Raw genomic sequence first — 57,671 nt, 5'->3', positions numbered from 1 at the left:
CGGCACATCCTTAACCACAACTGACATCGCTCCGATATTAACATCATTCCCCAGCGTAATCGGGCCAAGTATCTTAGAACCTACTCCGATAAATGCTCTATCACCAATCACAGGTTCCCCTAAGTTATTTCTCCCCCCAATGGTCACTTGGTGAAAAATAGTAGCGTTGTTGCCAATCACCGCTTTAGGACTAATGATAATGCCATTTAACCCATGCGGTAAATGAAGCGCATCACCAATTTGCGCTTCTGCATGAAGCTCTCCACTGGCAACAATTCGAACAAACAGCACATCCATTATTCGGTATAGGAGCCACAAAGGTTTGCGGATCAGGCCACTTTTCACCCGATAATACACCCAATTTCCAAAACGATAAGTAAACAAAGCCATAATCGTTTGTGGATTTTTTAGATTTGCCTTCCAGTCCATTTTGAATGATTTCATCATTGTATCATCCTCCTATAGGGGCAAGATATGAACTATATTCTCGTGAAATGAAAGCAGCTATGAGGTGAAAATTAACTGGGAGGTTCGCAGGATGGAGAGTCATTCGGGTGATTGTGCTTTCACCAGTGTAAGTTAGATTCAGAGATTCATCAAGAAGTGGACAGTTCTCCCTATATAAACATCAACCGATTACAAGCCTTCCTAAACAACAACACGCGCCGAGGTGATATCGGCGCGCGCTCAATGCTATCTATTCTATTAAATAAGGTCCAGAACAATCACGTTCACAGAATGGGCAGCTAGATTTACAATTGCAGTGTCTTTATTAAACATGATTTCTGTTTCAACCGGAGTAACCTTCTCATCATTTTTTCTGTTCACATTAGGGGTGTGAATCAGCGAAGCATCGCCTGTTAAAGTAATCCATTTACCGGTAGTAGCTACGTTTAAGCCTTTCAATTCAAGCTTCGTTGCTTTCTCTACACGATCCGCATTCACAAGCTTCATATAGAGATGCTTATCATCTTTAGTAACGGAATTGTATACTTCTCTATTATACGCTTCGAGCTTATAATCAAGCACTTTACTTGTTGTCTTGCCATCTGTGTAAGAGCAAATCAAATGCTTGCCATCTGCTCCACCATAATTAACAGTGATGGTATATACCGTATGATCCGCCAGCTCTTCATAGCAACTAGCTCTCAGGTTACCTGCTGCTGTACTAGAGGAATAATCGCCGAGCGTATAAGCCTCAATCCCTTGCTTGTACACCTTGACTCCTGTGGCATCGCCATTATAACCAATCGCATATTCGATAACATCTTTATTTTCTGGTGAAATGTCTGTCAGACCTGCACCTACATAGAAGCCATCTTCGCCGGAAGCTCTTTCAAGAACAACCTCTACTTTATAATTAGTCCACGTGTCATTGAGGATATACAATCCATTCAGCCCGCTGTTCTGTGCCTTCAAGACTAGACCTTTGGAAGGATCAATCGTATATCCGGCAGAGCCAGGAATAACTTTCCAAGCTTCATGCAGCGGTTGTGTAAAATCTTGCTCAAACATAACGCTTCCATCCGTATTCGAAGTAACCTCCAACCGCTTCACAACCACTGATGCTTTTCCGGCAGCCACTTCAATTCCTCCGTGAGGAATGAGGTCTACCTTTTCCCCGTTGCGATAGGTCGAGAACGATGTGCCAACCACTTTGGTGCCGAGATATTTAGCGTACAGCTGTTGAACATAGTAGTTCGGCGTGTACCATACAGTTTCATCATCAAACCAAATGCAATCTGGTGTCCATCTGTAGGTGCCATCTGTTAATACCTTATTGAACAAAGGTGCCGTTGCAGCTAGTCTAATCACATCAGCGTTATTCTCGAAGCTGGACATGATCGCCGCCTCAGCAATCGCTCCTGCCAATGTATTTTTATCTGTCGAAGCATATTCACCCACAAAAACCTTCGAAGTTTCAGCCTCGTCCAAACTGCCGTCTTCTTTATAAGCTCTGTAATAGTAATTGTAGCGATCCGCATTCTCTAACAAATACTCGTTGGAACGGTAGTAATGCTCGTCCGCAATGGTATCCATGTAGTTCTTTTGTTTCTCATACCAGGTAACCGTCTCTTCAATACTCGATGTTCCATCCGTGAAGCTGATCTGTTCCGAGCCTTGTAGATTTCCGCTTAGGAATTTCCAGCCTTGTTGATAGGCATCATCATCTGCTTGTGCGCCAACCGTAGAAAGAATGGTCAGTTCATGATCAGGGTAGTTCTTCACCATATATTCATCAATTGTTATTTTAAAATATTCGAAGTTAGCAAAAAACTCTGTTCCCCAGTTTTCATTCCCCACACCCAAGTAACGCAGATCAAACGCTGCTTCATGGCCCATCTTTTTACGCAAAGCGGCCCACTCGTTATTGTCAAAATCCATGCTTATCGCAAAATCAATCAGATCCGTAAAGTTCTTCACATAATAGTCTCTTAATGCACCACCGGCAGGATTCGCATAATCCGAACGTGCTTGACAGAGTACCCCGCAGGCCATAACAGGAAGTGGTGTTGCATTCAAATCCTCGGCCAATTGGAAATACTCCATATAGCCAAGCCCCATCGTCATCATGTAGCCCCATACATTATAGTTCTCTTTGCGAAGCTCAATGTCGTTGACGGATTCTTTCCAATCGTACACATTCTCCCAAATATGAGACCCTTCAGAAATACAGCCTCCAGGGAAACGCAAGAACGTCGGATGAAGATCAACGAGTGCATTCACTAAGTCTTTTCTAAGTCTATAGTTCGGATTCCCTTTATAGTTCGCATGAGCTGTAGCAGAACGTTCTTCTTCCCCAGCGCCCCAAACCTCTTCCGGCATTAAGGAGACCATATCAATGGAAATCTCACCGTTAAAGGTTAACGCCAGCTGACCGAGTACAGTTTCAGATCCTGTTAATACAAGCTTAGAAGCCACGCCATATTTCTTCCAGTTACCGTCATCGTTCACCTCAACCACCGCCGTATCGCTAATGGCTTTACCGTCTTTGTCGAGCAATTGCAGGGTGATTGTTCCCGCTGCCTCTGCCTTCGCCCAAATGGTGAAGTTATACTTAGCATCCTTCTGAATAAACATTGAGCAGTGCTGATTGGAATCCGCAAAGCCTCTATTCTTAATCGTCGCGCCATCTGCCACTGTCACATAATGAGCATTCATATCTTTATCTTCGATTCCGAAGAAATCATTTAATCCGCCTGTATGATGAACCGTCACTTTATCCGTGTCACCAGACCATGCATGCAAAGGTGTATAATTTCTTCCCGTTGAAGTCCCATGCACCCCACATACATGTGAATAGCTGTCAAAAGCAAATGACTCAAAGGAACGATTCTGCACTAGCTCTGCATAAATCCCACCGTCTGCTGCATTATTAATATCCTCATAGAAAAGGCCATATAGAACATCGCTAACATCCAAAATCTCAAGGTTCCCATCGATCGTTAAAGTGTAAGGTGGCAACCCTTCTGGGAGCACAGACACATTGAAGCTCTTTTCTACTACACTGTCACCTTTTTTCAAAAGCGCGGTAAGCGTTACACCTTGCGCAGATTGGACTGTTTTATTCAGAATGCCCTCATTAGAAAGGATTGCTGAATCGCTGGACACCCAAGACACGTTAACTTTTCCGCCCATGAGCGTAGCGGGCAATTCGATATCTTTGGTGATGATGGAGCTAGTGAAGGTTAAATATTTATCTTTTGCAAGCTTAACGATATCTTCATCAGTCAACGATTCACACATAATCTCAATCACTTCGTCCTGCGTTAAACCCGCTTTATATACACGGAAGTCCGCTAGAGAGCCTCCGAAATCCACATCTGCAGTGTACTGAGACCTTCCGATCGTATTGTTACTATAATTTCCTTGGTCCTCAAATGTAGCAAACCATGTGCGCAGCTTAGCATATGTACCGCTGGAAGTCTGACTGATCATTCCGTCCGCAACGACCTCACCATTTATATACACTACAGGTCCTGCACTGCTTAGTGTTCCACCTTTTGTTCCAGTGACCGCAAAAGCGACATGTACCCATTCACCAGCAGTAAAGGATTTCCCAGGATCTGCGACTAAATCTTCCCCTGCAAAACAAGTTCCCCGGAAATTTCGTGTTAAAAAAATATAAGGACCCGTCTCGCCTTTGCCGAAATCAAAAAGTCTTTCCCATAAGCTCCCACCACTACTTACATGCATCCAAGTCGATACAGTAAGGCCAGTTTGGTCGCTGACCTCTTTAAGAAGATCATCCGGCAAAGAAATATAGGATGTGCCATGTTCTCCACCCGCTAGTGAAACAGCACTTCTACCCGCTACCGTCTGAATGGAGGGCAGCTTAGTCCCTGAAGCAGTTCCATCGTTCCCATTCCCTGAGTAATCTTGACCTACATGATCGGGGTTATCAAACTTATAATACGCTATCAAATTACTATTAATAGATTTGTTACTGTTGTCATTGTTCATAGAAGATCACCTGTCATCTTTTGTATTAGAAATCATAAAATCCTAACCAATCTACTGATTACTACGACAAAACCATTCCAACCGTGAATCATTTAACCTTTATACGAAACATAATAACACACTTTATAATCAATTAATATATTAACTAATTAATATTTTTATGAAATAAAAGAAAACTTTTTTATAATTAAAATTTACCAAATAGACCCTTTTATTCATGATAAAATGAATTAGAATGCATGAAGGAGAGATGAAATATGAATACCCATGTAGGTTATGAATCAACAAAACGCGATTTATTTACCATTGAATGTAAAGATATCCTGTTACGAGAGTTTAGCTTGGAGGATTTAGATGAGTTTCATGCACTTACCACGCAGCCTGAAATCATAGAATTTCTGCCCGACTGGAATGTCCCTAAAGAGCAACGGCTAGATTGGTTAATAAACTATGAAATAAAAGAAAACCAACAGTTTCTGCAAGCAGTCTCAGCGGATGGAAATATCGGGGAGCTTCGTCTTCGCTTAGGCATTATTTTAAAAGAGACGAATGAGTTTATCGGTTGGTGTTGTACAGGTATGAAGGATGAATTACCCGCTCCGAACAGAGAGATTATGTATGCCATATCCAAGGATCATCGCGGCAAAGGGTATACTACACAAGCTGCCAAGGGACTGATTAAGTTTTTATTTGAGCACACATCTACCGATGTATTAAACGCTATTGCTCTGGTACATAATACACCCTCAATTAGAGTCATACAAAAATGTGACTTTGACTTAATTAATGAAATTACGATTGAAAATGAAAGCTATAATTATTACCAGCTTTCTAAGCGGTAATGGAATAAGAAAAGAGCTGCCTGAATAATCTCAGGCAGCTCTTTCTTTAGTTCCAATTAGTTCATAAATTTAATCAATTGCAGTGATTGCTTGAGAATCTTAACCGCTTGAGCACGAGTAGCCAACGCTTTAGGAGCGAAGGTCGTCTCTGTCATCCCATTCATAACCTGACTAGCTAATAATTCGGTGACCGATTCCTTAGCCCAGCTTCCAATGGCACTATTATCCTTGTAAGAAGCTAATAGAGTGTTCTGATTCGTCGCAACAGATGAAGTATAACCTGCATAGGTCAGTGCACGAAGCGTCATCACTGCCATTTCTTCACGGCTAATCGGTGCTAATGGGTGGAAGCTGTTATCTTCAAGGCCATTTACAATCTTCGCATCTGTTGCCGCGGCAACAGCGCCATAGAACCAATCACTCGCCTTCACATCCTTGAACTTCACCGTTGTCCCTTGAGCATCCAGCCCAAGTGACCGTACTAGTAAAGCTGCGAACTCCGCTCTTGTAATTTGCTGTTCAGGTGCAAAATGTGTAGAAGTTTCACCCTTAACAATTAATTTAGAAGCAAGAAGCTCGATATCGCTCTGCGCCCAATGTCCTTTAATATCATTAAACGTAACATCAGAGTGAATGACTGTGTAGATGCTGTTTCCATTTCGTTTCATGTCTGCCAAAGTTTTGTTGCCTGTCACTGTAAAGTAAGTAGGCACGAATACAAGCTCTCCACTTGCTTCGTCAAAACGGACTCCGGTACTAATTCGTGGATCAAGTGCTGTATCCAGCGCTATCCCTCTGGACACATAAGTCGTACCAAAGTTATTAATCTTAACCGTCTTTCCATTGCCTTCAGCAGTGATTTCAAACTTAAATGCTGGACTTAGCAAGCTGCCACTCTTTTGGTTGGCTGCTTGATTAATAATTCCGGTTTGTTGCTCATCCACTTTTGAAATCATTATAGTGATGTTGATATCTTTAATATCCACACCCAGACTTCTTAATAGCTCTGCCGTAGGAATCACACTTGAAGGAAGATTATAGAAGAACTGACTGCTCTCAATCTTCAGACTGGAGTTCAATCTAGAACCATCCGTTGGTGCAAACGCCTGTAATGGCAGTTCGATTTTAATAGGATTCGTGGAAAGCTCCATTCCTAGAACCGCTTGCATATGCGCTTGAAGTGCTTTGGTAAGTGCATTGGCATCGACAGATACTTTATCGTATGTCACACCATCCTTACCCACTTCAGTTATCGTTGCAATCTTAACGTTATCCAACTGTGCCGCATGATCTGTAGGTACTGGTGTTGCTGTTGGTGTTGCTGTTGGTTTTGCAGTTGGCATTGGTGATGGTGTCCATACCGATACTGGTGACGTCGGATCTGGAGACGGTGTCACTACTGGTGTTCCTGTTGGTTCTACCGTCGGTGTCGTCGTCGACGTTGCTGTCGACGTCGGCGTTGCTGTCGGCGTTGGCGTCGGCGTCGGCGTCGGCGTTGCTGTCGGCGTCGGTGTTGCTGTCGGCGCTGGCGTTGCTGTCGGCGCTGGCGTTGCTGTCGGCGCTGGCGTCACAACTGGTGTTTCCGTTGGCGCTGGCGATACTGTTGCCGTAGGTATTGGTTCATCGGTACCTTTAGCCAGTTCCTTCGTATTCCGCACACGGATGCGAGTTCCTTCCGTATTCTTGCCGGTAACTCCCACAGCTACCAATGTATCGCCGATAGCCAATACCGGAACAGGTCCACTCTGTTTTACGATATACCCATCGGCAAAGACCAGAATTGGACCCGAGCCATCATCAATAACATAGGAGTTCTCATCGAATTGTGAACGAACCTTCCCCGTCACTTTTACTAACAGCCCTTGGTTACTATCCAAACTAGCCTGAGCTGTAGTTAATGTAAGTGATTGTATCGGATCCGTATGTCCTGTTTTAATTACGTCCATCGCGAACGAATCAAATTCAAGTTCATAGTTGTTCTCGAATAGCTTCGTTTTTCCGTAAATTCGTACGGTATCCCCTTCAACCAAACTTTTCTCAGGAACTTCTTTAAAGGCCATAATCCCGCCAGAAGCATCCTGAACATAGAACGCATCGAAGAAGATGTCCGAGCCCGTAACGACTGTTCCCTCAACTACTCCAGCTGTTCCTTCTGGTTGTGTTTTAAGACTAGCGATCGTGTCGATCTTCGTTTCTCTGTGAGCCAGCCAATTGATAGAATTCAATCCAAGCTCATTGTTGCCCTTAGGATTATAAGATTCATCCAGCTGCTTATCATTCACAAAGTTCATACCGGAGACAATAATACGTCCCTTTTCTACTTCTTCTGAAGCTATTGCAGGAATTGCAGAGCCACCAACACCGTCATCGACGATATCATAAACGTATCCGCCGGCAGCGATCTTATCTTGAAACGTCGTTTCATTTCCTGAAACAAGGACGGTAACTTTATCCGTATCTGTTAGTGCTTGATGTCCGACTTTTTCCAAGCTGGCCCCACTGTAATACTCAACGGTCAATGCCCGGTCTGTAATATAGTTTTTCACTAATCCTGGATGTAATCTAACCGTATACGTGTTCGTTCCTATAGGTTGAGACCAGAAGTTACCCTCAGGACTTGTGTCAAAAATACCGTCATTACTCACCTGGATCGTAGATCCTATCTTCTGTAATAGCTCATTACTAATCGTAGGCTTTGAGCTACCATTATTACTCTTCTCTGTTAAGAACAATGAACCTCCGCGCGCTACAAAATCTTTTATCGCCGTGCTTTCAGCATCAGTCACAGCGGCCGAAGGATGTGTAAACATTAGTACACTTACATCGGTCAATGTTGCATCTGTGATAGCTCCGGTGTTCTCTACGACAGTGTATCCTTCCTGCCGAAGCTGTGTGGTGAAACTTTTCAGATTGTCTTTATACGTACTTCCATCGGTCGATGTATTCTCATTTTTATGCGAGGCATCGATCAATACTTTAATTCCCAAGGAAGCCTTGATAGTCACTTCCAATTCGAACTGATTATCATCGGGTGAATCGCCAGGCGGCGCATCTACAACTGCAATTAATTTATGATTGCCTTGAACTGGATTGGACCATAACACTTGCGCCGTTGCTGTACCTTTTGATAATACGGAAGGAACTACAACTTCATTAATCAAATGAGCCGAGTCCACAACATCATAATAGAAGTGAACTTTAAGATTACTTAGATCCTGTGATCCAAGGTTAGTTAATCCCGCTTCCAAGGTAGTCGGACTACCGGAAACCAAGCTGTTGCCTACAATATTAATACCGCTAATCTTAATATCTGTAGTTACATCTTGTGACCAAATTGGTGCGGAATATGTTTGCTCACCATCCATTTGTGTTACCTTAACCACGAACCATTGCTGACCGCCCGTTACTTCAACAGAAGGACTCCAAGTGAAGTCTTTGGTCATTGGTGATACTGTTTTAATAATCTTATTGCCATTAGTGATCAACTCTACCTTAGCCACTCGATCATCAGACTTATAGGAACTGCTAAGATAGCTATATTCAGGTTTACTCTTATCTTCTGCAACATCATCTTTTCCTGCGATGGAGAAGTTAAGGGTATTGCCCTTTACGGTTGCTCCCATGTAACTGCCATTCGCAAGAACATCTAATGTAAAGTTTGGATCTTCGCTCATATATACGCGCATATTGCGCATCGATTGCAGCAAAGATTCCTGCGACAAATCATCGGATACGATGACTGTTCTCGCATTGGTCTGTCCCCATGTACCATCATGATTATCTTCACCATAAGTTGGGGCTACATGCCATCCCAAATCCAGCGCTTTGAAGTATTTACTTTCTGCATTCGCATAACCATAATGACCTGATCCATTACCCACCTCAAACATGGTGAACAATTTATCAACATTTTTGTCATAAGGTGCGAAATTATTAAAAGCGTTCGCTGACATATCGGGATGATTGAACTGGGCCACGATATCGTCATACGTCAATACCCATGCATAATACTTACTCAAATCTTGGTATTGACCTGAGTTTTGTTTACGATCAATAAAATTGTCGGTTCCAAACACATTGGAGTGACCCCAAGTAGTTGAAGTCATTTCAAACGCTGGGAATACAACAAAGCTATCATTTTTAGTGTATTGCTTCGCTAGATCCTTCGTTAATTTCCAGTCTTCTCCCCCCGTACGTTCCGGTTGACCTTTATGATCTACGGTATCCGAGCCTACCATCGCTGCATCAATATCATGCGAATGGTCTGAAAAAGCGAAGAAATCATAGTTATGTGCTTCGGCTGCCTTCAAAGCATCTTCTGGGGTACCCGCAGCATCATGTGAAATATTGGTGTGATTATGAGTCGTTCCACGATAGTGGTTACCGCCTGTAAAGATAGGTGTAATGGTAAAAGTCCATTTATACGTACCGGCATTATGCTTGTTATCACTAACATTCACGACAACCGTATGATCACTAATCGCAAGTTCGGAACTATTAGTAATATTAATGGTATCTCCGTTAATGCTAGCTGGAACAGTCTTTCCATCCAGCTTGACGACTAAAGAGGATGCATCCAAACCGCTTGGCTCATCATATTTCACAGAAATGGCTGGCTGTCTATCTTCGATCTTCGTACCTGACATTGGAGTCTCTTCGAAAAACTCAGGTGCAAATGTATCCTCAACTACAGAAACCTTAAAGGGTGCATCCGGTGTGCCCAACTGCTTAGTAACTTCACCCATCTTAGCTTCTATGTAATACTCAAAACTATTACCTGAAGCAACAAAGCTAGAATTCAAATGTGCTGTGTAGCTGCTGCCATCAGTAGTACTCATAGGTAATGAAGCATATACCCCACCCATGGTTCTGTAGTGAATAATTACAGAATCAGCGTTTTTAGCTTTAGCGGCAAATTGAATATCTGCATTCGTATAAGCCTGTGTAATCGCTTGATGTGTAAGTGCAAGCTCTTTAACTTCTTTCACATCATCGGTGGATCTAGGAAATACCTGATACCCACTCTTAAAAGTAGTACCTGACACATACTGACTGAATATCCCGGTAAATGTGTAGGTTAAATCCTTCTCCAGTTTGGTCGGAACATCAATTCCACTAGCTGTAGTAACACGAACCGTAATCGTTTTGTTCGTTACTGTCTCAGCAACGGTAATGTTATACCCATTACCAGCCATCGCTGGAATGTTAGTGATTTTACCTGTGAATTGAACTAATGTTCCTTCCAGTGGTTCTGCCTTTGTGTAGTTGATTAAATCTAACAAAGTAGATTCTGTAGGAATAGGAAGCGCGGCTTTTCCATTCTTTACAACTTTCGTAGGGGTTATTTCTGTTAAGCCATTATAAAATTGAATCGCACCTGTGACTGTAACTAAATCACCTTGGGTTACTGTAACACCCGTTGGAAGGGTTCCAAAGACCGCGATTCCTCCTGTAGCATCTTGCATATAGAATGTATTGCTTGCAGTCAATTCATTATTACCAATGACTACACCTTGAATCGTAAACACTTGATTAATTTTATCCGATTTACCGTTGCTATCATTCGTGTGTATCGTACTGATCGGTGTAATAACCGATGTGTCTTCTTTAGTAACTACAGTTCGAGGACCCTCCAAATTTCTACCATTAGAGTTGACGGTCAACTGTGCTACATAAACATCATCCGTACCACCTGTGAAAGTAAAGGTGAACGATCCATCTGCTCCAGCAACAACATAGTCTTTTCCATCTGTTGTATTGGAGTTACGGCTTCCAGTTGTGGAGCTATTGTAGCTGTAGATTGTTGAATTAGGAACAGCAGCACCTGCAGCTCCTACAATTCTACCTCCGCCTTGGGAATCAAGATAATAGTTAAGCTTGTCCGGATTAAGAGCTGCACTAGGCACAGCCAAACGAATAACTACAGGACTACTTGCACTTTTATCCAGATCTTTAGCCGTTAGGTAAACTTGTGTACTGCCGCCAATATTATCAAAGGTTAAATTGTTAAATGCCCCTGACGCATCTGCATAAACAGCATTCGTAACCACAACTGAACCTGTACTTGGATCATTTAGATACAAGGATACATATGTATCTGCTGTAACAGACGCAATATTTCCTGTGACCGTACCTACTGTACCTTCATTAGTGAATTGAATGTTCTGTCCAAGCGGTTGTGAACTTTTGGTAATCACAATAGCTGGTGTAGCAGAGTTTCTTGGAGCTAGAACGGGGCCCACAACGAAATCCGTACTGTTGTTATCAGTATCTAGTCCAGCACCTTTACCTGGTCCAGTATTACTTCCATCCTCTGATTTCCGTTGTGCACTGGTTGAATTGCTTAGGGCAGATAATTTCGTTCCTTCTGACTCGTTGGCACCACCGAAGCCTAGAAAGTCAACCACACTAGAATCTGAAACGCCAGAAATGGCAGCCTGTATGCTTGTGAGTGCAACCTTACCATCAGTTCCTGATAAATTTATATTTCCAATCACATCTGCTGGAACAGGAAGATCTGCCGGAGCATTAGCTCCCTTGGCACCCTGTATCAGTAAGAATCCATGTGATTTAATCATTTTACCTGTGAGTGGTGTCATACTTACGGTTCCTGAGGTAGCAGCCGTAAATACTCCCGCCTTTGCAGCATACTGAACAGCATAATCATTCAAATCTACATCATAGTCAGTCGGGTTATAGAGCTCTATAAAATCATAGGAATATGGAGCTCCATTATTCCCTCCCCCACCAAATACTTGGCTGATTACTACATGCGCAGAAGCAGCTCCTGCAGCCTTAGGCAATAGCAAGCCTTGCGGAATCATAGACAAGAACAGCAATACAGCTAATGCTAAACTTGTCCGTTTTTTCACTTTCTCAAACTTCAAACTCATGAACAAAATTCCTCCTCGTGTTACTAATCAGTTAGACTTTCATCATAAACCTCCTTTGTAAACGAGTTGTTTTCGTTTTATTTCGTTTTGTAAATTTTAATTAAAAAATAATTAGAATTTTTAATTTTTATTAAATAATTCGCTAAAAAACTCCCCCATATTATCTTTTCATTTAACACTCCAATGACAATTTAAGATTATGATCAACTGTAATAACATCATTAAATACATATTTATCTTCAAGGGGGAACAACTTTGTCAGCTCGTAAGAATCGCTTCAATCTATTAAAATCATTAATCTTTATTGTAATTTTCTTTATTTCCATGACTTTTTCTCAACTAACGGCTTCCGCACATCCACTTAGTGCCAGTTATACCACCGTTACTTTTGATAAGGACAAGACCGACTTTTCATTTTCATTGGACGTCATTTCGATTATTGAAAGCATGGATAATGTGGATATAAACGGAAATGGGATATTGGAAGAGAATGAGATTGAGAGTAATAAGCATCGTTTAGAAGAATGGATCGAAGATAGCGTCATCTTGGAAATGAATGATCAACAGCAAGCTCCAGAGCTTCAAGACTTATTCCTTGATAAAAAAGGGGATAAAGAGGTTCTTACATGGAATTTTACCTATCCTGCCTTTGAGCCTGGACAAACCATCGCAATCAACGACGGCCTATATTCACAAGCTACAAGTTCTCCGTATGTCAATTTAATTACTGCACATAACGGAAATCAGACTAGCGAAACCGTAATGCAAGGAAAAGACCGGACGTGGAGCATGCTGCTAACAGAGGATCAACAGGAGCAGCAATTATCATCATCCACCAATTCGTCCTCATCAGGTAGTTCTGGGTCCTCATCCGATTGGTTTTCTTTTTTCAAACTGGGAATGAACCATATTCTTACGGGTTATGATCACTTGTTATTCTTATTCGCTCTACTATTAAGAAAACAAACGCTCAAACAATATGCTGCAATTATCACAGCATTCACTTTAGCACACAGCATTACGTTAACACTCGCAGTTCTGGGCTGGATTTCCTTACCTTCACGAGTTGTTGAATCTGTCATTGCACTCAGTATTTGTTATGTAGCGCTTGAGAATATTTTCCGTAAAAAAATCCGTTTCCGCGCGCTCATAACTTTCCTGTTCGGACTCATTCATGGCATTGGCTTTGCGGATATTCTTCAAGAAATGAACTTGCCAAAAGCACATTTGGCTGTGGATCTGGTGAGCTTTAATGTAGGCATTGAATTCATCCAATTATGTATTGTGATTATTTTGCTTCCGGTGCTTATTTTTCTCCAAAAAAGAAATTTCTACAAACCGGTTATCGCTTATGGTTCGTGGTTAATTACTGCACTTGGCGCCTTTTGGCTAGTGGAGAGATTGTTCTTTTAGAATAAGTCCTTTAGTCTTATGCAAAAAACCTCTGCATGGGAAATGGAGATACGATCCATTCACCTAAACAGAGGTTTTTTTGAGCTGATTCATGATTGCCGCTTCAAGCGAAGCATTTGCTCTAGAAGCTGTTCCACATCTTTTTCCGGGAATGCCGTCATTAGCGTGTCTTTAAAGGTTTCTTGTGCACGGATGAGCTTGGCCTCACCAATGGAGGTTAAGGAGGTATAAATACTTCTGCGATCACTATCGCATGCTCTTCTCTCTAAAGCTCCACAGCCCTTAGCTTCAAACCGGCTAACTAGTCGTGAAACGGCACTTTGGCTTAAACCAACCATAGATTCGAGCTTCTGCAATTTCAGTTTTTTCTCTGGGGCTTCCGACAAGAATAATAATAAATAGAACTCTTTTAAAGATAAGCCATGATTCGCTTGCAAATTAACTTCTAATTCATTCGTCACATTCATTTGTATGTGGGTTAACGTCAACCAATTCGCGATAAGGTCATTGTTAAGAATTTTGTCCATCTATCTCTTCATCTCCTGAGCGTATGACTATTCATGAATTTTTTCTTCTATATAATAGTACTACACTCCACATCCATTGTGCCAAGCTTAATCCAAAAAAGAGAAAAGACCGTTTCTCCAAGAAGTCGGTCTTTCCAAATGATACAATTCAATTTCGTAAGTCCTTAGCCTTTAATTCTAGGAAATCCAAAGGCATACTGCTGAGGAACACCCGGGTCTTGCTGAAGCTCAATCCCAGCCTCTAAGGTCCAATATGGATTTCTCAGCATCCCCCGACCAACAGCAACAAGATCTGCTTCCTCATTCCCAATGACTGCATTAGCAAGAGCGGGTTCATCCAATCTGCCTACAGCAATCACCGGTACATTCAAACCATATTTGATCTCTCTTGCCAAAGGAACTTGATACGCAGCATGTGTACCTGGCTTGCCAGCAGCCGCGATAGGACCTTCACCGCCTGCACTGATATGGAAAATATCTGCGCCAGCTTCTTTATAAGCTTTACTGAAGGCCAAGCTTTCTTTAATGCCGTATCCGCCCTCAACATATTCTTGAGCAGAGATACGCATGATCAATGGCATTCCTACAGGCATTTCACTTTTCGCTGCATGAATGATTTCAGTACCAAACAAGGTCAAATCTTGGCCATATTCATCTGTTCTTTGATTCGTTAATGGTGAATGGAACTGATGAATCAGATAACCGTGCGCACCATGAAGCTCTATAACATCAAACCCCGCTTGAATCGCACGCTTCACGCCCAAACGGAATTTCTCAACCATACCCTTCACTTCTTCAGTCGTTAGGGCACGTGGTGTTTTGGAGTCAGCGTCAAATGGAACGGCAGAAGAGGATACAGGAACTCCTGCATCTTCAGCCTTACGCCCAGCATGAGCAATTTGAATTCCTACTTTAGCACCATAAGCATGACAAGCTTCAACAATTCGAGCCAGAGCAGGAATTTGCTCATCAGACCAAATACCAAGGTCAAAATCAGTAATCCGTCCATCAGGATCCACGTCTGTCATTTCAATAATAATCAATCCAGTTCCGCCAACGGCGCGACTTACATAATGATTATAATGCCAATCGGTAGCGATTCCGTCCTTGTTAGTCACTGAATACTGACACATTGGAGGCATAACCACGCGGTTCTTCAATTTCAAATCCTTCATTTCATACGGGGTGAACAAGTTCTTCATGATATCTCTCCTCTTTATAAAAAACTAAATTTATTATGAACATTAAAAACATGTTTTAGCAGAAATTAATTAATGTATGCTCATGCATGTATATTATTATAGAATATCTATGGTGTCAACCATGAATGTCTCCTGCGGCTTAATAACTCCACGTATTGTTGAAATCTTTGCCGCAAGGTAATATATGGGTATCTATTTTCTTAGAAAGGATGAACTCACAAGTGGACAAAAAGCTTTTACAATCACATAGTATCTTTCCTACTCTGAATATTGAGCAGACTGCCGCTTATTATAGTCAGTACTTAGGCTTTCAAGTTGTGCCCTATTTAGATACGGAGGAACCGCATATTTGCCTGTATCGTGATGATACAGAAATTATCCTTACACAATCCCAAGGACAAAGGGTTATTCCTAATCGAGAATTGTATGGCTATGGGTACGATGCCTATTTTATTACGGAACAGCAAGAGCAGTTGGAGAAAGAATTCGAAGCCGCTGGTGTTAATATTGTCCGAGCATTAATAAACACCGACTATAATAACAAGGAATTTGTTATTGAAGATGTCGATGGACGCTGGATTGCTTTTGGAATCAAAGGATAAAAAAAACGGCCCTCGGCCGTTTTTCTTATTTTTCAAAAGAGTCCAAATCTCTTCTTGCAGCTATTTTTACGTGAAGGATTCAGAACATCGGTAACCCCGATTTTATTTAACTTATTAAGTAATTCTTCCTCGCCATGCTTAACTTTATAATCTAACTCTTCTCCAAAAAGCGGAATTAAAGTATAGAAGTGCACCACTTTCTCACTGTTCATTTCCAAATTAAAAAATCCGGATTGATCTTCAACTTCTGGCACCCACACAAACATCCCTTTAAATCCTGTATCCTCACTATAAGGCTGTACTGGATTACCGTTGACTAGCGTATGCCCCATATAGAGCCATGTATTATATTCATGTGGAAACCTAGCCGTCGTTTTCAGGGCACGTACAGGCCAATAATTTCTTTCATCCTTAAAAGCCTCATCAGACAGCTTCCATGTAGGAGGAAGGCAAATCATTAATTCAGTATATTGATATTCTTCTGCGCCATCCGGAACCTGCATCGCAAATTCACTCATACCTGATGTAATTAAAGTATAGTAATTCCGCTCAGGCGTCGGGTTAACAATTAAAATATCAATGGACAGAACGTCTGAAATAACCTCTTTAAAAACATTATCAATTACCCCTATGTATTGTTCAATATGATTGCATATCATCTGGTTAGACTGATCAGAATACATTTATAATCCCTCCCTTATATGTTTATCGGTATAAAAGAGAGGTTTTTATTGCTAATTTACAGAAATTTCATCTCCACTGCCATTGATCCTACAGAAATCACTATGATTTTGGCTAATGAATGTAGAATAGTCCTTCCCTTGATCTAATAAATGCTCTTGAAAAAAATTAGCAACAAGCTCATTTATCTGATTATGAATCCCACAAGTTCTCTGATATAAAGTTTCGTCCTCCTCAAAAAGAGGCATATCACTAAAGGACATATGCGTCGCGTTTCGTATTTTCAAAAAAGATTTATATCCATTCCAATTCCGGAAAAGCTTCTCTTGTCCTTTGATGAAATCCTTTGCTATTTTCTCCTGTAAAATATTGCTTAAGGCTTCTAAAGCAGAAGCCTTTTGCCTTAATACAAGTAAGGGGACCGTATTATTCTTCACTTCATTCTCAATATATAAATGCATGCTTGCATCTAATAAAACTGCGGCTTTAATTCTATCATCTTCCATAGTTAAATCTAATGCAGTAGCACCGCCAATTGAATGTCCAATCATTCCAACCTTATCCATATCAAAAATTCCCATTCTTGAATTCAGCTTGGATAGGTGATCTAATACATGCTGTATGTCCTTTTTCCGAATAGAAATGAAGTGATGTAATTCGGTATAATCTGTAGCCTGTATTGTCCTCATCACCTCTGATTGATTCATAAATTCTCCACTTGGACAAACGGTAAACATCGCTTCATAAGCAGCACTGACGGTTACCACTATGAATTCTTGCTTTACCAGCGCTTGTATATTGTAAATATACATATCTCTATCTAAGCCTAGTGCAGGAGAGTAGATAATGACAGGATAGGATCGTTTGAATTTTTGTTGTAATGCTCCCTCGCTGATTGAGGTAGATAATCCATCTATGAAATCCATATTCATTCCAATATCTTGTAGAATTTCTCTTGCTTGTTGTTCACAGGGCCGGAAAAGATCCATATATTTCATTTCAGATTCATTGTTTTCGAGTAATCCATCCGGATCCGGATAATAAATACTTATCACGATTTTCCTGAACTCAGACTCTTCTTGGAACGTACCATTTCGCGTGTAATCCGTTAATATTTCAACTTTTCGAAAAACTCCCATGGTTCCACTCCATTCTTTCTCGTTCACTATATTTTAATTTATTTTCCTGTTTATTGAAATGAATTCTCCATAATGTCCATACTAATGTCGATTGCTATGAATGGAATCAAGTTGAATGAACGGTTATAATACCTAAAGGTAAATCTTCAAGCGTAAACGCCTTCGGCGTCCATTTAAGGATGGTAAGCGTTTATTCGAGAAATATAAGACTTAAAGTATAGGTACATAACTTATACTTTCTTATATTTTAAAAAATTCAGGGATGTGGAAACTTTAATGGTAAATAATTCAGCATATACACTTTATTTACGTGAGGATTGGAAAAAACTAAGCGATTTCACCGCTATCCAATTATCAGAAGAAGAGCTTAGCGATATCCAAAGTATTAACGATAAAATTTCGATTGAGGATGTAAATGAGGTCTATCTTCCTCTGTCCCAGTTGATACATTTGCAGCTTCAAGCCTCTCATACCTTTAAAGATTCTATCAATCACTTTCTTAACAACGATCTTAAAAAAGGTCCATTTATCATAGGTATCGCCGGAAGTGTCGCTGTTGGCAAGAGTACAACCGCTAGACTTCTTCAGAAGCTCCTCTCTCAATTACCTTCCCATCCAAAAGTTGATTTAGTTACGACGGACGGGTTCTTACTTCCCAATGCCGAGCTGGAAAAGCGTGGAATCATGAAGAAAAAAGGATTTCCTGAAAGCTACGACACACGTAGTTTAATTTCATTTTTAACTAAAGTGAAGTCTGGTGTTTCGAGTGTTCAAAGTCCTGTATACTCGCATCTAACTTATGATATCGTGCCAAATGAATTTATTACGATCGAGAACCCGGACATCCTAATTGTTGAAGGGTTAAATGTTCTTCAGACTAGTTTGACGATTAATCAATGTGTGCCAAATTATTTTGTATCTGATTTCTTTGATTTTTCAATTTATGTGGATGCTGATGTGAATAATATTGAGAAATGGTATATTGACCGGTTTATTAAGCTTAGAGATACCGCCTTCCAAGATGAGCAATCTTATTTTAAAAAATATGCACAGTTATCACTAGAAGAATCTATCGAGATCTCGAAAAGAATATGGAAAGAAATCAATTTTGAAAATTTAATACACAATATTTTGCCTACCAGAAATCGTGCAGATCTTATTCTATTTAAAAATAACAATCATCACATAGATCGCATTAAACTGCGAAAATAAATTAATGCTCTCACAAACCGAGTCTCTGATTTGCAGAGCTTGGTTTTTTATGTGCACAAAAAATTGGGTGAATATCGTAGGTGTAATGCCATTATCCTCTCGCCAGGGCAAACGTATACTGTGGTACATTCGTACACTAATGTAGAGAGAGGATAAATCAAATGATCGAAATCGCCTTAGCCTTTCAAGATAAGGATGGAAAATATGCAGAGCATGCCGGTGTCGTTTTAGCGTCAGTTTTTCATCATACAAGTTCCCCAATCCATGTTCATATTTTACATGATGCCTCTTTAACCGAAGTTAACAAACGAAAGCTCACCAGATTAACCACTAAACATCAGCATACGATTAGCTTTTATCCGATTACTTTACCCGAAGATATGCTCCAGGTTCTTGCCAATATTAATGCTATCGATATGTGGACACATGCAAGTATGTACCGGTTGCTGCTTCCCGCGTTAATTCCTGCTGACAAAATTATTTATCTGGATTGTGATGTATTGGTAAACATAGACATCGCGGAGCTGTGGCAGGTCGAGCTGAATGAAAAATATTTAGGGGCGATTTGGGATCAGGGCATTATGGATGTTGCACCTATTGTGAGCGCCAAAGGACTGAATCCTGAGATTTATTTTAATTCTGGAGTGATCGTATTTGCTTTGAATAATATCCGCCAGAATACGAACTGGTACCAAGAGATGCTGAACTTCTTGCGCACTTTCCCTGATGTCACCATGCCTGATCAGGATGCTCTAAATGCAGTTTTTGGAGCGAATTACCTCCCTCTCGATATCCGCTTTAATTCGTTTAATATGGCCATCCCAGATCATGACTACAATAATAAAATTGTCCATTTTGCCGGGGATGAGAAATGCTGGAATACAGATTCCTCAGGATTTGCGCTGTATCGTAAGTTCCTGAATCTAACCCCTTGGAGAGCTTTTAAAGCCAAATTAAAACGAAGAAAACGGAAGGTCAGCTATGTTAAGCGGCGGTTCACACGAAAAAGTAATAGACGAATCATTTATAGACGTAGAATTAAAATGATTCGCACAAGCATCTCACCCCTTTCGCTGTTTCAATTGAAATTAATTAGAACGATTAGAAGAAGAAAAGGGACTGTAATCAATACAAGAATTCATTATCAACAACGTATTAAACGTAAAAAAACAGCCCCTATTAGATAGGGGCTGCAGGTCTAATCAACTTAGATGTCTATCAGGCTCGAATACGGCGTCTTCGTTTGTGCCAGAATTTGATCCACACGCCCATATTATCATCCCGAAACAGACGGATTCCTACAATTTTAAGAGGCGTCCAGATTTCATTGAAATAGTAATTGGGCATTTCACTCATCCTTTTATAATAATCTTCACTTTATTTGTTAATTTGTTTTAATAAGTTCAATAAGATAGTTATAGCTTCTCCTCTGGTGGCGTGATCCTGGGGAGCATATTCATTATCGCCCTTCCCTTTTACAAGACCTGCTGACTTCAAGTAAGCTACACTGGATTTTGCCCATTCTGGAATGTCCTTGTCGTCTGCAAACCCGGTTGTGGCACTTGCTTCGTTAGATTTACCCAGAATCTTGGCAAGGATCACTGCCATTTCAGCTCTTGTAATTTCTGCATTTGGACGGAATGTGCCATCCTCATAGCCGTTAATAATACCTGCTTGTACCGCCTGTGCGACCGCTTCCTGAGCCCAAACTCCAATCTTCGCTGCATCTGTGAAGGTCAGCTTAGTTCCAGCTTCTTGCGGTTTCAAAGCATTCATCAGCATTAGAGCAAACTCTGCTCGCGTTAAGGTACCGTTAGGCTTAAATGTGCCATCAGAATAACCTTTGATAATGCCAAGGCTTAACGCTTCTTGAATGGCGCGCTGCGCCCAATGTCCAGAAATATCACTTAGGTTATTCGCTGGTGTTGGGGTAGATCCCGGTGTCGTCGCTGGTGCCACAGCTGGCATTGGCGTCGCTACTGGTGTTGGCGTTGGCGTCGCTACTGGAGCTAATGTTGGTGTGGGCAACCCACCACCGGAGCCTCCACTACCCCCACCAGATATAACTTCTTCTGCTACACGGGTTACAGTAACCGTATATTCCTTCTTCGTGATCCCATCTTCCGCTGTTACGGTTACCGTCAATGTATTCTTTCCAACGGACAAGGATTTCGAACCAAGATCATCTGCTGATATCGTAGCTGTTCCAACATTCGTGGCTGCTGATACTGTAGTACTCTTTACGTCATTAGCTACATTGGCTGTGTAAGCCAGTGTACCACTTGTAAAGGTTGGACTCAGTGTGACTCCGCTTAAGGTCAAATCGCTTAACGTGGCATCCGAACTTGCCGCTCGGGTTACTTCAACCGTGTACTCTTTCTTCGTAGAACCATCTTCCGCTGTAACGGTTACCGTAATTATGTTCTTTCCTACGGACAGAGGCTTCGAGCCAAGATCATCTGTTGATATCGTAGCAGTTTCATCATTCGTGGCTGCTGCCACGATAGTGCTCTTCACATCATTCGTTACACTGGATACGTAAGTTAAAGTGTCCTCATCAAAGGTTGGACTCAGTGTGACTCCACTCAAGGACAAGCCGCTTAACGTGGCATCCGAACTTGCCGCTCGGGTTACTTCAACAATGTATTCTTTCTTCGTAGAACCATCTTCCGCTGTTACGGTTACCGTAATTATGTTTTTTCCTACGGACAGAGACTTCGAACCAAGATCATCTGCTGATATCGTAGCAGTTTCATCATTCGTGGCTGCTTCCACGATAGTGCTCTTCACATCATTCGTTACGCTGGATACGTAAGTTAAAGTGTCCTCATCAAAGGTTGGACTTAGTGTCACTCCACTCAATGTCAGGTCACTTAATGAGGCATCTGAACTTGCCGCTCGGGTTACCGTCACGGTATATTCCTTTTTCGTTGTTCCATCTTCTGCTGTAATGTGAACGGTGAACGTGTTCTTTCCTACAGTCAGGGACTTCCAACCTAGATCTGCTACGACAATCGTAGCGGTGCTATCATTTTTAGTTGCTGAAATGGTCGTGCTTGACACGTTGTTCGCTACATTGGCTGTGTACGTCAATGTGCCACTAGCAAATACTGGACTTATTCTTACTCCGCTTAAGGTCAAGTCACGGAGTGTGGCATCTGAACTTGCCGCTCGGGTTACCGTCACGGTATAGTCCTTCTTTGTTCCATCTTCTGCGGTAACGTGAACGGTGAATATATTCGCTCCTACCGATAACGTCTTCGAGCCTAAATCACCTGCTGAAACCGTTGCGGTACCGTCACTCTTGCTTGCTGCAACGTTCGTGCTTGTCACATCATTTGCTACATTGGCTGTGTAAGTCAGTGTACCACTCGCAAATACAGGACTTAGCGTTACTCCGCTTAACGTCAGGGCATTTAATGTGGCATCTGAACTCTTCGCTCTTATTACCGTAACGGTATAATCTTTCTTAGTAATACCATCCTCTGCGGTGACGTGGACAGTGAATGTATTCGCTCCTACCGATAGCAGCTTCAAACCTAGATCTGCTACGGGTACCATAGCAGCCCCACTATTCGTGCTTGCTCCAATAGTTGTACTAGTCACATTGTTTGCTACATTAGCAGTGTACGACAAAGTGCCACTAGCAAATACAGGACTGAGTGTCACATCACTTAATGTCAGCGCACTCAGAGAGGCGTCTGAACTTGTCGCACGAGTTGCCGTCACGGTATATTCCTTCTTCGTGACACCATCCTCAGCTGTAACATGAACAATAAAGGTATTTACTCCAACGGACAGCGACTTCGAACCTAAATCTGTCACTAGGATCACAGAATCTTTATTCCCTTTGGTTGCTGTGATTGTCGTATTCGTTACGCTATTAGCAACAACTGCATTATACGTCAATGTATCCTTAGAAAATGTAGGGCTGAGCGTCACATCGGTAAAGGTCAGTCCGCTTAGGGTCGCGTCTGCACTTTTTGGGTTTATTACATCTGATTCAACGGTCAGCTCTTGTACCTCAGACGCAGGTAGTTTAGCTGTTTCCGCTATACGAACTGAGATCGTATCGTTTTCATTAACAATGAGGTTGTCAACACTCGTACCGGAGATCCCTTTATACGGATTCTCATTGATTTTATATTCCATCTTTTCCGAAACATCACTTAGCTTTGTCGTGCCACCAATCGTTCCTGTATCTAATAATCCAGTTGGTGCTGCTGCTGATTTGATATGCGCTAAACCAACTTTTAATTTTTGGTCGAAGGATGCTGGTTCTGAGGAAGTTGCCGCAAGACGAACAAAAATCGTATCGCCCGCATAGACAGAAATATTATCCTCACTTGTATCGGTAATTTCCTCATACAAGCCCGAATTGACTCTATATTCCATAGCTCCACTTACATTGATTAGCTTCGTAGTTCCCGCGGTGGTTCCCACCGTTAAGCTACCTAAAGTGGGTCCGGCCTTAATGTCTGCTACACCTACTGCCAATGTTTTGGTGCTTGTTATATCTCCTGATACTCGGACTTTAATTTGATCTCCCGTATCTACAACAATGTTATCTGCATCAATGTCTGTTATTGGAATATAATCGCTATCGTTAAGCGAATATTCCATCCCGTTAGATACATTATTAATCTTCGTTGTCCAGCCTTTAGTCCCTGGAGATAAATCTGTAAATGCCCACAATCTAGGATACTGATTAGGGGTGATATACCATGACGAATCGAAGTTCCAACCGCTAAAATTAGCCTTAGTATGCATCTCTGCAGTTGTTCTTCCTTCACCTTTTCCTGTATCCTCTTGCTGTGCTGTATCTTTATCATAGAAGCTATTCGCTAATGATCCAAAATAGTAATAATAACTACCTATCAAACCACCAACGTCTGCAGTCCCAGGTCCAGGCTTCACAGTTCCAGTCGCGTAGCTGTTTCTAATGTCTACAAAGTAAGAAACTCCAATCAAGCCGCCAACACCGTTTATTGCATAAAGACTAGTCGCGGTTACCGATCCTGACACATAGCTATCACTCACCACTCCTAAATAAGCATATCCCACCAAGCCACCTACATAATAATCTCCATTCAATGACCCAATCACATAACTATTAGTAATGGATCCATTTGTGCTATATCCTACCATCCCTCCAATATATCCACTGCCATTTATAGATACTCCAGTAACGTAGCTATTGTTGATGGTACCTTCACTACCTCCAGCAATAGCACCAATAAAAGTACCGCCACCTGAAATGTTGACGTTTTCCAATCTCATATTTGTAACATTACTTCCATTATCTAAATAACCAAATAATCCCGTATAATAAGTATAATTACTTTGAACACTAAGATTTGTAATTTTATATCCGTTGCCATCTATATTTCCTTTAAATCTTTCACTATCATTTCCAATTGGCATCCAGCTTGTATAACTTCCTAGATCGATGTCTGCTATAAGTTTGAAATAAGTACCACTTTCCATATGGTTTCTAACTTCACTCAGTTGATCGGAAGTCTCGATTAGATAAGGATCACTTTCTGTACCAGACCCATTACCTACATACTTTTTAATCATCTGTTGACTTACCACCACATCTGGATAACCAAGCGCTGTCACTCTAATGTCATGAATGCCTTTTGTAATCAGTACACCGGCTTTTATCGTGAGCATACCGGCATCAACAGCGTATTGTGTCTCTTTACTTAATACTGTCCCTCCATCTGACACCGCCGTAATCGCTTCACGCCACAGAGAATCGTCAGGAAACGTAATCGTTATATCTTTATCGGTATAGTTGTTATCCGTATCCGCTGTTAGAACAGGCGGGGTAAATTGAATATTTGTAATCTCAATGGGCTGACTATATGCGTTATCTGAGATATCCACAAATGCTCCCGCATCGATTTTCAGTGCATTTGAATCCCCTAATAAAGTGTCTTTAAAATGGATTTCTAGCGTACTACTTGTATCTGTGTAGGTTACGTTTGTAACGGTGTCCTCTACGTCAAGAGGTGCATAAGCGCCGCCGCTTGTTTTCTTCATTGTAATCTTTTCTCGCAAATCCTCTATTGTGCCTGCCTGTCTAGCATACACATTAAATGTAACCGTTAACGTCTTGTTCTGCTCGCTAACAACTTTAGTCATTTCGCCGCTATCAAGCTGAAGGTCACGATAATAGCATTGTTTTCTAATTCCGCCTTCTGGGTCACCGCCCATTACATCATTTGAACATATCGTGCTATCGGTAATAATTTTCGAATAATACTTATAATTCCCCCCAGTAGCCCAATAACGGACTTCTTTCCTCCCTGGAACTATGCAAGTGTTATCCTCTCCCTCATCAGCACAATAGGTCCAGCCGGGGCTTCCATCAGGTCCTGTATTTCCATCTTGCGCTGAAACAATGCCTGTAAATATAAAGGAGAACGATGAAAATATCATCAGTCCTACTAATAAACGAATCGTAAACCCTCTCAACCATCTTTGTGTAGAACCAGATATTTTTGTTATTAACATAGCTATATTTACTCTCCTCCAATGTAACTTACTAACAGGTAAAAATAATTCCAAAGTGCTTTTGTATGCATTAATTGATATTGCCCCACTTCCTTTTCAATTAAGTTTCTTGTTGCAAAATATCTTTGTATGTCGAATACTCAGCAATTACCTAACTATAAGACTAACTTTTCCAAAAAAAAACTCCCCAAAAGGGGAGGATAGTCTTACTTATAGGGGGGCTTCATACCTATTATATGAATGTATTGAAATATTGGAGCGCTTGCACACGATTGTTTACTCCAAGCTTTCTATACATATTTTTAATATGAAATTTCACTGTTTCACCTGTAACAAATAGCTTATCAGCGATTTCTTTATTCGACAGCCCACTTGCGATTAAATGTAGAACTTTCATTTCCTGTTCCGTTAATATTTCTTTGAGAGATGGCTTTCCTTCCATGGTTACATTAAAAGCCTGGATCAGCTGCTTCACATAAGACAACGAAAGCTTTGGATCGGGAATTAGACTGCCTATCTGTACCTTCAGATAAGTAGATAGCAGTTCCTGCATCTTAGGTCCTTCATCCAAAAAGCTGCGGATATAGCCTTCTGGCTCTGCTAGATGTAAAGCGGTCTCCAAGAGTAGATAAGCTGCCTCAGTTTGACCGATGGATTGATACGTCATACTTTGCGCAATACATACCTTAATTTGATCTCGGAGACGATCTTCCTTGGATAACAAAAGATTCAGTTGATCCAATACTTGTAAGGATTCACCTGAACGTTCACATGCAGCCAGCACTTTTGCCAAAGCTAGGTACTCTGCGATTCGATTCATGGGAATTTCGTCCGTATGTGCCAAACCGCATTCCCCCAACCATTCCACAGCCATTTGAAGCGAACCCTGCTGTAGAGATAAACATGCGTGCTCCGCTTCAACACCTAACATAAACAAATCATAGTCAGGAGAGTCAATTTGCAATTTCAACTGTGTAAGCAGCTGTGATGCTCGCTTTGGATCTCCTTTGGCTTGCTGAATCCTTGAAGCGCTAGTGTAATTGTGAATCAAAATTCGAGCGAAAGGCTGCATGTCCTTACGTTCAAGGACTTTACTTGCATACCGTTCAGCTTCGTCCAATCGATTCCATTCATAGAGCAATTTGCTATAAGAAGCATACAAATAACCAACAAAAGGATACTCCTGTTTGTTCTCCCAAACTGTAATCCATTTTAATAGGAAGGCTTCTGCTGCATGAAGATCATTAATAAGCGCCAAGTGATCATCAAACACATCATTCCCTTGATATCGATTACGCCCCATCGTTTGAAAAAAACTACCTTCTGGCACGAATTGCTCTACGAGCTCAAAGTATGCCGACGTTCGCTCAAGGTCCTTTTGCAGATAGGTGGTAACTGAACAGAAAAAGTAAATATTACCCATAATCTGATTCCACTGGGCATCATCCATTTTCCCCTGCAACGCTAGAAACCGAATTTCAGCCTGCTCTACTCTCTTAAATGCCGTCTTCCATTCTCCAACTCCCAGCAATACAGAGATATAAAACAATTCAATCATCGGCTTCTCTGCAAAAGAGTTCTCCGGCAAAGCAGACACCCATCGAATCAAAACAACGCTTTTCGATTGCACCAACGTATGAAGATTCTTCTCGATCAAACGAACAGCATCTGCGAACCGTTTTCCTTCTATATAATGTTCCACCGCTTCTTCATCAAAACCATGCTCCTCCAGCCATTTTGCCGCTCGAGTATGTACTTGCATCCACTTTTCCGGATCTGTTCTGAACAATATTTGTTGCAAAAAGTCAGAAAGCAAATGATGATACCTGTACCAATTCCTTTGATCATCCAAGGGGATAACGAATAAATTCAAATGGACTAACCTTACCAATTGCTCTTGGCAGTTCATTTGACCGGTTACAGCTTGACACAAGGAATGATTCATCCGATCTAAAATAGAGGTTTCCAGTAAAAAAGTGCGTACAGAATCCGGTAGATGATGAAATACTTCTTCTAGCAAATAATCAGATATATGCTGCTGTTGACCTCTAATTTGATGAATCGTCGCATTTATATTATCACTTTGTTTCAGACTAATCGCCGCTAGCTGTAAGCCGCTAATCCAGCCTTCGGTCTGATCATAAAGCTCGGTAATTTGATCTTTGGTTAATCGCAAATCGGTTGTATCCCGAAAAAATTCAAATCCCTCATCCAATTGAAAACGCAGATCCTGCATGATGATTCGATGTAACTCACCTTTTGCCAAAAGCCTAGTAGTGGGTATGGTCAAATCGGTTCGACTAACGATATATAGATGAATATGGGGAGGTAAATGCTCAAGTAGATAAGCCATAGACTGATGTATTGTGGGGGTTTCGATGACATGATAATCATCAAGAATAATAAGTAGTTCACTTGTTAAGTTATTTAACTCATTCAATAGCGCTACTATCGCTGGCTCCAAAGTCATAGAAGGCCCATTCATCAGAAGGGGTTGAACCGTTGATCCAAACCTAGGGCAACTCTCTTGGATAGAGGCTGTTACATAACTCCAAAACTGAGCCCAATCATTATCCTGCATATCTAATGAAACCCAAGCTACTTGCGTATCACAATGTCTAATCCATTCACTTAATGCTGTGGTTTTGCCATAACCAGCTTGAGCAGAAATAAGCGTCAACTTGTAGTCCATTCCTTCATTAAGTTTACGCATCAGCCTTGGGCGAGAGACCAATGTTTTACGAACACGAGGGATATGGAGTTTAGTTCCAACAATCAATGATAACCCCTCCGAATATGTATAAATGCTATAGGTAATACAATAAATTCAATCTATTTTAGTAGCATTTTTTAGAATTCAAGTCTATTAATCACAGTATATCAGATAGAGGAATATTAAAATATGAAATGATGCCTTCTGATAAGTGTATCTATATTCTACAAAAAAATAAAAAACGGCATCTCTGCCGTTTGTCTTAAACATGATCGTATAAAGATCCTTTTAGTTCACTTTAGTAAAAAACCATTTCTGAGCATCGCTTCCATTATCCGTCCACTGCTGAACCGCTGCGCCATCTGCCGTTGAGGCTCCGTTTACATCCATAGCTAATCCACTCACTTTAGAAATTAGTTTGTAATAGCCACCCCCTACATCTACAATACTCCACCGCTGAGCGTTGCTACCATTGTCATCCCACTGCTGCAACTGTACACCGCTGGTGGTTGATGAGTTTGGCACATCCAAGACTTTTCCACTATGCACTGCTGTCAGCTTATAGTAGCCGTCTCCTGCACTTTCCACCTTGAATTTCTGGTTATTAGCTGTGTAATTGGTCCATTGCTGCATCTTCGCCCCACTTGCTGTGGATACATCCACTACGTCCAGAACCTTGCCACTAGCCTTGTCGGCTAAGGTATAAATCCCACCACTAACGATGCTTGAGGTAGGCGCGGATTGATACACACGTACATAATCAACCAGCATTTGCGCCGGGAAAGCAGTTGAAGCGTTTGGACTTCCAGGCCAATTCCCACCAACAGCAAGGTTTAGCAGGATAAAGAAGGGTTTTTGGAACTCCTCTGTATTGCCCGTTCCATTCTCAATATAAAAAGCATTAAATTGGTTGCCATCTACAAACCACTTGATATAATTCGCATCCCATTCAACGCTGTACACATGGTATTGAGAGAAATCCAGATTTCCGGATACCTGCCCATACTCGGCATGCCCATTGGCATCCCAGTGTACCGTCCCATTAACAAAAGCATTATTGTTCACACGTTCCATAATGTCTGTTTCACCGGATTTAGGCCAACCTACTGTATCAATATTTGATCCAAGCATCCAAAATGCCGGCCAGAGTCCTTGACCCGAGGGCACCTTGATTCTAGCTTCGATTTTCCCATAGGTAAAACTTTTGAGTCCTTGTGTTTTAATCCGTGCAGAGGTGTAATTCATTCCACCGTAGGATTCTTTTTGCGCTGTAATCACCAGATTCCCACCCGTAACTTGCAGGTTCTGCGGACGACTAGTATAGTACTGAAGTTCATTGTTACCCCAGCCACCGCTCCCTGTGCCGATTTCAGCCGACCAATTATTCGTATTCAGAGAATTCCCGTCAAATTCATCGCTCCATACCAGATTCCAGTTAGAAGCTGCACTTGAATTACCAGTAGGCACTAGAGCAATCATGAGTGTAAACAGCAGAAATAGACTTAGCATTTTTCCTTTTCTCAACATCATCGTCTCCTCCTAATAAATAAAAAAAATTATAGGACACTGGAATGCTTAAGACGATATCTGCCCAGGGTCAGCCCAATAGAATCACCTCTTTGATCTTATTGATTTCATTGCACGGCGCGCTCGCACATTTGAAACCGGTTTCGTTTTAAAAAAAACAAAACACTATCCCCAAAACCAGCTATTACAGCCAGCGTCAGGTTAACGCATCACTTCATTTGCAGTGTACGTCTTCTCTATCCGTAATATGCCAAGATTTCAACCTTACTTATGTACTTTAATCCCATAGCCACTTCCTAGTTTACCTCCTGCAATTAAAAAAGCTTTTGCACTCCGTTGCAGTTGAGTGTTCTCTACGTACTCTTGAGGGGTCATACTTAGTTTACTAAATATTCTTTCTTCTGCTTCCTTGGAACTTTTGTCGACTTCATAAATGTAGAACCGACTTTGAAACTTAATAATGTTCGATTCTGGGTTCAATACCTCCCTTAGTTCCGGATCAAGCAGCCATGAATGACAAATAAACACTGGAGTTATTCCTCTAAAAAAAGCTCTGGCTAACTGAAAGGATTCCTCCACACTTTGAACTGATAAAGGCTCTCCTGCTGGAATGTGCACATTAAGCACGAGTTGATTGGTAAAGATTGTATAACCATCAACGACTAAATCACGGTCCATCGCAAAAGGTTGAAATTGCATTCTTCCCAAACGAAATAACCGAAGCTGAACATGCTCTTGCAGCCAGTTATATTCTTCAATACCATATTCTCCGTAATCACGCATACATTGCATGCACCAGATCTGAATATCTGAGAATGTATCATAATAGATCTCGTCCTCAATGTTACGAATACGATACTCTTCATAAGCATCTACTGCGAATCTCACAAATAAATATAATAATAGCTTTCGATAACCCTCCGAGAGTTTCACCGATTCAAAAAAAGAAAATCTATCAAAGTAAAAATGTTGTTTATAAACTAGATATTCATCCTCTTTCAACTGAAACTCATAAACTTGCTGTCTAGCCGCTGGATCAAGCTTTATCCCTTCACACAATGCTCTGATATTCACTAGAAAACCTCCTTAGTTCCTATGGAATGCCTATAACCGCTCTTTACAAAAGAATATCTCACTATTACTCATTTTTTCACATAATAAAACAAAGAAACGGCATTTTCGCCGTTTCTTTGTTTTATGGATGGCCAGGGCTCAGAGCCTGTTTTACTCCAATCCATGCTCCTTGCGGATGTTATACATACCTTGAACAAGCAGCTCGGAAGGATCCCGATTCAATTGCAAGTGCGTTAACAATAAATGCAGTGGAAACGCACATACGTTATTCCCATCGCTTATCGCTGGAAATCCAGCCTCGAAGACCGGACCAAGTTTTTCGTTCCAAGCTAGACCCACATGTACATCCTCTGGCGCAAATTCTTCGGTGATTTCTTTAATACATTGCGGAACTAGCTCATTGTCTATGATCGCTTTAGCTTCGTCTTCACTTGAAGGCGGTTTTGGAAGCGTTTTGCCTCCCTCAATCTTCATCAGATCAACAAAGAATGAAGCCATCCATGCTGCAGGGTCCTTACCCGATTGAAATCTTGCAATCAATTCACGCAGAAAAAAGCCACAAGAATAGACATGGTCTAACTCAGACTTTACGTGAAAAACAAAAACCGGGCCGTAGGCCTCCATATTCAACACTTGTCCTTCAACGTCTTGAAAGTGCACTCTCAAAGCTACGAGACCGTTATGATGAACAGCCATCACTAGCTTATTCATATCCTCCTCAGACATTTCTGGATCATTGGTTATTTCCTCGTTCTCGTTTAATGTTTCTTCGTTCTCATTTGTTATCTCATTGGTCATTTTAAATTCCCTCCCGCTCCTATCATACCATCTAGTGAATTGAACTGACACTTTAATAATAGACAAATTATAGTTTCAATAACAATTTAGCCAACCCGTCACAATGACTGGCCGGCTCTAACTACCTTACATTATCTTTACGCTGCCCCCAGAAACGAAGATCTATATTCACATCGATATTTTCCTTATCTAGAGAATTCTCCGTCAATGTAGTTCCGTTATCTTGAAATTGTTTCCAAATTTTGTTATTTCTTTGAAATAGAATCAGTGACAATTGATAAGGATCAGCTCCAATAGCTACAGCTGACCGGAACGTGGATAACAGTTCGTCTCTTAGAGAATCCTCTGTTAACTTTTGTAATTCCGCTACTTCTACTTTCTTGTATATACTTTGCACCATACCATGTGCTTTTATTTTAATTCCATACTTCATTCCATCTTTAGTTGGTATAAGCTCTACAGTGAATCGAGGCTGTTGCAGCATCACACTCCCCACAGGATCATCGTGAGGACCAACGATGACGGGTGCCTGAGTATTCCTATCTGCGAGCCAACGGATTCCTAAGAGCTCCTTCCGCTTCTTCCAGCCTTTGCTCTCTTTATTCTTAATGAGAAAAGCTCCGTCGATCTCGAGTATAGGATGCTGCCTCATATCCTCGCTCCAGTTGGCACTCGTAATAGATAGTGTCGGAAGTACTGCAGTAGCTGCTTTTTCCCTGTAGTGAATTATAAAATCATTAAACTGCGTTGGACGTATAAATGAAAGCTGCTTATAGCTCTCCATTGGCTCATGTAGCAAGGAATGCAGAGGTGACAGCTTGAAAAATGGTGTTGTTGTAAACAAATCCTTCAGTTCTCCATGCGTACCATAAACCCACTTGGTATACCTGATTTCCTCTGAGCGGTTTGTAATATCAAAAACCTGTTCCATTCGTTCAGGCTCCAGTACAGACTCTGTCAATACAAGAGCTGTAACCTGACCCCAGGACAAATACTGCTGATTCGTCTTATAAATATCCAGCAGAGCATCTGCTAAATTTTTGCCACGGCCCTTTCCTACCCACACCGGTATCTCCTGCGAAGCTCCCCCTCCCTCTTGCTTCGCAACACTAGAGAAATCAAGCATTTGAGCATAAATAATATATTCTCCATCTTTGTAATCAACACCGATGGCACTTATATAGTTTATATCCTGAACCTCGCGGATATCCCAACAGCCAGTCAACAACAGGGAGAGAGAGATCATCAGAATGTATAATCCTGCAACAGATCGAATCATAAAGAACCACCCTTTTTCCGTAACCCGGGAAGCCTCATGAAATTACGCAGGATCTTTTGGATAGAAAAGGGTGAGAAGGGTGCCAAAAAGGGTTGCCCAAATGGCCGATGACTAGAGGTGTAAAGAATGAGAAAAAAAACTGAAATAAAAAAACCAAATAACCCAAGTACAGAAGAAAAAAATAGCGTAAAGATCCTCATCAGGGTCTGACTATATACAAAATCCTGATTAGCAAGTGTTGCACCAGCAACAAAGGACATGGCAGCAATAACTGTCACCGTTGGCGAGAATAGTCCACCACGTATAGCTGCATCTCCTATGATAATCCCTGATACAACCGTTATAGTTCCACCAACTGAGGAGGGCATTCGGCTCCCAGCCTCACGAAGCAGAGACATTAGAAAAAGGATCAGGAGCATTTCAAAGGCACCTGGAAATGGTAAACCCAGTCGAGTATTCGCTACGGTCGACAGGAGTGAAAATGGGATTTGATCTTGATGATAGGACATCAAGGAAATATAAAATCCTGGCAAGAAGATGGAAATGATAACACCAAGCAAGCGTAGAACACGCCATGGAAAGGCAAAATAAAATGGAAGGTGAGGATCTTCAGCAGAAAATAACAGCTGCATAAAACTAGCTGGAGCAATCAGTGCAACTGGATTTCCATCGAGGATCAGAATGAGGCGGCCTCTCATTAAGGAATCATGGGTGAAATCAGGCCTACCGCTATAATCAAATATAGGGAGTAATGAGAACTTATAAGGGGATATATGCTCTATCAGTTCTCCAATGCCTGATGGTGCATCACCAGTATAGCTGTTTAACCTGTCTTCAATTTCCGTAACCATCTCCGGAATTACCCGCTCCTTCAGATAGAGCACCCCCACATTTACGCCAGCAACTTCTCCTAGCGTGTATGAGGTATATATCAAATCCGTTGTCTTTAATCTTTTACGAATTAGTGCTACATTTACCTCTAGACTTTCTACAAAGCCATCCCGCGCACCTTTAACGGAAATTTCAGTGCTGGCATCCTCAGGTGTCCGATTGATGTTGCTTGGAGCGTTAAAAGCATAACAGTCACTTTGGTCTGGAAACACAAGAACCGCATAACCAGAAAATACATTTTGAATAATACTTTTTTCATCGGCCGGCAATTTCTTTAATGATAGTTGAGCTTCCAGTTGGGTTGGGTTGGTAGGCTGCTGATCGGTTAAGGATTGGCCCCATAATCGATGGATAACCGGTAGGAAAGTCTCTGAAATCGTCACAGAATCGCACATCATTTTATCAAAAATGAGAATTCCCCACGGCTTATCCCCCACATTATATCCGGGATAGATTTTAAAGTGAACGTCTTCACAATCCTTAAACCGTTGCTTCAAGCTTTCTTCCGTGACAATCATGATGTTTTCCCTCCTAAGTCGGAACTGGTTGGTTCTGAACGACCGATAAACAAATACAAAAGTACAAGCAGCACTGTTGTATATACGGTAGAAATCACAAGAATATGATCGCCAATGTAATGATACATTCGCAGATTACTAAGTGGCATAATACACAAACCCGCCATCAGAACCGCAGAACAAAAAATTCCGACTAAACGTTTGGAAGCAGGAAATAGATACTCTGACATTAGGTACATACAAAGTGAAATGGAGATATACGCACCGCTTAACCATTGAAAGATAGAAAGAAAATCTACATGCTCGATAAATTTACCGAGCTTCACCAGCCTCCATTGTTCATACGCCGGGTAACGTTGAATTCTCATCTCTTCGGGCCCAAATTCGGAGATTCCAGCCATGGTCGGACCAAGCGTGAGCATAACCAAAATAAAATGAAAAGCGGCAACAGTGAGCAGTTTGGGATTTTTTTTAAGATGCGGGCGAAGAAAGATCACTAATATAAATTGTGTAAAGCCACCAAGTATCGCTGGCAATCCATGTAGTACTGGTGCAATTCCATCTTCTAAAACAGGTAACAACATGTCATAATTCTTATATTTCGCATTGGAAAATGAAACAAAAAAACCTAAAACTACAACCATAGGGAGCAGAATACCCGCAGCGGTACCTATAGTTAGGATACCTGAATACGCTGTAGCCACACATAGCAGGACTAATACTAAGGTTGTAACCGTTACAGGGGTTTCTAGTAAGTACGTAGATTTGGTCCAATCAATAACTTCCTTTAAAGTATAAAGGGCAAAGAAAAATAAATATAAACTTATCATGCACATTACAAGTCTTCTAGCCCACTTACCACTGCCTTCATCTATGGCTAATTTTAAGGTTCTATTCCCTATTTTTTTCATAATTGCATATAGAAAAAGTACCCAAGGAATACATAGGATAGCCCCCAGGATTACTGTGATCCAAGCGTCTCTCCCCGATTTCTCCAGCAGCACAGGGATAATCATTACGTGATTGGTTAGTCCTGCGGTCAACATCATCAGCATAAATCCTTGAGATACTGGAATCCCACGACTTCCCGGCACATACATCCCCCCAATTCTTTCTAGGAATAACCTGTGCCAACTGATTACAATTTATACATCTTCTCCATTCGACAAACCGCTAATCATATCCACCCAGTATGATCTCACTAGAAACTCCAAGCTTTAATGTTGATTCTCCAGAAATAGGTCCCCGAAGGCATTAACATCCTTTGAAGAACCTATGCCACTATTGTATTCCAGCCAGCCTCTACGCCCTTCGCCGTCATTATCATTGACCAGCAGCGAAAACTTAAGCTTCATTCCTTGCTTCACATGGTTAATGTCATGGCTCAGTTCACGCCAGGGTATGGCTAATTCGTAGCTGGTTGTTGAATCTGAGCGACTCACCGCATACTTTAGCTCTAGGGCATCATTTATATTGAATCCCCTTGGGGTTAACCAGCGCCACTTCAGCAGATTCCCTGCATTTCCCCGAGCCACGCCTAGTTCATGATACTCCGAGGGTACCGTTCCATCTATGTTTGCAATACCAATGCCGATCTGGATGCTGTCTCCACTCCAAATGGCATCACCCGATGCCGACTGTTCATGCTTGTCATCTATAACTTCTACCCCTAGATAAAGGTTATCCTCATCCCAAGCTAAGGAACCAGTCGCACTGATATCCTGCTCACCTCTCCAACCACTGATTTTGATATCCTTCACATTAAAGCGAGCCTGATCACTCCAATCTGATAGGTTACCATTGATTTCAACGGGCTTACTGAGTTTTGGCAACAACAGTGCGTTAAAGGAATCTAACGTCGACTGCAATAGATTACCTATGTCATTATAAGATTTAAGCGTCCGTTGTCCTCTAGTAAGTTCAGGAATCTCTAACCGCACACTCTTTCCTGGTTCTAGGTTCTCCACAGAAGAACTAAAGGTACCTTGCGTAGAACGTCCTGTCTCATAATCCGCTTCCACTGAACCATTGAAATTGTTCGAAGACTGATTAGTAACATCCATATGAGTTCTTATTTCCTTGGCAGCTTCATCATAAAATGTCTCATATTTCACCGTCAACGGGTCGATTACGTTAACATTGACAGCGAAGCTCATTTCCGTTTTAGGATCTTCGCCTCGTGAGACAAACAGCGTATCATTTCCTCGCACCAAGCCTTCCGGAACCTGTATCCGAAGTCTGTCAGCTTCCTCTTCACGAAGCTGCCATCCCTCGGGCAAATCGATGTTGATCGACTCCTTCGAAGGCGTATGATAGACCTCGGGTAGCTTAATATCAAAAGCATCTCCGGAAGCAATCGAAAATCCGGAATTCTCCGGTAGCTTTGCAAGATCAGAACTGTTCATGACATTCCATAGAAAATGTGTTGTCGTCTCCATAATTTCATCGATGTATTTATCATTCTTGTAGTCATGTCCGACACCTTCCATGGTGAGCAGGTTATGATACACCCCCTTCTCTTTCAGCTGTTCGGCCAATTCAACACTTTGCTGGTACGGCACCAGTTTGTCTATCGTTCCATGAATGATGAGCACCGGCGGCAGCTTACTGTCCGCACTTTTCGTCAGATCACCGCCATAAATATCAACAATAGAAAATATAGGTTTAATGATGGAAGGCTCCTGTGATACATATTGATTAACAAAGTTTATGGCTAGATGCCCCCCTGCTGAATCACCGCCGATCACAATACGGCTTGCATCCATTCCATAATTCTCTGCGTTATCATTGATCCATTGGATCACATCGCTTACATCTTCATAAGCGTCATTAAGCGTGCGGGTGAAATTAGTAAATGGATCTTTTTTTAGCCTATAATCAATGGCCAATACCGCATATCCACGCTTGGCCAGTCCCGTAGAAAAGTCCGCTGCATCGTACTTCCCTCCTTCTGTGTACCCTCCACCGTGAATGAAAATAAATACAGGTCTCTTCATGTTATGATCATCAGACGGCTCGTATAGATCAAGCTTCAGAGGTTCTACAGCATCTGTCTCATTTTTCTTACTCGCATACAAAATATCTCCCTTCACTGTAACTTTATAAGCGGGAGTCAGGTATTGAACCGGAATTTGTTTATTGTTGACAGTAACTTTTGTCGCTGTTGCGCTACTGTCAGCAGTATTCACATTAGCCACTTCTTTCCCTTCTTTTTCTAAAGCGCTCATATTCTCTCGGTTATGCAGTAACAACCAGGAACCTAGAACGATTACTAGGATCGTAAGAACGTAAACAAGCCTACGCTTCATTATGACAACCTCCCAGAATGATTTTGGATTTGAAAAAGTAATATACTTCCAATATCATCATTCTAGAATTCAAGGTAGCGTTTAACAATTATGTATTCCTTCGTGAATTAGGTTTAATATTACGAACTTTTAGTGAACAAGAAAGCGTATAATTAAGTAGAATCGGCTTTGTCATAGAAATAGATAGAGGAGGACATTACAATCATGAAGTTGAGCATGAATTGGGTAACGCTTAGGGTGCGCGATCTGGAGGCTTCCCTTGATTTTTATAACCGGATTCTGGGGCTTCCCATTGACCGCAGATTTGAGAGTAGAGGAAAACAAATTGTTATGTTAGGCACAGTGGATCAGCCCAAGATCGAGCTTATTCAGGGTAGCGATCCGGCACTGAAGCCTGAATGCGGCGTTTCTATTGGTTTCGAAGTGGAATCGCTCGACGATGCCATAGAGTATTTGAAAAACCAAGGCATCCCCGTCGCACGCGGACCGATCACGCCAAATCCTCATCTGCGATTCTTATATATACTGGATCCAGACGGCTTTGAGGTACAGTTAGCGGAGCATAGCTAGACTAGCTTTTTTCAAACCAAAAGAGGAGTGTCCCATTAGCCATGAAATGGCCGCTGTGACACCCCTCTTTTTGAATATGATGTACCCACCTGATGTTAGAAATCCTCCAAATGTGCAGGCATTTTCATTGTTATCGCTGGGTTGCTACTTCTAGAGCAGAAATAACTGCAGATTCTAGCTCATTCTGTTATTTTACGAGCTACCAGCGCCAAGTCGTTCAAATTAATTACGCCATCTTTATTGACATCGGCACGTTTGGCCTCAGCCCAATCCGGACTGTTGGTATCCTTGCCATAATTAGCAGCGACAATCGCCAAGTCACCAATGGACACTTTGCCATCTTTATTGATGTCACCAGTCATGCCAGGCTCCGGCTCTTCTGCAGTTATCTTGAGCTTATGGCTCGACGTGACAGTTTCGCTCTCCTTGCCTTCCGCATCTGCTACGATCACTTTTTCAATCTGAATAATACTCTCTGTAGCTTCCGCCACTGTCTTTGTACCAAAATCCAAGGATAACAGCTGCAGATTGCCAGTCACAGCATTTCCCACACCTTCACTCACTACCAGCAGTCGCAGTTTTCCAGGCGTGTGATTAGCAGTTTCAAGCACCTGGATTCCACTACGCAAGGAAGTAGCAGATTTGAATTCCAATAGTTTAGGATCATAATTCATGGTTACATCCATCGCATATACAGCATCTGTTACACTCTTTACCCCAAACACCAGTTGAAAGTCCTTACCTCCAGCTACAGTGTCTACCCCAGACAGAACAGAAGTCATCTTATCCGATGGATCAACCTCACCATTTCCGTCTTTTTTAACGGTAATGATCTCGTGGATCTTGGGTTTAGTCGAACCCTCCCACTGAATCTTCACTTCAAACACATGACTATACTTGGAGGTATCAAATGTATTATAAGAGGAGGACAGGTTACCTACCTTATGCCATCCACTCGCATCTCGCACGGACACCGCAGCGTTTGAATGATCCGACGGATTTTGCAAAACTATCACTTCTTTTACCCGGGTATCCTTCGACAACTTATAATTTAAGGAACCCGTATTCCCAGTACCCGGCATATAGAAGGTGGAGAGCTTTTGGTCAACGGACAGAGACGCTTCATTCCCTATAACTCCAGCAGGTTCAGCCTGAATAGCCGGATTGGCAGTTCCAGGTCTTTCAATCCCCTCATTAACCAAAATTTCATTGAGCGCGAGCCAGGCATCTTGTGTTTCTGTTGAAATCAATCTTACATATCGGGCTTGCTTGCCACCATCAACTTGAACTCGCTTATAACGGTAAGGCACCTCGTGCTCTGGGAAATTCAAACTCCGATCGCTTGGATTAGTAAACGTATGGATCGTATCCCATGTCTGTCCGTCTAGTGACAGCTGTAAATCTCCCTTACGGAAGAAATCTCCTTCACCGTCTCCAATCACAACAGCTACATTCTGGACATTCACCTCACCGCCCATGTCGATCTGGACATATTTCCCCTTCGCTTGAATCGCACCGAACCAAACCTTGTTCTCTAAAGAAGCATTGTACACGTTGTTGATAGAACCTTCATAAATGCTTCCGTAATTATGAGTAATCATAGGTGGAGAGAATTTGTTCAGCTTGATCATGAGCCTTGTCAGATCTACAGTGATATTCTCATTCCCCTTGTTTATGATCCGGAAATAGGCAGCACTAGCAAACGCCCCATTCCCGTTATTAACTTGTTCCCATTCCACGCCGTTCTTTGAGGATTCTAACCGGACTTCTCCGTTTGAAGCTTCCAACACCACTTGTGTGATTTCTTCAATGGATTTCAAATTAATCCCAACATATTGGGATGGCTTTAATGTGATTCCGTTCATATTCGATAATTGCACAGAATTATCTGCTACCATAACAGGAGTATCCTTCAACTCTGTCACATCGGTGTAAATGGCTACCTTATCTTTACCTGCATTTACGGAAAACTCACGAACTGCCGTCCATAAATCAGGCTTACCTCCAGGTATTCCAGCATGAGTCAATCGATATCGAACCATCCTTGCATTCACACTAAGCCCGGAAGCAGAAATTTTATACCCGGAACGCTCTTCTCCGATTGCAGTCCATTCTTGACCGTTCACGGAATACTCAAGAATTCCCCTTTGGAATATATCGTGATCCGCATCCGTTCTACCTTGTGTGATCGCTATTTCTTCCACTTTAATGGTTTTGCCAAAATCAACACCATACCAGTCTCCATTCTGTTGAAGGGTCTGAATATAGACGTTCGTTGCTAAATCTCCGTCTACCATCAGGTTTAATCCGGAAGGAGAACCGTAAGAGCTTACAGCTAGAGGTTTAACATATTCCGGGTCTACCAAAGTGTAAATCTGAGCATCTAATTTATTAATGAGCTGCTCAGCAAAAGGAACCAGCCGCTTTGCTCCTGCTTCAACCGTCACATCTGGAGAATTAAGTTTACTAATTTTGAATGTTTTGGATAAGCTTAATGCGCTTGTGGCTTTGGCAAGTGCCTCCCATGCTTGATCAACGTTCTCTTTCTGGATCGCGATCGCAGAGAGGACTGCCGATTTATCGGCAAGAACGACATTTTGCAGGCTATTGAGCCATGGATCAATTTCTTCTTCCATATTTTCATTCGTGTTATTTACTCTAAATGACGCGATAGCATCCAATATTAGATCAAATTCTTGAATCAATGTATTTCCCGTCGTTTCTGTCGGCTGACCACTTGAGTATTGACTTAAGAATTGCGTTAGCTCCGTTTTGATATTTTCCGATTCACCTACCACAAGTCCATGACCGCTAGGCGATGGGTCACTCATATGATAGGCAATCGTATTCAGCTCAGAGGCAACTTCAGGGGCAACATGCTTAAATGAATCAAGCCAGCTCTCCTCTTGTTCAAAATCATCTACATTCCAAGTGTAATCCGCTACCGCGAAGATCCCAATCTTAGATAATTCCGCATGCTTCATAGGATTAGTCACCACACCAGAAATATTATGTGTCCCTGGAATGAGCACTTCTGCTTTACCTAGCAGCAGTCTTGCATCCTTATAGTCATTCACTGGCCAGTTTAACCACATATACGGATCTCTTCCATGTGCATCTTTCGGCCACTGCATATCTGCCGCATTAACAGACGCAACAACACCGTTTCCGGTCCACATTATATCTACATTCTCTGGCACATTTTTCAAGGCTTCAAGATAGGGTCTGCCAGTCGTTCCGGTCCAGCTTTTATTGTAATATGGAGGACAATAAATTAATGATTTAACATCTTTCTTAGACGTCACCCAATTCGCAACATCTGTAATTAGCTTCACATGTTTATCTTTATCTACTAATGATTGTGAGGTGCTGATATCATCCATGAATAGTCCAAATTGCCGTACGCCCACACTATACAATTGTTCAAGCTTTGCAAGTAAGGTTTGGAGTTCTGCATTATAATTGTTCCAATTGATCATATTGAACCCTGGATGAATCGCCCATACAAACTGCGTCTTGGATTCATGTCCGACATCAACCAGTTCTTTGATCTTGGCAAGCTCAGCTGCAGGATAGGGTGTTCTCCACTCTGCGTTATGGTACTTGTCATCTTTAGGTGCAAATATATAAGTGTTCATCTTCAGCTCTCCACCGAAACGCATCAAGCTCATTCGATCTTCATGTGACCAGGGTGTGCCGTAAAATCCTTCAATAAATCCCCGCGAGCGGGTATCAGAGAAATCTTCGATAGTGAGATTACGAACCTTCAGATCAGGAATTTGATTAAAAATCATCTTCAGCGTTGCCAGGCCATAATAAGCCGCATCCGTATTTTTACCTAATATCGCAATAACACCTTTATTCTGTTGCTTGGTGCTAACGTTAAGAACATAAGCGTCCAGCTCATTGAAGTGATCCGCCTCATAGGGAATATTTTGAGTGAAGTAGTTGTCTACATAGCCTGATGAATTTTTAGTTCCCAAAAAAATGTTTGTTTTCCCTGCCACTACAGCTCCTGACTCAGTGACCTGAAGTGATTTGGAATCCAGTATCTTTTGAAGCAGCTTTCTTGTCGGCTGGTCAATCGAATCTTCAATAACAACGTTTACATTTTGTGTAATGGTTAAGGTTGTCTCTTCTTCGGTTTGTTGCTGCGGTAATGGATAGATTTCATAGGATTCCGTTAATTTTGCATCTTTTTCCGGAAGATCAGAAGCTACATCCGCTGCAGCTGCAAAACTGGAGAACAAGCCGGCCACCATCATAAGTGTAATGAAGATACTGAGAATCTTCTTCGGCATTTCCTTAGCACCTCCTAAAATACCAGCAATTAACCTTTCAACGCACCTGCTGTTAACCCACCCGTAATTTGACGTTGATACAACACATACATCACAATGACGGGAATCATAGAAATGGAAAGACCCGCAAACAATGGCCCCCATTCTGTTCTGTATTGCATTTCCCCTTGCATAATGGCTATTCCTACAGGAATGGTGTATTTCGCTGGATCGTTGATCAATACTGTGGCCATAATGTACTCATTCCACACCGTTAAAGCATTCATAATTCCTACTGTGATTAATCCTGGCTTCGATAATGGCAACATGATCTTGAAGAAAACGCCATATAGTGAAGATCCATCAATTGTTGCGGCTTCTTCAAGCTCACGGGGAAGTGCCTTGAAAAACCCAACCAGAAAGAAGATACCGAATGGAAGGATGCCAATAGTTCCGACAGAATAAACAAGCGTGAGCCCTACTAAGGAGTTGGACAAATTCATATCTCCGAGAAGAAAGAACAACGGTATCAATCCGAGTGTGGTTGGAATCATCATTGAAGCAACGTATACAAAATAAAACAAACCTCTAGATTTAAAGGTAAACCGGGCTAATATATACGCTGTTGTAGCAGCCATAATAAGGGATAACAGTGTACTAGCCACGGTTACTATAATGGAGTTAAGAAAGTAATCGCCAAAGTTTGCTCTGCTCCACACATTTGTATAGTTTTCAAAACGAAAAATAGATGGAAAATCCCACGGTTTCCCTAGCATAACCTGCTGATTATCCTTTAAGGATGTCAGGAATGTCCAAAGAACAGGATATAAGACTACCAAGCTCCACAAGATGAGGAAAAATCGAACTGCAATTTTTGATATCAGCAGAAGTGGTTTTTTGGCGGGATTATCGTTCAAAGTATTGTCCTCCTTACATTTCAATGGACTCCCGGTGAAGAATGCGCTGCAAAATTAGAGTTGTGATTAAAGATAACAGTAATATCAGCACCCCTATGGTTGCCCCGTAGCTTAAATGGAACTGTTTGAAGCCCATCTGATACAAATAATAACCGAGAACTTGTGTCTGATTATCCGGGCCACCATCCGTCATCAGCTTAACAATAATAAAGGAGCCGTTCAGTGTTGTGATTACGATGTGAATGATCGAGGTTTTGAATTGCTCCCAGATCAGGGGTAAAGTAATTCGAATAAACTGTTGCCATTGCCCCGCACCGTCAATACTGGCTGCTTCATATAGCGAGGAAGGAATACCTAGAATAGAAGCGATAATAAGCAGCATATAGAATCCGATACCAGCCCATACACTTGGAGGAAGAAGTGACCACATTGCGAGGTTTGAATCACCTAACCAGTTCGTTTCCACTGGTTTTCCTGTAAATAACGAGATGAACGCATTCAGGAATCCAAGACGGGGATTGTATATAAAACTCCACAATACACCGATAACGGCTACGGAAATGATATTCGGAAAGAAAAACACCACTCGGTAAAAACCGTATTCTTTCAATTTTAAACGGGTCAATGATACTGCGAAAAACGTTGCAAACAACATGATTAAGATGACCTTCCAAAAAATCAAGAAATAATCATTCGAAATGGCTTTTGGTATGATCTCATCCGAGAATAATTGTCTATAATTATCAATACCGATAAAATTCATCGATTCGGACCCACCTGACCAATCGAAGAAGCTTAAGTACAAACCTCGAAACAGCGGATAAATAGTGAATAAACAAAAGATAGCAAACGTAGGCAGCAAGAAACTCGCAATAAACAAATTACGTTTCCACAATTTATTGTTCTTCATGGGCGTAAGCCATCCTCCCCTTAAATTTGAAAGAACAATCAGAGGCACCTATGTCCTCTGATTGTTTAGAAAGAAGAGTCATGAACTTACTTCCGGATTTTGGCTGCCGCCTTCTCCATACGGTCCATCCATTCTTCTGGTGTAATGGAACCTTGCAGCAACGCAATGGTTGCATCATTCTCTGCCTGCTCAATGTCCGCGGCCAATTTAAATACAGGAGCAACAATCGTGTCACTACCGTTGAAATATTTCATTGCTGTTTTAACAACATCACTTGCGCCTGAAGATTCCAGATCTGCTTTGACGTTCATCAAAGCGCCTGTCAGCTCAGCCCAACGAACTGCGGCTTGTTTCGTAAAGATAAATTCAATAAATGCTTTTGCTGCATCTGGATTTTTAGCCTTCTTTGCAATTGCAATGTTACTAGTGTAAGGAATAGCCACAAATTTACCGCCTGGCTTCTGCATAACGGAAGGAATGAATCCAAATTTGAAGCCTTCTGGAACATCTTTTTTCATTTCATTTTCGAGCCACAAGCCATTAGGAATCATTGCATCTTTATGCTGCAAGAAGAGCATTTGGGAGTCTGTATGACTCATACCGAACGATGCGTTATCGAAATACCCTTTGTCCCTCATATCAACGATCTTTTTCAAGGTATTCGCTACAGCATCATTTTTGAAAGAACCTTCTTTAGCAGCTTCTTGATCCTTTAAGATCTGCGGATTGTCTCCATTCTCAGATACAAAACCTGTATTTAAGAGACCTCCCACGATGTAGTATGGGTATTTACCGGTATGAATGTAAGGATATACGCCATCCGCTTTGATTTTTTCACTAGTGGCGAGGAAGCTATCCCAATCTTTCGGAACATCCCATCCCTTTTCAGTAAACAGGGTTTCATCATAGAAGGTTCCCCATGATCCGAATACGAGTGGAATCGTATAGTTTTTGCCACTGTAGTCTTGTGGAGGTGCGATCAAGTTACTCGTAAGCGGCTCTCCGTCCACATTTTTTGCATCTTTAACCCAATCTGTAATATCCATTAATTGATCGTCGAGCACCATTTGCGTTTCGTTCGAGCCTGCTCCATCGATGTATACAACATCTGGGGGATTACCTTGGATCCAGCGGGGCTTCATTTGCTCGTTGATTTGTGAACCTGCAGACTCTTTAATGTTGACATCCGGGTACTTCTTCTTGAATTCACCAATGACTTCTTTCCACCAACCGTCCCCATAACCACCGACAAAATATTGGATTTCGAGGTCTCCCGCTACTTTCGGCTCTTCGGGCTTGGGTTCGTCTGTCTTCGCTGGCTCAGTCTGCGTCGCAGCTGTTGTTTTCTCAGGAGCTGGAGCTTCAGCCCCATTTGTCCCCCCGCCACCACATCCTGCCAGAGACAATACAATGGACATCATAACTAGACTTAATGCCGCTTTCTTTTTACCCTTGCTTTTCATTGGCTATCCCCCTCGAATAAACTTGCCTGACTTCTGTAAACACTTGATTTTGTAATTCTGAATGTAATTCTATTAACGCTTTTCCATTATATAGGCTATAAAAACGTAACCACATGATCTCTTTTGATGTGGAGTTGATACTTTTTGTCCTATAGAACCTTTTTTTATTACAAAAAAAGGACACCTGAGTAAAAACTCAGGTGTCCTTCTCTCAATTCAGTATTTTTTGAGCAATTGCTGCTAAGTCCATAATGTCGATCTTTCCGTCATTGTTAAGATCTGCTCGCTTAGCCGTCTGCCAATCTACACTATTCTGATCTTTACCATAGTGCGAAGCTGCAATCGCCAAGTCACCGATGCTCACTTTACCATCCTCATTTAAGTCTCCGGATTTTACTGGTGGCGTTTCATCTGCCTTAATCTCGACCTCAATGTTTGAGAGATCGGCTTCAGTCTCCAGTCCATTCGCATCACCAAATACAGCACTGCTTACCTCTATGCTCGCTAACTCGGACTTTGTCACTGACTTTGCTTTGAAGCTTAGTTCAAGCAACTTGGCATCACCGGTTAGACCAGTTCCCGTACTAGCCGTGATTAAGCGAATGGTTCCGCTTGGATCATTCTTTGATTCTAACACCTGTATCCCATCGTTCATCGATTCGCCCGAGATGTACTCTAGAAGATTCTCGTCGTACTTCAATCGAATGTCTTGCGCATAGGTCGCATCCGTGACATTGCTAACGCCCATGTCAACTGTAAAGGTCTGACCTTGATTTATAGACTTAGGTCCACTTAAAGTTATCGCAGTAGGTTCATTCCGTTCAACAGGAACATATTCAAAAGCATCAATCATTGCAATAGTATTCGAAGAGGTATTGTTCTTCGTTCCTTTCACGACAATCTTAATCGTATGTTCCCCTTTCGAGAGATCGGATTGTTGGAATAATACTTGCTGCTTCATCGTCGATGAACCATATCCATCAACACCCTCAGCGACTAGCTCCCCATCGAGATACACATCGAAATATCCGTGGTTTGCCTGCAAAGCGCTGATGAATTTAATCGCTGTTCCTGTAAACGTGAGCGACGCTGAAGCCCCTTTCTGATTACTATAGCTTTCTGTGCCTTTGTAATCGCCTGCGTCACTGTAAGGACTCCACGTTCCGGTGTATATAATCGAAGGATCTTTATCATCTACTTTTATTGGCAGCACAGGAGGTTTTACACTAGACACAATCTTATATTGCTGTCCTTTTACCGTTGGAAATTCAATCAAGTTCCCATTCGCAGTGAAGTTGATAGATTCCCCGCTTCCTACACGAACGACCTTGAATTTATTGGATTGTACAAATCCAGGGTATTTAACTGAAGCCTTATTACCTTGCTTAGAAGTAAGCAAGGCTTCTTTCAAGATCGTACCTTCCCAGCGCATATCCACTTCAAATCCACCTCTTGCCACAAGCCCTTTAACGTTTCCTGTAGCCCAGGCATCGGGTAAAGCAGCTAATAAATCAATACTTCCAGTTTGGCTTTGTAGAAGCATTTCTGCAATTCCTGAAGTTGCTCCGAAGTTACCGTCGATTTGGAATGGTGGATGTGTATCAAACAAATTGTCGAGCGTGCTGCCTCTAAGCTGCTCACCTAACAGTTTATGTGCACGGTTACCATCAAGCAGACGTGCCCATAAATTGATCTTATTCGCTTTACTCCACCCTGTTCCACCATCGCCACGAGAATTCAAGGTGACTCTTGCTGCTGCAAATAACTCCGGATTATTCACTTCATTAATAAGCGTACCTGGATACAAGCCAATCAGATGCGAGATATGGCGGTGCTGATCTGATGGACTATCGATATCATTCTTCCACTCCTGCACCTGCCCCCAGCTTCCGACCTGCGGCATCCATAGCTTGCTTCGTTTCTCCATGACCTCGTTACGCAGCTGTTCATCCACACCCAAGATTTCACTAGCCTTGATGAACTGTGTGAACAACTCCCAGACTAATTCCTGATCATAAGACACACCGATCGATATATCCCCTTGCTCTGGAGAGTAGGAAGGAGATGATACTAGACTTCCGTCTGAATCTTCGACCAGGTATTTAACCCAGAATTGTGTTGTTTCCTTGATAATGTCATACACTTGGCCTCTTAAAAGATCTTTATCTCCACTAAAAGCATAGTGATCCCACACCTGCTGCACCATGAAGGCGTTGGCAGCCGGTGACCAGCCCCAATAGAAATCTGAGCCTGGCGCAGTATAACCAAATGGGTTGTTGACGGTATGAATCGCCCAACCTTCCCCTTCGATTCCATGATGTCTTTGGGCTGTTTCCCTACCCGGCTCGCGCAGAGAATCAATATAATCAATGTACGGAATATCGGTTTCCGCTAAGTTAACCACCTCGGATGGCCAATAATTCATCTGTACATTGATATTCGTATGATAGTCACTATTCCATGGTGGATTATTTACTTGATTCCATACGCCTTGTAGGTTAGCAGGCAGTGAGCCTTCCCGGGAGGATGCAATAAGCAAATAACGACCATATTGAAAAAATAATGCCTCCAAGCTTCTTTTCTCTCCGTCACTAGCATTCGTTTTATAACCATTCAAAAGCTCATTCGTAGGGAGATTTGTAGCAACCCCACCAAGATCAAGAGAAACTCTATCGAACAGTTCTTTGTAATCTGCCAAATGAGCTGCGCGCAACTGATTAAATGATTTAGCATATGCTGCATTTAGGTTCGCTTCTACAATTTCTTTTGGCGTCTTGTCACTCTTATACGTAGGATAATTATTAGCATAATCTGTTGCAGCGGTCATCAGGATCGTGACAACACTCGCACCGTTCACCGTAAGTTTCCCATCTTTCGCTGTTACAGTTCCTCCTTCATGCTGTACTTGAAGCTGCGCTTCATATGCCATCTTATTACTGGGTACCTTCCCACTTAGCGTCAGTTTATTTCCTTCACCCTTCACCGTATTAGACGGCTGAGCACCAGTAAGGCGAACATCGAAGGTCATCGGCTGATGCTCATCCGTTGTCAGTCTCATCACCATGACCTTATCCGGATAACTGATGAAATACTCACGCTTGTATTTTACATTGCCCGAAGTATAGGACACTCTTGCCATGGCATCATTAAGATTCAATTCACGCCGGTAATCAGAGTACGATTGAGCACCGCTGTTACCTGCTTCGCTTGTCATCTCCATCTCGGACAATTGAATTTTCGTTCCGCCCTTGCTTACAAGATCGAATTTATAGAATTTATAAGCTGTAGTATTGGAAAAAGTATATGATTTCTTCAGCTTGCGGCTCGCAAACTCTTCATTGGATCTGTTATCTAGTGGGGACCACTGCTGCCCGTCATTCGAGCCTTTCAGCGTCCAGCTCTTCGGATCCCGATCAGGCACATCATTCCCTGAAGTGAATGAATAGCCGGTAATTACCTTAGCCTCTTCATATGCCCACTGCACCCAAAAAGGTGGTGCTCCATCCCCTGAATACCATTTCGTATTTTCCGAACCGTCGGTTAAATTGGAAATAGGCTCGCCGTATTGTGGATTATCCGAGCTCGCTGTTACCGTATACGCTGACTGACGGTTAAAATCTAAGAACACATCACCAAATGCTTGATACGCTCCGAAAGAACTATCACCAGCACCCATAACACCAGTAATCTTCCCTACAAGAGCCTTAGCTTCATTAATTTCCCCTTCTTTTAGAAGCTGTCTTATGGTCTCAACATGTTGCTGAGCACCGTCTTTAATACCATATTGGTAATTTGAATCTGCTCCAGGCCCACCGCTCCACAGTGTCTTTTCATTAAATTGAATTCGCTCCTGCTCAACACCACCAAATACCATGCCACCCATATAACCATTTCCAATAGGGAGCGCCTGCGTCTCCCAGTTCGTGGCCGGCGCTTGATACCATAATGACAAATTCTGATCTGCCGCAGCCGCAGTTTCAGCTGCCGACTGAACATCTGCATACACTTTTGGACCTAAGACCCCATTAGACGGAAGTATGCTGATAAGTAGCTGCGAGCAAGCGATCCATACAGATAGTAGAATTGCAGTCCTTCTGACTAATCTACTTTTACCGTTTGGCATGCGTTGATCCCCTCTCATAATAACCCCACTGATTGTAAAAATGAGGCAGCCAACTACTCCACAATCTTTTTCGCAAGTGCAGCAAGATCAGAAATATCTATTTTGCCGTCCTTGTTCAGATCTGCGTGCTTAATCTTACTCCAATCTGGACTGGAGGAATCCTTACCGTAATGCGCGGCCATGATTCCTAAATCGCCGATACTCACTTTGCCATCGCCGTTAAGATCTCCCTTGAGACCAGTATCCTCAGGGGCAACTACAACTGTCAAAGCGGAGCCCGTAACCTTTGTCTCAATACCATTTACATCACCCATCGTAACATCAGATATCCGAATTTCACCAGACTTAGCCTCAAGTAATGGCTTTGCTTTGAAGTTAAGCTCCATTAGCTGAATGTTACCTAATACCCCGTGGTCTGCACCCTCGCTGGCGAGGAGAAACCGGCTCTGTCCAGGAGCTGTAGTTACGGTTTCCACTACCTGCACACCATCCACTAATGAAATTCCAGATATAAAATCCACATTGTCTGTATTAAATTGAACTGTAATGTCTTGTGCATATACAGGATCCTTGATCTGTTTCAAGCTCAGTTGAACTTTAAACTCTTCACCAGCGCTCACTTGATTTGGACCTGTCAGAGTTGCTAAGGTACCTTGGTCTTCAGAAGCTTTGGACTTTATAACCGAATTCAGCTTATTCTCACTGGACTGCGTGTCTAGTGCTATTCCATAAGCATTTCTAATGTCCAGATTTGTCCCGAAGCCCGCTACCAACGGATAGTCGCCTGAAGTAAGCTCCGGGAACTCTGCTTCAAAGACATATTCTGTGCCCGCTGTACTTGAACTCTTCAATTTAAATACAACATCTCTATCCCCAATCCTACCTTTCAAAGTCTGATCACCATTAAGCATGACATAGTGATTAAAGACAGCTTTAATCTGGACTTTATCCTTAGCTGCATACCCTGCCGGTTGTACAGATTCAAGTTTGATAGAGGTCAACTTAGGATCTTGAATTTCTCCTTGACGCTGCCATTTGAGATATTCCGTATTGAATTTAATAAAACTCATGGCTTCACTACCCGTTCCTTCATAGAAAAGACCGATTTCACCATTGCCCAGATTAGACAAACTTGAATAGGCATAATAGCCTTCTTTGACCAGCTGGGAATACTTCCAATCAAACTTATACTTCGTTCTGCCGTTTGCGTAGGTTCCGTCTTCCTTAATTAAACCTACCTTCACCGTCCCGTTAATTCTACTGGTCGAGTTAGCAGGGCTTGCGAAGATAACAGCTTCCTGCCCATCTATCTGGCCGTCGTATCGAATCGCCGTCATTTGGCAGTAAGCAGCAATCAAATCACGTTCTGTCACAACTTCAGCAGCCCAAGTCTCTCCACCATCAAAGCTGGTCGCGATTTGGGCAAACCCTGAATAATTCCGCATGAACATCTTTAGCTGTCCATCTGGCAACTCCACTACTTGCGCTTCTGTAAGTTCATTATTAGAGCCATTAAAGGTTCTCTCATCAAGGGTAACCCCGTCTACGACCCGCCCATGATTAGGAGACTCTCCACGATGCCATGTTTCACCATGATCATCGCTGTAGATGGTTGCACTTGCTTGCCTGTTATTTTCATTCGTAAAGTACACGGGGAACACCAGTCTTCCAGCATGAGGACCTTTCGCCAATTGAATGCCGGTGCCCGGACCTGCCCCCAGAAATACCATCCATTCTTCTTTCACCGAAGGGTTTAAAGTTACAGGCCCCTCCCAAGTCGCTCCTTCATCATCACTGTGCCATAGCTCAAGATAAGAAGTAACAAGCGGTTTAAGTGGCGAATTGCTAAGAAAGATATTCCCGATATTTGTATTGTTGTTATATAAATTTCTCAAGGCGTCCACGCTGTAGGCAGTTTTTACATTTGAGCTGTTATAGACTTCTCCATTTTCCCGAACGGTAAATTCCTGATTGCTCGAATCTTTCAAAAGTAAATATTTTTCTCCATTGATCGTCTTGTATCCGGTACCTCTTTGCGAGGTAGGAAATCCTCCACCCTCGGGAAATCCAAGAACTAAAGAGAAAATCCTCTTCGTTTCCTTATCCTGTAGTAAGGACTGGTCTATGTTTGAGGCGTTGCCGGGATAGTTATTAATTAGAATTCCGTTACTTTCCCAAGTCTTTCCGTTATCCAGACTTCGTCTTACCATCATGTCAATATTAGCTGGTGAATCTCCTCCATGATTGATCCGCTTATCAATTCCTGCGATCAGCGTTCCATCCTCCGTGTACAGAAGTGACGGAATGCGGTATGCATTCGATCCGTACAGTCCTGGATAATAAACGTTATACGGATCAGTGATTAAAGCCTGCTCAGGCAACGGATTTTGAACCGGAGTCTTACTTGTTACACCCGTTACAGCAATCAAATCTTGATCCGCCAGCGGTTCGCTATACACTTCAGCAAAGTCAATCTCTCCATTAAACGGATAGTTATTAGAACCGGATTTTCTCTCTGTTCTACCTAACTCGGCACGGTTTGGTGCATAAATATTATTGAGAAACTTTTTTGCTGTAGTTGTGTCTTGCTTGAGGAGTTTCCCATCAAGGAAATATTTATAACCTTCTACTTTATCTACAACCATGGCTACGGTATGCACTTCATTCTCTTTCACCGTAACATCAGCTTTAACATGTGTATTAGACGCTGTCTTCCCAGGCTCTTCATACCGGTTCTCACTTCCGATGGCAGAAGGTGTGATATATAGATGGAAGTGACCATTCGGCAACGTATTATTACTTAAGGAGAATAACGACATAATTGTAGAACCCGTGTAGCGGAACCGGACAATGATAGTCCCTTCATCTAAGGCTTTAAGCGCATCTACCTTATCATCCAGATTCGTAAAATTAGCATTGTGAATTTGTTTATTCTCTACTCTAAGCACAAGTCTTGGATCGGTCTGTTTGTCTTGTTCTGCTGGATTGGCTAGCGCAGTGAATGGAAACATAATGTCCACCATCAAGATCGAAAGAATAATGATTGCGAATTTCTTCAAAATATTAGTCCTCCTTAGGTTTGGATAACCATGTATCTACTCGCCTTGACTACTCTTGTTCAACTATTTTCTTCGCTACTATTGCCAAATCAGCAACATCAATCGTACCGCTTCTATCGAGGTCAAGTCGTTTCACAGCATCCCACTCCGAACTGCTCGAATCTATGCCATAATTCGCTGCGATAATCGCTAAGTCACCAATACTCACTTTGCCATCACCATTCACGTCTATAGATAATTCCGTATTTACTCTGATCTGAATGGTTAAGGTTGCCGGTTGGAGCACGGATTCTTCCCCTTGACTGTCACTTATTATCGCTTGAGTAAGCCGGATAACTCCCGCTGTGTCTTGTATTACATCTGCTGCTTTGAAACCAAGTTCAACAATTTCAGCATCGCTAGTAATCGGATACTGACTACCCAAACTTGCCAAGAGAACCCGTAGCTTACCGGGAGTACTTGTAGTTGGTTCATTGATAATAATTACGCCTTCCTGCAGAGAGCGGATTGAATCTGGAAGGTATTCCATGACAGCCGGATCAAATTCAAAGGTAATATCCTGTGCATACACATCACTGGAGACACTGGTGATGCCATACTTCACGGTAAAAGACTCTCCCGGCGCAACAACCTTCTTACTCCCTGCTAAAGTAGCTGAAGGCGTAGCATTGGATGCATCTGCATTCACTACAGGGTTCGTAAAAGATACACAGCTTAAAATCACGGCGATCATGGTCATTATTACCGCCTTTTTGTACCATCGATTACTGTTCAAATTCTTCTCACCTCATTTTTATAATTTTGTTCAGGATGTCAGCCTCTGTTAGAGATTTACGATTTGTTTCGCTAATTGAGCAAGATCTGTAATATCGATCTTACCGTCACCATTCATATCCGCACGCTTCGCTTGCTGCCAATCAGGACTTGATGAATCTTTGCCGTAGTGTGCAGCAACGATACCCAAGTCACCAATACTGACTTTTCCGTCGCCGTTAAGATCGCCTGATACTCCTGTTTGCTCTGGTTTCACTATTACAGAGATTGTGGCTGGTGCAGTTGTGGTTTCTGTTCCGTCTTCATCACCTAGCAGTACTTCTGACACACTGATATTAACGGTAACCGTCTCCGATACTTCCTTTGCCTGGAATGTCAGCTCGGCAATTTGTTGATTTCCGCTTAATCCGTGTTCCGCACCTTCACTCGCCATAATCAAACGAAGCTTTCCAGGTGTTTTAGTTGTCTCTTCAACAATCGCAACACCTTGGATCAGTGATTTAGCGGACACATAATCCATGCGGTCAGCATCATACTGAATGGTGAGGTCCTGTGCAAATACCTTCCCGGAGATATTGTTCACATCATACCGGACAACAAAAGGCTTGCCGGCAGTAACGGATGCATCTGCACTCAATACGGCTTGGACTTGAGCCGATTCCTGCTTCACTTGATACACCGTAATCTCAGCTGCGGATGCGAATTCACCCGCGCCTTTTACAGCTTCCAGCTTAATGTGAGTCGCTTTCACCGGAGCGAAATTCACTTCCTTAAGCTGTTTGCTTCGCAGCCAGTTCCCGCTTGTCATGAGCGTGTAATTCACACCATCGGTGCTTGTGTACACATTGTAAGCAGTAATTGTGCCATTGCCTTCATCCGGCCGAGGTAAGTATCCTAGCTTGCTGATGGTATACTTTCCGCCCAGATTCACCATTATCGACTGCGGAAGTGGATCAACGTTAAACCACTTCGTATGCCAATGTGTATCCGGATCGCCATCCAATGCCAAATTCGGATCGTTTTCGCCTGCTTCATAGCTCGTAGCTTCTGCACTCATTTGACTTTGCGGAATTTCGGTTAGGTTGCTCTGTCCAGTGACCGTCACCACACTTGTTGCTGTAAATCCGCCTTCTTCCGTCGTCGCGGTAATCGATGTCGTGCCCTGCCCTTTTGGTGTGACCAATCCCTTACTGTCCACGCTGGCAACACCAGGATCGCTGCTTACCCACTTAACTGTCTTATTACCAGCATTCTCAGGCTCAATGACCGCTTTCAATTGAACCGGGGCATCCAACGCCTTAAGTGAGAGGGCCTCACGGTCAAGCTTTATGCCAGTAACCTTCTGTCCGTCTTCCAGTGGGATGCCGAACAGTTTGAATTCACGAACAGCAGCCTTTGATTGAGCATCAGGCCGTCCGGTGATCGTAATTCTAGCGAATCTACCCTGGCTTCCAAAAGTATCCTGAATGGTGCCAGTTTCCTGATTATTCGTTCGATTCGTTACCGTAATCCAATTGGAGTTCGCGGTTTCCCGAACTTCAATTTTGTACTGATAAGCCTTGTTACTATGCTCAAAAGAAACCTCGGAGGATTTAATGGAATGCATCATACCAAGATCAACCGTCCAGCTAGTACCATTGTTCGTATCCGCCGCTGACCAGAATGTGTCCATATCCCCATCATTAGCAAGGCCAGCCGGATGCGCTTGATCCGTACTGTCTGCTGTAGCAGGTTTGCCTTCTGAAATCAAACGGACTTCAGGTGCTGCCTTCGGCGCCTCGTAGACATCGACCTCCGAAGCCGAAGCGAATCCTCCAAGTGCAACAGCTGCTTCAAGCTTCACATAGCGGGCTGAAACACTATCGAAAAGGATGTATTTTTTCAAGTTGTTTCTGAGCCATGTACCACTGGATACCTTCGTATATAATTCTCCATCCGTGCTGACGTAAAGGTTGTATGAGGTAATGGTTCCGTTCCCAGCATCCAGACGTGGTGCATACCGGAATTGGCTAACATTGCGAACCTTACCTAAATCGAGAATGATGGATTGCGGGAGCTTATCGGATCCATCCCATTTCGTATGCCATGCGGAATTCCGGTCCCCATCAATCGCTTTAGCTGCTTCCGCACCAGGCTGGAAGCTTTTCGCTGAGGCTGTCATCTCATTTTTAGGTATCGCTGTCGGTGAAGGCTGTGATAGATCACGGTACAGATTGATCTCTGCAGCAGATACGACACCCCCAACAGCTTCTGTCGCTTCAAGCTTCACAAAAATAGCTTCTACTGTATCAAAATTCACCGTCTTCTCTAGTTTGTCTTCATTCCATTGTCCACTGCTTACGAGCGTATAGTTAGTTCCATCCTTACTCGTATACAGCTTGTAACCTGTAATTATGCCGTCTTTGCCACCATACTGTCTTGGCAAGTATTTTATTTTATTCACATACTGTTTAATCCCCAGGTCTAAAGTGATGCTCTGCTTACTTCCAGCATTTGCTGAAGAAAGCCATATCGATTCATAGCTGCCATCCAGCACATTAGCTGCTGGCGTATCCGAAGCCGCATTCGTTGCAGTTGCAATCATATCTTCCTGCGGAATACGACTTGGGTCTGTGTCCACCTGAGGCAGCTCAATTTTGACAGCATCTACTAGTGGAGTCGTATCTGCTGTAAAGCCTGCGACTTTCACAACAAATTCCTTATCAGTGGATATGGATGGTGTTTTAATGTACAGGATGCCGCCTTTGTCTTGCTTAGCATAGTACCAGCCACTTGTTGCTCCATCCCATGCTGCTTTGGACTGCAATTCAGGATAGGATGTTCCATCTACAGAAACAGCCTCCGGGTGATCTGGCATGTGGATTGTAAACTGATTCTTACGTGACTCCAATTTGCCTTTATAGTCACCTACGCTTGCTCCAACCTTGATAATCAAGTCTCCACTCCCTTGCTCAGGAGCGGTGGAGGTTATTAATGTTTTTGCAAATTTGCCTGTACGATGCTCCTTCGATGTACCATCATCTTCATACATCGTAAAGCTTGAGGATTTATAAGGATATATATCATAAGTAATTGGATCAGGAGGAACCTGACCATCGTATAACGATTCAGGATACATCGGGATGATTGCTCCACCCTTTACTAGAAGCGGCAAACGATCCAGTGGAGCATTGTATTCGTCTAACATTTTTGAACCGTAATGTTCTTCTCCTGTCCAGTAATCGATCCATTTTCCTTTCGGAAGATATATTCCGTTTCGCATTGTCGTGTCGGTATAAACTGGTGCAACCAGGAACGATTCGCCGGACATGAATTGATATTGTGTTAACGTTCCCTTCGAGTTCGGATCATTCGGATAAGAATAGATCATTCCCCGCATGATCGGGGCTCCGGATTCGTAAGACTCATTGAGATAGGTATAAAAGTATGGTGTCAATTGCTGTCTGAGCTTCAATGCCTCTCTGTTATAGCTCGTATAAGGTTCCCCCCATACCCAAGGCTGCTTATCTTTGGCTGCCCAACCAGACATGTTCATCAGGATTGGAGTAAAAATCTTCCACTGCAAGTCTCGTACGTAGGTTTTAGCACTACCTCCGAATATCCCATCAATATCACCGGTTGAGTATGGCATCCCAGATAGCCCTGCCCCGATCATCGACGGGATATGGAATCGAATGTATTCCCAGTTGCCCGACTGATCTCCGGACCATACGGTAGAATATCGCTGGGTACCTGCCCAGCCACCAACGGACCAGACATAACCTCTGTCATCAGAGTTATCTTCAATTCCTGTAAACGCCTGTTTGCTGGCACCCAGGGCGAAATCGTATCCAGGTCCCACCCAGGCAACGTCGAGTTTAGCCAGCCTCGTACCCTCTACACCAACTTCCTGTGCGATTTTATCAACACCATTTTGAGTCCATAATCCGGTATAGAAACCTTCCTTATGTAGTTCGTCAACGGTGTTGCC

At 42.3% G+C, this 57,671-nt stretch carries 30 protein-coding genes (2 of these 30 cut by a window edge); 6 read left to right on the top strand and 24 right to left on the bottom strand.

The window, feature by feature from the left end:
* Positions 1–447, bottom strand: the 5' portion of a protein-coding gene (locus MHB64_RS10210; RefSeq protein WP_094870953.1) for a serine O-acetyltransferase. It extends 75 nt beyond the left edge of the window; the window shows 447 of its 522 coding nt (coding positions 1–447); it begins with the start codon at positions 445–447; its stop codon lies off the left edge, out of view.
* Between the two features lie 258 nt (positions 448–705).
* Positions 706–4,464, bottom strand: a complete 3,759-nt coding sequence (locus MHB64_RS10205; protein WP_341134342.1) for an alpha-L-arabinofuranosidase C-terminal domain-containing protein — start codon at positions 4,462–4,464, stop codon at positions 706–708.
* Between the two features lie 257 nt (positions 4,465–4,721).
* Between MHB64_RS10205 and MHB64_RS10200 the strand changes: the two genes are divergently transcribed.
* On the top strand, positions 4,722–5,306 hold the full coding sequence (locus tag MHB64_RS10200; RefSeq protein ID WP_094870957.1) for a GNAT family N-acetyltransferase: 585 nt from the start codon (positions 4,722–4,724) through the stop codon (positions 5,304–5,306).
* 56 nt (positions 5,307–5,362) lie between these two features.
* Here the strand turns inward: MHB64_RS10200 and MHB64_RS10195 are convergent, their stop codons facing one another.
* Complete coding sequence (locus tag MHB64_RS10195; RefSeq protein ID WP_341134341.1) at positions 5,363–12,199, bottom strand: S-layer homology domain-containing protein; 6,837 nt, start codon at positions 12,197–12,199, stop codon at positions 5,363–5,365.
* A 255-nt stretch (positions 12,200–12,454) separates the two neighbouring features.
* Between MHB64_RS10195 and MHB64_RS10190 the strand changes: the two genes are divergently transcribed.
* Positions 12,455–13,612, top strand: a complete 1,158-nt coding sequence (locus MHB64_RS10190; RefSeq protein ID WP_341134340.1) for a HupE/UreJ family protein — start codon at positions 12,455–12,457, stop codon at positions 13,610–13,612.
* Positions 13,613–13,701: 89 nt separating this feature from the next.
* Here MHB64_RS10190 and MHB64_RS10185 read toward each other — a convergent pair whose 3' ends face one another.
* Both MHB64_RS10185 and MHB64_RS10180 read right to left on the bottom strand, forming a co-directional pair.
* The gene (locus tag MHB64_RS10185) at positions 13,702–14,139 is read right to left on the bottom strand and encodes a MarR family winged helix-turn-helix transcriptional regulator (protein WP_094870961.1); all 438 of its coding nucleotides are present in this window, start codon (positions 14,137–14,139) and stop codon (positions 13,702–13,704) included.
* A gap of 164 nt (positions 14,140–14,303) precedes the next feature.
* Positions 14,304–15,341: an NADH:flavin oxidoreductase/NADH oxidase gene (locus tag MHB64_RS10180; RefSeq protein ID WP_341134339.1), complete on the bottom strand. Its 1,038-nt coding sequence runs from the start codon at positions 15,339–15,341 to the stop codon at positions 14,304–14,306.
* A gap of 221 nt (positions 15,342–15,562) precedes the next feature.
* On the opposite strand from MHB64_RS10180, the gene MHB64_RS10175 reads away from it, so the two are divergent.
* A complete protein-coding gene (locus tag MHB64_RS10175; protein ID WP_218832783.1) occupies positions 15,563–15,943 on the top strand; it encodes a VOC family protein in 381 nt (126 codons plus the stop codon).
* Positions 15,944–15,975: 32 nt separating this feature from the next.
* Here the strand turns inward: MHB64_RS10175 and MHB64_RS10170 are convergent, their stop codons facing one another.
* Positions 15,976–16,626, bottom strand: a complete 651-nt coding sequence (locus MHB64_RS10170; RefSeq protein ID WP_094870966.1) for a suppressor of fused domain protein — start codon at positions 16,624–16,626, stop codon at positions 15,976–15,978.
* A gap of 51 nt (positions 16,627–16,677) precedes the next feature.
* Positions 16,678–17,790: an alpha/beta hydrolase family protein gene (locus MHB64_RS10165; RefSeq protein ID WP_341134338.1), complete on the bottom strand. Its 1,113-nt coding sequence runs from the start codon at positions 17,788–17,790 to the stop codon at positions 16,678–16,680.
* A gap of 249 nt (positions 17,791–18,039) precedes the next feature.
* On the opposite strand from MHB64_RS10165, the gene coaA reads away from it, so the two are divergent.
* Positions 18,040–18,975: a type I pantothenate kinase gene (gene coaA / locus MHB64_RS10160; RefSeq protein WP_094870969.1), complete on the top strand. Its 936-nt coding sequence runs from the start codon at positions 18,040–18,042 to the stop codon at positions 18,973–18,975.
* Positions 18,976–19,136: 161 nt separating this feature from the next.
* Positions 19,137–20,162: a glycosyltransferase family 8 protein gene (locus MHB64_RS10155; protein WP_094870971.1), complete on the top strand. Its 1,026-nt coding sequence runs from the start codon at positions 19,137–19,139 to the stop codon at positions 20,160–20,162.
* A gap of 190 nt (positions 20,163–20,352) precedes the next feature.
* On the opposite strand, the gene MHB64_RS10150 is transcribed toward MHB64_RS10155, so the two are convergent.
* The 9 genes from MHB64_RS10150 to MHB64_RS10110 form a co-directional block, all read right to left on the bottom strand.
* Positions 20,353–25,497 (bottom strand): cadherin-like beta sandwich domain-containing protein, encoded by a 5,145-nt coding sequence (locus MHB64_RS10150; protein ID WP_341134337.1) that lies wholly within the window; start codon positions 25,495–25,497, stop codon positions 20,353–20,355.
* A gap of 232 nt (positions 25,498–25,729) precedes the next feature.
* Positions 25,730–28,276 (bottom strand): LuxR C-terminal-related transcriptional regulator, encoded by a 2,547-nt coding sequence (locus MHB64_RS10145; protein WP_341134336.1) that lies wholly within the window; start codon positions 28,274–28,276, stop codon positions 25,730–25,732.
* Positions 28,277–28,498: 222 nt separating this feature from the next.
* On the bottom strand, positions 28,499–29,737 hold the full coding sequence (locus tag MHB64_RS10140; RefSeq protein ID WP_341134335.1) for an RICIN domain-containing protein: 1,239 nt from the start codon (positions 29,735–29,737) through the stop codon (positions 28,499–28,501).
* A 264-nt stretch (positions 29,738–30,001) separates the two neighbouring features.
* The gene (locus tag MHB64_RS10135; RefSeq protein ID WP_094871471.1) at positions 30,002–30,811 is read right to left on the bottom strand and encodes an acyltransferase domain-containing protein; all 810 of its coding nucleotides are present in this window, start codon (positions 30,809–30,811) and stop codon (positions 30,002–30,004) included.
* Between the two features lie 150 nt (positions 30,812–30,961).
* The gene (locus MHB64_RS10130) at positions 30,962–31,609 is read right to left on the bottom strand and encodes a hypothetical protein (RefSeq protein WP_094871472.1); all 648 of its coding nucleotides are present in this window, start codon (positions 31,607–31,609) and stop codon (positions 30,962–30,964) included.
* 121 nt (positions 31,610–31,730) lie between these two features.
* Complete coding sequence (locus MHB64_RS10125; RefSeq protein ID WP_341134334.1) at positions 31,731–32,888, bottom strand: Ger(x)C family spore germination protein; 1,158 nt, start codon at positions 32,886–32,888, stop codon at positions 31,731–31,733.
* Positions 32,885–34,297 (bottom strand): spore germination protein, encoded by a 1,413-nt coding sequence (locus tag MHB64_RS10120; protein ID WP_094871474.1) that lies wholly within the window; start codon positions 34,295–34,297, stop codon positions 32,885–32,887. The genes MHB64_RS10125 and MHB64_RS10120 overlap by 4 nt, the downstream gene beginning before the upstream one ends.
* Positions 34,294–35,397: a GerAB/ArcD/ProY family transporter gene (locus MHB64_RS10115; protein WP_445671606.1), complete on the bottom strand. Its 1,104-nt coding sequence runs from the start codon at positions 35,395–35,397 to the stop codon at positions 34,294–34,296. The genes MHB64_RS10120 and MHB64_RS10115 overlap by 4 nt, the downstream gene beginning before the upstream one ends.
* Before the next feature lie 117 nt (positions 35,398–35,514).
* The gene (locus MHB64_RS10110) at positions 35,515–37,605 is read right to left on the bottom strand and encodes an alpha/beta hydrolase fold domain-containing protein (protein WP_341134333.1); all 2,091 of its coding nucleotides are present in this window, start codon (positions 37,603–37,605) and stop codon (positions 35,515–35,517) included.
* A 204-nt stretch (positions 37,606–37,809) separates the two neighbouring features.
* Here MHB64_RS10110 and MHB64_RS10105 point away from each other — a divergent pair, with 204 nt between their 5' ends.
* Positions 37,810–38,175 carry a VOC family protein gene (locus tag MHB64_RS10105; protein WP_094871477.1) on the top strand — a complete coding sequence of 122 codons (366 nt, stop codon included), beginning with the start codon at positions 37,810–37,812 and terminating at the stop codon, positions 38,173–38,175.
* A gap of 179 nt (positions 38,176–38,354) precedes the next feature.
* Here MHB64_RS10105 and MHB64_RS10100 read toward each other — a convergent pair whose 3' ends face one another.
* The 8 genes from MHB64_RS10100 to MHB64_RS10065 form a co-directional block, all read right to left on the bottom strand.
* A complete protein-coding gene (locus tag MHB64_RS10100; protein WP_341134332.1) occupies positions 38,355–42,476 on the bottom strand; it encodes a beta-N-acetylglucosaminidase domain-containing protein in 4,122 nt (1,373 codons plus the stop codon).
* A gap of 29 nt (positions 42,477–42,505) precedes the next feature.
* On the bottom strand, positions 42,506–43,372 hold the full coding sequence (locus MHB64_RS10095) for a carbohydrate ABC transporter permease (protein WP_042186596.1): 867 nt from the start codon (positions 43,370–43,372) through the stop codon (positions 42,506–42,508).
* A gap of 13 nt (positions 43,373–43,385) precedes the next feature.
* Positions 43,386–44,282, bottom strand: a complete 897-nt coding sequence (locus MHB64_RS10090; RefSeq protein WP_280786961.1) for a carbohydrate ABC transporter permease — start codon at positions 44,280–44,282, stop codon at positions 43,386–43,388.
* Positions 44,283–44,368: 86 nt separating this feature from the next.
* Positions 44,369–45,745, bottom strand: coding sequence for an extracellular solute-binding protein (locus tag MHB64_RS10085; protein WP_094877011.1), 1,377 nt, complete (start codon positions 45,743–45,745; stop codon positions 44,369–44,371).
* Positions 45,746–45,956: 211 nt separating this feature from the next.
* Complete coding sequence (locus tag MHB64_RS10080; RefSeq protein ID WP_341134331.1) at positions 45,957–49,868, bottom strand: glycosyl hydrolase family 95 catalytic domain-containing protein; 3,912 nt, start codon at positions 49,866–49,868, stop codon at positions 45,957–45,959.
* 53 nt (positions 49,869–49,921) lie between these two features.
* Entirely contained in the window at positions 49,922–52,927 is a 3,006-nt protein-coding gene (locus MHB64_RS10075; RefSeq protein ID WP_341134330.1) for a sialidase domain-containing protein, read from the bottom strand.
* 49 nt (positions 52,928–52,976) lie between these two features.
* Positions 52,977–53,702, bottom strand: a complete 726-nt coding sequence (locus tag MHB64_RS10070; protein WP_341134329.1) for a cohesin domain-containing protein — start codon at positions 53,700–53,702, stop codon at positions 52,977–52,979.
* 48 nt (positions 53,703–53,750) lie between these two features.
* Positions 53,751–57,671, bottom strand: the 3' portion of a protein-coding gene (locus MHB64_RS10065) for a discoidin domain-containing protein (protein ID WP_341134328.1). It continues 960 nt past the right edge of the window; the window shows 3,921 of its 4,881 coding nt (coding positions 961–4,881); the start codon falls outside the window, past its right edge; the stop codon is at positions 53,751–53,753.

This window comes from Paenibacillus sp. FSL K6-2859 (genome assembly GCF_038008265.1).
Lineage (GTDB): Bacteria > Bacillota > Bacilli > Paenibacillales > Paenibacillaceae > Paenibacillus_AQ > Paenibacillus_AQ nitricinens.
Note: the sequence above shows the minus strand (reverse complement) of the source record. Positions and strands in the feature narration are given on the sequence as shown.

Bases quoted from the DNA above. Each gene is read 5' to 3' on its own strand.
- MHB64_RS10205 (WP_341134342.1), bottom strand. From the start codon at position 4,464: ATGAACAATGACAACAGTAACAAATCTATTAATAGTAATTTGATAGCG.
- MHB64_RS10200 (WP_094870957.1), top strand. From the start codon at position 4,722: ATGAATACCCATGTAGGTTATGAATCAACAAAACGCGATTTATTTACC.
- MHB64_RS10195 (WP_341134341.1), bottom strand. From the start codon at position 12,199: ATGAGTTTGAAGTTTGAGAAAGTGAAAAAACGGACAAGTTTAGCATTA.
- MHB64_RS10185 (WP_094870961.1), bottom strand. From the start codon at position 14,139: ATGGACAAAATTCTTAACAATGACCTTATCGCGAATTGGTTGACGTTA.
- MHB64_RS10180 (WP_341134339.1), bottom strand. From the start codon at position 15,341: ATGAAGAACTTGTTCACCCCGTATGAAATGAAGGATTTGAAATTGAAG.
- MHB64_RS10170 (WP_094870966.1), bottom strand. From the start codon at position 16,626: ATGTATTCTGATCAGTCTAACCAGATGATATGCAATCATATTGAACAA.
- coaA (WP_094870969.1), top strand. From the start codon at position 18,040: ATGGTAAATAATTCAGCATATACACTTTATTTACGTGAGGATTGGAAA.
- MHB64_RS10155 (WP_094870971.1), top strand. From the start codon at position 19,137: ATGATCGAAATCGCCTTAGCCTTTCAAGATAAGGATGGAAAATATGCA.
- MHB64_RS10150 (WP_341134337.1), bottom strand. From the start codon at position 25,497: ATGTTAATAACAAAAATATCTGGTTCTACACAAAGATGGTTGAGAGGG.
- MHB64_RS10140 (WP_341134335.1), bottom strand. From the start codon at position 29,737: ATGTTGAGAAAAGGAAAAATGCTAAGTCTATTTCTGCTGTTTACACTC.
- MHB64_RS10130 (WP_094871472.1), bottom strand. From the start codon at position 31,609: ATGACCAATGAGATAACAAATGAGAACGAAGAAACATTAAACGAGAAC.
- MHB64_RS10125 (WP_341134334.1), bottom strand. From the start codon at position 32,888: ATGATTCGATCTGTTGCAGGATTATACATTCTGATGATCTCTCTCTCC.
- MHB64_RS10120 (WP_094871474.1), bottom strand. From the start codon at position 34,297: ATGATTGTCACGGAAGAAAGCTTGAAGCAACGGTTTAAGGATTGTGAA.
- MHB64_RS10115 (WP_445671606.1), bottom strand. From the start codon at position 35,397: ATGTATGTGCCGGGAAGTCGTGGGATTCCAGTATCTCAAGGATTTATG.
- MHB64_RS10110 (WP_341134333.1), bottom strand. From the start codon at position 37,605: ATGAAGCGTAGGCTTGTTTACGTTCTTACGATCCTAGTAATCGTTCTA.
- MHB64_RS10105 (WP_094871477.1), top strand. From the start codon at position 37,810: ATGAAGTTGAGCATGAATTGGGTAACGCTTAGGGTGCGCGATCTGGAG.
- MHB64_RS10100 (WP_341134332.1), bottom strand. From the start codon at position 42,476: ATGCCGAAGAAGATTCTCAGTATCTTCATTACACTTATGATGGTGGCC.
- MHB64_RS10090 (WP_280786961.1), bottom strand. From the start codon at position 44,282: ATGAAGAACAATAAATTGTGGAAACGTAATTTGTTTATTGCGAGTTTC.
- MHB64_RS10085 (WP_094877011.1), bottom strand. From the start codon at position 45,745: ATGAAAAGCAAGGGTAAAAAGAAAGCGGCATTAAGTCTAGTTATGATG.
- MHB64_RS10080 (WP_341134331.1), bottom strand. From the start codon at position 49,868: ATGCCAAACGGTAAAAGTAGATTAGTCAGAAGGACTGCAATTCTACTA.